At 61.1% G+C, this 40,648-nt stretch carries 36 protein-coding genes; 15 read left to right on the top strand and 21 right to left on the bottom strand.

Going from position 1 to position 40,648, the window contains the following annotated elements; all coding sequences use genetic code 11:
• Positions 1 to 259 precede the first annotated feature (259 nt).
• The 6 genes from GM79_RS01000 to GM79_RS00975 form a co-directional block, all read right to left on the bottom strand.
• The gene (locus GM79_RS01000; protein ID WP_035557743.1) at positions 260 to 1,753 is read right to left on the bottom strand and encodes a hypothetical protein; all 1,494 of its coding nucleotides are present in this window, start codon (positions 1,751 to 1,753) and stop codon (positions 260 to 262) included.
• Positions 1,754 to 1,783: 30 nt separating this feature from the next.
• Positions 1,784 to 2,869 carry a hypothetical protein gene (locus GM79_RS00995; RefSeq protein WP_152559762.1) on the bottom strand — a complete coding sequence of 362 codons (1,086 nt, stop codon included), beginning with the start codon at positions 2,867 to 2,869 and terminating at the stop codon, positions 1,784 to 1,786.
• The gene (locus GM79_RS00990; RefSeq protein WP_035557736.1) at positions 2,847 to 6,254 is read right to left on the bottom strand and encodes a hypothetical protein; all 3,408 of its coding nucleotides are present in this window, start codon (positions 6,252 to 6,254) and stop codon (positions 2,847 to 2,849) included. Before GM79_RS00990 ends, GM79_RS00995 begins: the two co-directional genes overlap by 23 nt.
• A gap of 198 nt (positions 6,255 to 6,452) precedes the next feature.
• On the bottom strand, positions 6,453 to 7,931 hold the full coding sequence (locus GM79_RS00985; protein ID WP_035557734.1) for a hypothetical protein: 1,479 nt from the start codon (positions 7,929 to 7,931) through the stop codon (positions 6,453 to 6,455).
• Between the two features lie 157 nt (positions 7,932 to 8,088).
• Positions 8,089 to 8,499, bottom strand: a complete 411-nt coding sequence (locus GM79_RS00980; RefSeq protein ID WP_035557731.1) for a hypothetical protein — start codon at positions 8,497 to 8,499, stop codon at positions 8,089 to 8,091.
• A gap of 16 nt (positions 8,500 to 8,515) precedes the next feature.
• A complete protein-coding gene (locus tag GM79_RS00975; protein WP_152559761.1) occupies positions 8,516 to 9,844 on the bottom strand; it encodes a hypothetical protein in 1,329 nt (442 codons plus the stop codon).
• Between the two features lie 444 nt (positions 9,845 to 10,288).
• Between GM79_RS00975 and GM79_RS00970 the strand changes: the two genes are divergently transcribed.
• The 3 genes from GM79_RS00970 to GM79_RS00960 all read left to right on the top strand — a co-directional run bounded on the left by GM79_RS00970 (position 10,289) and on the right by GM79_RS00960 (position 12,304).
• Positions 10,289 to 10,729, top strand: coding sequence for a hypothetical protein (locus tag GM79_RS00970; protein WP_035557725.1), 441 nt, complete (start codon positions 10,289 to 10,291; stop codon positions 10,727 to 10,729).
• Positions 10,730 to 10,878: 149 nt separating this feature from the next.
• Positions 10,879 to 11,895 (top strand): NAD(P)/FAD-dependent oxidoreductase, encoded by a 1,017-nt coding sequence (locus GM79_RS00965; RefSeq protein WP_035557723.1) that lies wholly within the window; start codon positions 10,879 to 10,881, stop codon positions 11,893 to 11,895.
• 85 nt (positions 11,896 to 11,980) lie between these two features.
• Complete coding sequence (locus GM79_RS00960; protein WP_035557722.1) at positions 11,981 to 12,304, top strand: 2Fe-2S iron-sulfur cluster-binding protein; 324 nt, start codon at positions 11,981 to 11,983, stop codon at positions 12,302 to 12,304.
• A gap of 149 nt (positions 12,305 to 12,453) precedes the next feature.
• Here GM79_RS00960 and GM79_RS00955 read toward each other — a convergent pair whose 3' ends face one another.
• Positions 12,454 to 13,392, bottom strand: coding sequence for a hypothetical protein (locus GM79_RS00955; protein ID WP_152559760.1), 939 nt, complete (start codon positions 13,390 to 13,392; stop codon positions 12,454 to 12,456).
• Between the two features lie 160 nt (positions 13,393 to 13,552).
• Here GM79_RS00955 and GM79_RS00950 point away from each other — a divergent pair, with 160 nt between their 5' ends.
• From GM79_RS00950 to GM79_RS00940, 3 genes are all read left to right on the top strand, one after another.
• A complete protein-coding gene (locus GM79_RS00950) occupies positions 13,553 to 14,050 on the top strand; it encodes a KdsC family phosphatase (protein ID WP_035557717.1) in 498 nt (165 codons plus the stop codon).
• Positions 14,051 to 14,301: 251 nt separating this feature from the next.
• Positions 14,302 to 14,955 carry a response regulator gene (locus GM79_RS00945; protein WP_051718341.1) on the top strand — a complete coding sequence of 218 codons (654 nt, stop codon included), beginning with the start codon at positions 14,302 to 14,304 and terminating at the stop codon, positions 14,953 to 14,955.
• A 95-nt stretch (positions 14,956 to 15,050) separates the two neighbouring features.
• A complete protein-coding gene (locus GM79_RS00940; protein ID WP_035557709.1) occupies positions 15,051 to 16,541 on the top strand; it encodes a nicotinate phosphoribosyltransferase in 1,491 nt (496 codons plus the stop codon).
• 10 nt (positions 16,542 to 16,551) lie between these two features.
• Here the strand turns inward: GM79_RS00940 and GM79_RS00935 are convergent, their stop codons facing one another.
• From GM79_RS00935 to GM79_RS00875, 13 genes are all read right to left on the bottom strand, one after another.
• Entirely contained in the window at positions 16,552 to 17,298 is a 747-nt protein-coding gene (locus GM79_RS00935; protein WP_035557706.1) for an SMI1/KNR4 family protein, read from the bottom strand.
• A 23-nt stretch (positions 17,299 to 17,321) separates the two neighbouring features.
• Positions 17,322 to 18,407 (bottom strand): AIR synthase-related protein, encoded by a 1,086-nt coding sequence (locus GM79_RS00930; RefSeq protein WP_051718337.1) that lies wholly within the window; start codon positions 18,405 to 18,407, stop codon positions 17,322 to 17,324.
• 65 nt (positions 18,408 to 18,472) lie between these two features.
• Positions 18,473 to 19,972, bottom strand: coding sequence for an amidophosphoribosyltransferase (gene purF, locus GM79_RS00925; RefSeq protein WP_035557703.1), 1,500 nt, complete (start codon positions 19,970 to 19,972; stop codon positions 18,473 to 18,475).
• A gap of 100 nt (positions 19,973 to 20,072) precedes the next feature.
• Positions 20,073 to 20,744 carry a phosphoribosylglycinamide formyltransferase gene (gene purN, locus GM79_RS00920; protein WP_235183886.1) on the bottom strand — a complete coding sequence of 224 codons (672 nt, stop codon included), beginning with the start codon at positions 20,742 to 20,744 and terminating at the stop codon, positions 20,073 to 20,075.
• Positions 20,745 to 20,790: 46 nt separating this feature from the next.
• Positions 20,791 to 22,080 (bottom strand): phosphoribosylamine--glycine ligase, encoded by a 1,290-nt coding sequence (gene purD / locus GM79_RS00915; RefSeq protein WP_035557700.1) that lies wholly within the window; start codon positions 22,078 to 22,080, stop codon positions 20,791 to 20,793.
• A gap of 3 nt (positions 22,081 to 22,083) precedes the next feature.
• Entirely contained in the window at positions 22,084 to 23,034 is a 951-nt protein-coding gene (locus GM79_RS00910; protein ID WP_051718336.1) for a phosphoribosylaminoimidazolesuccinocarboxamide synthase, read from the bottom strand.
• A 21-nt stretch (positions 23,035 to 23,055) separates the two neighbouring features.
• The gene (locus GM79_RS00905; protein ID WP_081867476.1) at positions 23,056 to 23,991 is read right to left on the bottom strand and encodes a phosphoribosylformylglycinamidine synthase subunit PurQ; all 936 of its coding nucleotides are present in this window, start codon (positions 23,989 to 23,991) and stop codon (positions 23,056 to 23,058) included.
• A 41-nt stretch (positions 23,992 to 24,032) separates the two neighbouring features.
• Positions 24,033 to 27,083 (bottom strand): AIR synthase-related protein, encoded by a 3,051-nt coding sequence (locus GM79_RS00900; protein WP_051718335.1) that lies wholly within the window; start codon positions 27,081 to 27,083, stop codon positions 24,033 to 24,035.
• A 168-nt stretch (positions 27,084 to 27,251) separates the two neighbouring features.
• Positions 27,252 to 27,881 (bottom strand): orotate phosphoribosyltransferase, encoded by a 630-nt coding sequence (pyrE, locus tag GM79_RS00895; RefSeq protein WP_051718334.1) that lies wholly within the window; start codon positions 27,879 to 27,881, stop codon positions 27,252 to 27,254.
• 45 nt (positions 27,882 to 27,926) lie between these two features.
• Positions 27,927 to 28,172 carry a hypothetical protein gene (locus tag GM79_RS00890; protein ID WP_035557697.1) on the bottom strand — a complete coding sequence of 82 codons (246 nt, stop codon included), beginning with the start codon at positions 28,170 to 28,172 and terminating at the stop codon, positions 27,927 to 27,929.
• 12 nt (positions 28,173 to 28,184) lie between these two features.
• Positions 28,185 to 28,952, bottom strand: coding sequence for an orotidine-5'-phosphate decarboxylase (pyrF, locus tag GM79_RS00885; protein ID WP_035557694.1), 768 nt, complete (start codon positions 28,950 to 28,952; stop codon positions 28,185 to 28,187).
• Positions 28,953 to 29,037: 85 nt separating this feature from the next.
• Positions 29,038 to 29,886 (bottom strand): dihydroorotate dehydrogenase, encoded by an 849-nt coding sequence (locus GM79_RS22570; RefSeq protein ID WP_051718333.1) that lies wholly within the window; start codon positions 29,884 to 29,886, stop codon positions 29,038 to 29,040.
• A 624-nt stretch (positions 29,887 to 30,510) separates the two neighbouring features.
• Entirely contained in the window at positions 30,511 to 31,377 is an 867-nt protein-coding gene (locus tag GM79_RS00875; RefSeq protein ID WP_035557692.1) for a DNA/RNA non-specific endonuclease, read from the bottom strand.
• Between the two features lie 407 nt (positions 31,378 to 31,784).
• Between GM79_RS00875 and GM79_RS00870 the strand changes: the two genes are divergently transcribed.
• Positions 31,785 to 34,241 carry a TonB-dependent receptor gene (locus GM79_RS00870; RefSeq protein ID WP_051718332.1) on the top strand — a complete coding sequence of 819 codons (2,457 nt, stop codon included), beginning with the start codon at positions 31,785 to 31,787 and terminating at the stop codon, positions 34,239 to 34,241.
• 71 nt (positions 34,242 to 34,312) lie between these two features.
• On the opposite strand, the gene GM79_RS25230 is transcribed toward GM79_RS00870, so the two are convergent.
• Positions 34,313 to 34,456, bottom strand: a complete 144-nt coding sequence (locus tag GM79_RS25230) for a hypothetical protein (RefSeq protein WP_161787086.1) — start codon at positions 34,454 to 34,456, stop codon at positions 34,313 to 34,315.
• A 646-nt stretch (positions 34,457 to 35,102) separates the two neighbouring features.
• Here GM79_RS25230 and GM79_RS00865 point away from each other — a divergent pair.
• The 8 genes from GM79_RS00865 to GM79_RS26305 form a co-directional block, all read left to right on the top strand.
• Positions 35,103 to 35,537 carry a hypothetical protein gene (locus tag GM79_RS00865; protein ID WP_035557689.1) on the top strand — a complete coding sequence of 145 codons (435 nt, stop codon included), beginning with the start codon at positions 35,103 to 35,105 and terminating at the stop codon, positions 35,535 to 35,537.
• 10 nt (positions 35,538 to 35,547) lie between these two features.
• Complete coding sequence (locus tag GM79_RS00860) at positions 35,548 to 36,933, top strand: DUF389 domain-containing protein (RefSeq protein ID WP_051718331.1); 1,386 nt, start codon at positions 35,548 to 35,550, stop codon at positions 36,931 to 36,933.
• Between the two features lie 118 nt (positions 36,934 to 37,051).
• The gene (locus tag GM79_RS00855; protein WP_035557686.1) at positions 37,052 to 37,342 is read left to right on the top strand and encodes a hypothetical protein; all 291 of its coding nucleotides are present in this window, start codon (positions 37,052 to 37,054) and stop codon (positions 37,340 to 37,342) included.
• Positions 37,343 to 37,472: 130 nt separating this feature from the next.
• Positions 37,473 to 38,468 carry an endonuclease/exonuclease/phosphatase family protein gene (locus tag GM79_RS00850; protein WP_051718330.1) on the top strand — a complete coding sequence of 332 codons (996 nt, stop codon included), beginning with the start codon at positions 37,473 to 37,475 and terminating at the stop codon, positions 38,466 to 38,468.
• Positions 38,469 to 38,520: 52 nt separating this feature from the next.
• A complete protein-coding gene (locus tag GM79_RS00845; protein WP_152559759.1) occupies positions 38,521 to 38,802 on the top strand; it encodes a hypothetical protein in 282 nt (93 codons plus the stop codon).
• A gap of 155 nt (positions 38,803 to 38,957) precedes the next feature.
• Positions 38,958 to 39,944 carry a mechanosensitive ion channel family protein gene (locus GM79_RS00840; protein WP_035557680.1) on the top strand — a complete coding sequence of 329 codons (987 nt, stop codon included), beginning with the start codon at positions 38,958 to 38,960 and terminating at the stop codon, positions 39,942 to 39,944.
• Positions 39,945 to 40,099: 155 nt separating this feature from the next.
• Positions 40,100 to 40,444: a hypothetical protein gene (locus tag GM79_RS22565; protein ID WP_152559758.1), complete on the top strand. Its 345-nt coding sequence runs from the start codon at positions 40,100 to 40,102 to the stop codon at positions 40,442 to 40,444.
• Between the two features lie 53 nt (positions 40,445 to 40,497).
• Positions 40,498 to 40,648 (top strand): MbnP family protein (locus GM79_RS26305; RefSeq protein WP_316930094.1); only part of this gene is annotated, 151 nt, incomplete at its 3' end.

Here is a 40,648-nt window from a genome sequence, read left to right as displayed (position 1 = left end):
GTAATCGTAGAAAGTCGGCGCGGTCCCGAGGGCCTGCAAATCGTTGTATTTTTGCTCGGCCAAGGCGAGATATTCGGCTTTGCTCATGGCGGTGGTGGGGGAGGTAGGCATGACACAAGTTACCAATACGCCGCGACAATTTGAATTGCACCCTGCTGAGCGCAGCCGAAGCATCTCTACCGCTTGGTTGAGCGGCCCCAGCTAAGCGGTAGAGATGCTTCGGCTGCGCTCAGCATGACGAATTTTCCTAGGCTCAGTTTCACTTCTTGCCCAGCACGGTGCGCTGGAACCAGTTGGGACGGGTAATTTCCTCCAGCACCTTGTTGGTTCGGTCTACCTGTTGCAGGAGCTGCTGCTGAAGCTGGGCATCGGCCAGCAGGCGGGCCTCCATGCGTTGCATGGCCTGGGCGGCCAGCGCGGCCTGGCGCTCCTGGAGCACGTTGAGGTCCTTTTGCTGAGCTGGGAGCTGGGTGAAGGGATTGAGGTACTCGGTGATTTTCTGGTAGATATTGTCCTGGTTAAGACGGCGAAAATGCTGTTGCCACTGCTCGTGGGCTTCGGTAGCTTCCTGCTGCAGCTCCTGCAGGCGGCCATCGAGCTCCTGGTCCATACGGTGCACGCCTTCGCTCACGCCCTGGCGGACCTGGGCGCCCAAATCAGCCAGCAGCTTGCCGTGCTGGCTGAAAAAGGCCACTTGTTGACGCAAGGCATCGTCGTGCTGCTGCAGGTACTGCGGCACGCTGGCCAGGCCCTGCTCCAGCGCCGTGAGGCGGTTAAGCAGCGCGCCGATGGTCTGGGCCGCTTCGTTGCTGTGCGTCACGGTGGTGTTCAGGGCCTGCTGGTAACCCAGGAATTTCTCAAACGTCTGGGCGCTTTCGTCCACTCGGTCAAACACCTTAATGGTGGCATTGGCCAGCTCCGAATAGCCTATTTTTTCCAGCTGTTCCAGGAAGCGCTTCTGCACGCTCACGTTTTCCGTTATGCTGGCGATGAGCGGCGTAAACTCCTGGATTTTACTGAAAAAGTCGTTCTGAATCTGGCTAAAGAAATCAGCATTAAACGTATCGAGCACCGATTTCAGGTTGGCCATGCCGGCCTGCATGTCGGAGTTGAGCTTGGGCAGCAGGGCCTTTTGCAGGTAGGTATAGTAGGCGTTTTTGTGGCGGTCGCGCGCGGCGCGGGCCTGCTTCAGCAGCTGGTTGCCGGCCAGCGTAAAGGCCAGCCCGAACAAGCTGCCAATCATGGCAATGAGCACCCCGCCCAAAAAGTGCTGCACATCGGTATTGCTAAACGACGTGTCCAGGGCCGGGTCGGTGGCCGCGTCGGCAAAGGGGTTGCCCACCAGCGCCACCAAACCCAGGATAGCCCCCGTGAACGTGCCCAGCAAGCCCAGGTACAGCGGCGTGGCAATCTGGGCTTGAATTTCCTCGTCCAGCGCTTCGGCGTGGCGCTCCGAAATGTCTTTCAGAATGCCAAAGTCGGCCGCCGCGCCGCGGTTGTTTTGCAGGTACTCGTTGGTATCGGCAATGATTTGCCCGAACTCCGGCGAGGCGTCGCGGGTGATGAGGGCATCGTAGTGCACCGCGAAGTTTTTCTCCGGCTCTGCGGCAGTGTAGGTGATGGGCTGTACCGCCACCGCGCCCGCTGGCGGATACATGGCCTGCACCCGGGCGGTGAGCTGGCGGTTGTGCCAGAACACATACGCCTGCCACGCCACCAACGCCAGAACCAGTACAATTTCAATTATGAGCATAGCTGCTTTTTCAAATACTATCCGAAGTGCCTAACGCAGGGCAATTTCGGCTTTTTCCACCACGTGCCACGTGTCTTCGCGCTTTTCGAGCTTGCCCGCCGCCAGGTTGGTGATGGTGGTGAACTGCTCGGTGGGCGGCAGCTCAAAGGCAAAAAACTCCTTCAGCTCGCGCACCCCGTTGCCGATGATGCGCGACTGGTCGGCCTGCGGGCTAAATGCGTACTGCGCAGTGCCCGCCCCAGCGTGCGCCAGGGTGATGAGCAGCGGCATCTGGGGCAGCGGGTTGGGGCTGAGCTTGCGGTGTTCGATGCTGGGCACGTCAGGGGCCGGGGCGTAGTAATGAATAGGGCCGTTGGAAGCAGCGGGCGCCGGGGCGGCGCTGGCATCAATCAGCTCCTCAATGGCGGGCGGTGTCGAAGTCGGGGCCGGCCATTCCACAGTCTGCCCGGTTTGTATGGAATCAGGTTCGTCAGTGGGCGGCAGGGGTAGTGGGGTTGGGTTCATAGCAGTTTTGGGGCCCGATGCCGCCGGCGGGTTGGTCGGCGCAGAGCTACGGGAGTTAAAATTCGTCTTGTTCTTTTTGCTCGCTCCCGCCCCTTTGCCAGCAGGCTTTGCAACTGCCCCCTGCATTTCGCGCATCGACTGAGAAGCGGCCGGCTTGCCCGAGTTCACGGCGGCGGGCAGCTTCGGCACGGCCGGCGCTGGCGCGGCAGGAACTGTAGTTTGCGGAGGAGCTTTGGGCACGTTTTCGGCCGGTTTCCGCTGCACAGGCCAGGATTGAATTTCCGAAGCGGGAAGCACCACCGCAGTTGCCGCCGCAGTCGGTTTCGAACGTCGGGCCCAGAGCCAGGCTCCCAGCACCCCAATGCCCACACCCGCCAGCACCGCCCACACCGTGGTCAGGTCCGAGGCCGGTTTGGCAACGGTGGCCGCCGAGTCGGGAGCGGCACGAAGCGCACCGGGTCCGGCGGCTGGCTGCGCTCCCGCCTCGGGCCCACTGCCCAGCATCAGCAGCAGGGCGAGTAGCAGCAGCGGCCGGCTCCCCTTGCGCAGGAAGCCGGCCAGCCGGAGCCAATTCCCCCGGTCAAACTGACTAATTAAGCGGCTGCGCATCATGAAGCACCTTGGATAGCTCATACAGGGCGTTTTTGAAGGGCAGGAAAAACAGCGTTTCGGGAATGGTATCGCCATCACGCAATACGTCGGCGTACTGCTGCCGGTATAGGTTAAAGGAGTCACCGAGGTGGCGCTCCAGCGTGCCCATTACCAGGCCGGGGTCGTTTTTCACGCCCAGGTCAGCTTGCAGGCGCTTCACTTCGGGGTCTTCGAGCAGCAGTTTCAGGCAGGCGCGGGCGTTGTTCAAAACGGCTTGCTTGATTTCGTCGGTCACGGCCGCTGCCTCCAAATGGTGTTCGCCCTGGTCGGCCTGTAGGTTTTCAACATCCGGCAGTATGCCCACTGGGCGTACCAGCGGCGGGTCCTGCGGCATCTGGCCGGTGGCCAGCACGCCGCCGTTGGCGGTGGTTTGCTTGGGGTCGTCGGCGAGCTTGATGCGGAAATCGGCCGGTACGGTCTGGCCGGTGGCTTTTTCCATGATGAGGCGGGCCAGCTTTTCCACCGGCTGCAGGTTGGAACCCGCCGCTAGCAGGCGCACGTAGAGGCTGCCGCGCCCCGTGAAGCACAAGTAGCGCGGCAGCTGCTGGCCGTTGGCCACAGTCACCTGCGCCACGTGGTAAATCAGCGTGCCGAAGTGCAGGTAGAACAGCACGCGCAGGTGCTCGGCCCGCAGCAGCCGCTCGCTGAAGCCCAGCAGCTGGTCATAGCTGAACAGGAAGCTGGCCACGTCCTCGGAGCCGAAATTGTCGGTTCCTTCGGCCACCAGTACGTATTCGCGGGCCCGGCGGGCAGCGGGCGAGAGTACCGCGCTCTGCACCCCGGCCACACCGAAGCGCACCAAGCCGTTGTCTTTAGCGCCACGCACTTCGGCGCCGCCGTCGCCCCACAGGTCGTTGCCGGCAAAGCGGAACGAGGTGCTGAGCACCGGTTTACGGTCGGCATACAGCAGTACGTCTGTGGTCCCACCGCCAATGTCGATGAAGGCCGCGTTTTCGCCCGGCCCCAGCGTCACAATATTGCGCCGGGTGAGGTAGTAGTACGGCGCCGTGCTTTCCACCATGCAGGGCATGGAGTTGGTGGTGTGGAAGATGCTGTGAAACAGCGTGTCCCACTCGCGCTGGTACAGGTTGCGCTGGTAGGTAGAGAAGCTGAGCGGGGCAAACCACGTGATTTGTGTGGCGCTCAGATTAGCGCCGTTCATGGCCGCTTTGGCCCGGCACAGCAGCAGGATTTCCTGGAAAAAAGCCCGCACGCGGTTGGTGCTGGCCTGGTTCAGGCTGTTGTCCCACTTCAGGTTGGTGTGGTAGTTGGGCCGGCGCTGCTCTTCGGTGATGATGCCGAAGGCCACGTTGATGTTGCCCAGCACGCTCAGCTCCTGAGTGGCGTAGTTGGGCGCTTCGTACGTGGCCGTACGGGCCGGGAAGGCATACGGCGAGCTGTCCTGACCAATAATAGGCGGCACAAACTCGCGCTCCTGGTACTGCTGCCAGCGCTTGATTTGCACGAAGTTGGCCGGGTCGTCGTCGATGCCACGGTACAGGCGCTCGTAGGCGCTGCGGTCGGGCTCGTTGGTGGCTTTTTTCAGCAGGGCCACGGGCGTGTCGGTCAGGCCAAAGCTGAACGGCTTGGGCTCCTGGCCGGGGCTGTCCTGCATGGCCACGTGGGTGTTGGTGGTGCCAAAGTCGATGGCAAACCGGAATTCCTTGGTGCCCTGCCGTACCTCGGGCCAGCGCGGAATGACCAAGGCCGCGCCAGCCGCCGGGGCGGGGTTCAGCACTTCCAGGTAGTCGAAATGGGTGCCACGCACCTCGAAGTAGGTGCTACCTTCGTCCTGGCCGGTCTTGTGCGTGCGCTCGTAGCGGGTGGCGCTCTGCCCGGTGCCGGTTTCGCCCAGCGGGCGGCCATCGACCCAGAATTTCAAGTCAACTTTCTTGGTCACCATGCTCGGGTCGATGTTGTTGGCATCCACCAGCATGACTTTGTAGAAGTCGTTGTACTGCGGCGCATCGGCCACCTTCACGAAGGGGAAGATGGACAGGGCCACGTTGGTCACCAGCAGGCGACCCACGTTGTCGCCCTGCGGGTTGGGGTAGTAGGCCCGCTCAAAGTCCACGAAGTCGCCGCCGCTCACGGGCACGCGCAGCTTCACGCGCACGCAGGCCGGGTCCAGCTCCAGGCTCAGGTGCTCGGCCAAATCCTGGGCCGAGAAGTAGTCGAAATAAGCGGGCTTGATGGGCAGCAGCGGCCAGGTGCTGGGCTTGAAACCAGCCGTGATTTTCAAATTTCCGCAGTGGAAACGCGTCTCATCCACCTCGTAAGGCACGGTGAGCAGGGTTTCTTCCAGCAGGTCGTTCACTGTGAGGTACGGGTAGGGCAGCTCCGGGCCGGGCAGCGTCCGCTCCTTCAGCGGGCGCGGGTCGGAGGCCGGAATAGTGGCGCCACTGTCGGCAAACATCGTTTCGTTGAAGTAGCGCTTGCCCACCGCCTTCAGGCCGGGGCGCAGCACTATAGGCAGCGGGCCAGCCACACCGGGCCGGCTGGGCCGGATAAACAGGTCGGAATTGCGCACGGTGCCCTCGTCGGGGCGCACGCGCAGCAGCACGCCGGCCACGTCAATCTGGTTGTTGGAGCCATCGGTGAGCACGGGGAAGTTGCCGAGGTTGGCGCTGCCTTCCATGGCCCACTTCTGCAAAATACCGCGGTCGAGGGTATCGCGCACCAGCGGGGCCAGGGCCATCAGGGCCGGGTCGCCCACAAACTGCTGGTACACGAAGTCGCGGAATGCCGCCTCGCGGCTGGCCAGCGCCACGTATTGGTTATCGAAATAATAGCCCCCGCCCTGGGGCCGCTGCACGGGCAGGGGCTTCACGTTGGGCGCCGGGAAAAACAGCGTGAGCGGCGAGGTACCGCCAATGAGCTGGGGCACGCCGTTGGCGCCGGGGAAATAAATCAGGTGCATCTCGGTCAGCTTCGCGAAGCGGCCGTCGAGGTACAGGCTCAGCACGTCGGCCAGGGGGCGGGTGCCGGGGTTGGCGCGCAGCTTGGCCAGCTCCTCGTCCTTGCGCCAGGCCCGAATTTGCAGGCGCTGGCTGGCCAGCTTGCGCTGGTGGTAGTTAAACACCATTTCCCACACGTCCCAGAAGTGGCTCACCAGCTGGTGGTACACCGAATCCTGGTGCGTGCCGCCCTGGCCCACAAAGCGAAGGGCCGTTTCCACCAGGTGCATCCGGGCAAAGGGCGACGGGATGGATACCGCCACCTTAGCCGCCCGGCCGCCTTGCGGGTCCATCAGCCGCTCCACCTCGTGGGGACCAATTTTACCAGTCGGGCCCCAGCCCTCGTGGGTGCTGGAACCGGTATCGTGCAAACGCAGGATTTTAGCCATGTGTGTTGTTGAGAGAGGCGCGGCCGGCTCACCTCACCCCCGGCCCCTCTCCCGTGGAGAGGGGAGCCGAGAGAGAAATTGACTAACTGTAAGCGCCTCTAATGTCGTTTCAAATTGATTTTCGGAAAGAATAACGCCAGGCTCCCCCTCTCCGCGGGAGAGGGGGCTGGCCCCGGAGGGGTCTCGTGATATGAACCGTTAGGAATACTGCAGCTTCTTGTCCAGAATCTCGCTCGTAGCCTCCTCAAAGGCCTTCACCACCCAACGCAGGGCCTCGTTCTCGGTGGGGTTGCTGAGCGTGGCTTTGCCCACGGCCTTGGTCAACTCGTCGCGGAAGTAGCCGGGCGTAATGCCTTTGCTGAAAATGCCGGTTTCCACCGTTTTGTCGGTCACCATTTTGTTGAAGTCCATCTCCTCGGCGCGGATGGCGGTGTAGCGGCGCTGGTTCACGCCCAGCTCGCGAATCCATTCGTTGTAGTCGCCAAAAAAGTCATTCAGCTCGCGCAGGGAGCGGTTGTTGCGCAGCTGGGCGGCCAGGTCGCCGGCTTCGTAGTAGGGCGCCTTGGCGTCGTCGGGCGTGTGCTTGAGGAAGTAGCGGGCAAAGTAGTGCAGCTGAATCAGCGGACGGGCTACTTCCTGGCGCAGGTCGGGGGGCAGTTGGCCAAAGTCAATTTCCGGGCTGTCGGCTTTCAGGCCAAACTCGTGGTAAAGCGGCTGGCCGGCGTCGAGCTGGTTATCGGGCACTTCCATGAAATGCGGCACCGCCAGGGCGCCCAGCAGCTCCAGCAGGTGCGCCTGGTTGCGCTGCTCTGCCCGGCCGGGGTGGTTGGCCAGCGGCTGGCCCGGCTGGTCGCCGAGGTAGTACATGGACTCCAGGCCCTGCAGGTTGTCGGCGTAGTACGACAGGGCCGTTTTGGTCTTCGTAATGAAGGTATTGGAGTCGATGAAGTCCTGGCCGGCGGCTTTCTCGTCCACCGAAGGCTCCTGCAGCTTGAAGTAGGGTAGCATCACCAGCGCGCCGGCTTTCATGCGGCGGCGCACTTCGGGGTGGGCCAGCTGCGAGTTGCCGTCGCGTAGGTTCTTCACCAGTAGCGGAAAGCCGGCCGCGCCGGTACCGCCAAAAATCGAGCTAATGAAAAAGGCGCGGTCGCCGTCCTGCAGGCTTTGGGCGAGGTAGCGCATTTCCTTGGACTGCACCACGGCGTTCAACACCACCGAGCCCACGTTGGGCGAGCCGCGGAAACCCACGTCGAGGTTGGCCGCGAGGCTGTCCTGCGTGAAGAGCAGGTCGACCAGTCCCTGACTTTCCACGGACAGGTCGTTGTATTTCAAATAATCCCGAAACGGCTGGCTGATGCCCCCAAAGTCGTACACGAACGAGTCGCGCAGCTCCTCCGAGCCCCCAGTGTTGAGGTGGGCCAGCGTGTTCAGGGGCTGGCTGAAAAAGCCCGCTTTTTCCTTTTGGCCGTCGCCGTACAAGGCCTCGTGAATGCGGGCATAGCGCTTGAGCAGGGCCACGGTGCGGGTCACGTCGCCGTTCTGGGTATCCGGGTCAATAAGAACGGGAACCACCTGGTCGCAATTTGGGATGCGCACGCCCGAGGCAAGCAGCATGGTGAGCGAACGCAGCACGCGGGCCCCGGTGCCGCCCACGGCGAAGATGAAGAGTTTAGGCATTGTTTGTTCTAACGTGAGAACCTCACCCCCGGCCCCTCTCCAAAAGAGAGGGGAGCCACGGCGGCGGGGTCGTTTCTATAGATAATTTCAAAATCACCGCCCAAAAATCATCAGGCTCCCCTCTCTTTTGGAGAGGGGCTGGGGGTGAGGTTCCGTCTTAAAATGGCCCCACAAACGGCGTGGTGCGCGCATACGTACTCCACCGCTTGAAGAGCACCGAGAACAATAGGAACCACAACGCGGCCACCAATAGGTTTACCACCATGAAGTAGCCGAGGTAGCTGCTGCCTTCCGCACCGTGGCTTTTGCTGAGCGTGTTGGCCAGCAGCGTGCCAAGGCCCGCGGCCAGGGCCAACGTCAGGACCCAGTGCGTGGTCCGGAACATGCCGGTGCGCAGGGCCGAATTGAACACGTAATAAAACACCACCACCAGCAGCAGGGCCACGCCCAGCGTGCTCCACCCAACGAGCGAAAACAGGTCCGTTTTATACAAACCATAATCGGCCGGGCGCTGGCTTTGAAAGATGGAAATCAGGGCCGAGTACAGGCTGGTGAAGAAGGTTTGCATAGGGAAAGCAAGCGGGTTATTTATCGTTTTTGAGGGAAAGCTGAACCGTAAATACGGCTGGCAGCGGGCTAGGATACGATTGCCGCACGCCGGCCAGAATCTGGTCGAGGCCGAACGTGCGCGGGGCCGGGGTATTGTCGTTGGTGGTCGACCAGGCGGCTACCCATTCCGGCGTTTCCGGGGCGGGCAGCGTCAGGCTGAGCGTGGCGGTGGGGGCTGCCAGTTTGCTTACCCGCAGGCGCATCACGTGGGTGTAAGGCGCCAGCACCGGCTGGCCACTCCGCTCGTCGTCGGTGAGCAAGCGCACCGAGTTCGGCAGCACCGAAGCCGCGCCGTTGGGGAGGCGCACCCGCATATGTTGGGCCAAAAATGCGGGTTTCTGCCACGCCGCAGGCAATTCCTGCAAATTTACCCCAACCGAGAAGTCTACCGGGTCGTCGGAGGGGTTCAGGGTCAGGCCGTTGTTTTCAGCGTACACCGTGCCGCCGCTCGATTTTAATTTTGGGTCGGTGAGCTTAGTAAGCAAGGGCGCGAAGGCGGGCGTATCAGTTTTTAACCCGAAAAACGCCTGCTGGGCCGGGGCATTCTTAAACACTTCGGCCGTGTAGCGCGCCACCAACGCGGGCGGCCCAATCACCCACACGTAATAGGGCACCTTCTCGCCGTTGAGGGTGCGCTTGGCCACGGGGGTCTTCACGGCCGGGTGGTAGGTACCGTAGAAGCGCGAGGTTTCGCCGAACACGGCTACGGCCAGCTGCTTCTGGCTCACGGGCGCAATGGAGGTGCGTATCAGGTTTGGCAGCTGCGAGAAGTCGGACTTGCGCGCCGGGCCGTAGATGAAGTCGGAAATCACCACGCTTACCTGCTGCGTGGCCTGCGGCATGTTGAGGATGCCTTCCAGCATCTGCGGCAGCTCCGTGCCCAGGGCGGCCTGGTTCACTTCGCCCTGCACCACGTCGCGCAGCTGCTGAAACGGCACCGCGCGAGGCGCCGCGTTTTCGCAGAGGTAATACTTGCGGTCGGCAATGACCCCGCTCACCTGGGTTTCGGTGATGAGCGCGCCGATGCGCTGCTGGAACTCGGTGGCCGGCTTGTCGGCACCGCCGCGGGGCACAAAGCCCTTCATGCCCCCCGAATATTCCAGAAAGACATTAACCCGGAGCGGCGCGGCTTCGGGCGCGGCAGCGGCCGGTGGCGCTTTTACGCCGGTACTGCCGGACTTGGTATCGGCGGGTTCGGAACCGCAGCTACTCAGTAATGAAATCGACCCTAAAAGCACGCCGGCTAGTCGGAGGCAATGAAAAAGACGTGAAGCGGGCGGCCCCACGGAAACGGATATCAGCATAGATTAAGCGCTAGGCAAGGTTCTGGGGCGAAGTATAGGCATTACGCAACGAAATGCCCGGCGGCCGAAAACCACAGCCGACAAACGCAGCAACTCGGCTTCTAGTACCTGCCTCTGTTGCTCGCTCCAATTATTGCTTGCATCTCCCACTTCAGAGCTTATTTAACAATCAAACTATTTTTAATCAATACTTTAGCAAATTAAATACTATACATTTCAAATAAAGCGCTATTGTCCGCTGCTCGTCTATTCTGGAACGGATTTGAATGGCTATTTCCATGGTGCCACCCTCTCGTAATCCGGTACCTTGCCGGCCGCACCGCCGGTCTGGCTTCCACCATATGAGTTGGCCATCAATAATGTCAACATTCTACGTATTAATATTGTAGTCCCGTAGAGTCCACATTATTATCCGGACCCGCGTTATTATGTATTAGCGCCTTTATGCATCTTATTGCTTTCCGACCCGAATACCAGCTTACCGTTGAACACGAAAAAAACCGGTTATTCTACCAGAATTTTGGACCGATGCAGTGGGCCACCACTCTTCCCCATTATCTGGCCGACTGGAAGGCGGCGCTAGCCGAAATAAGGCCGGGATTCAGCATTCTCAGCGATATGCAAGTCGTGAATCAGTCCAATCAGGACTTGCTGGCGCATTTTCAGGCCGTGGAACAAATGATAGTGGCGCGGGGAATAACCGTAGTGGCCGAAGTGCACGTGCCCGGCCAGTCCACCCGCCGTTACTGCGACGATGTGACTACCGCCCAAGCCATGCCCGTGAGTCAGTTCCTGACCATGTGGGAAGCCGCACAATTCTTAGATGAGGCGGCCAACGACCCGGCGCTGACCGCGGCCTACGCAATAAATTCAGTGGCCGAATAGCCGTTAGCAGCCAACGATTTGGGCACCGCAGTTGTTAATACCCGGGACGTCGTTGGCGGCCCCGGTTGCGGACCGTACCTTTGCCGGACAGCTCCTTAAAGGGTGCGGCCGCTTTTCACTTGGCGCCTCATCAGGCACTATTTGCTCTTATGCCCAATACCATTTCCACCGACATCTGCATCGTCGGGGCCGGCCCGGTCGGCTTATTTGCCGTTTTCGAAGCCGGTTTGCTCAAGCTTCGCTGCCACGTAGTAGATGCCCTGCCCCAGCCCGGTGGCCAGCTCTCCGAAATCTACCCCAAGAAGCCGATTTACGACATTCCGGGCTTTCCCGAGATATTGGCCGGCGATTTGGTCGACAATCTCATGAAGCAGATTGAGCCCTTCCACCCTACCTTCACGCTGGGCGAGCGGGTGGAGCGGTTTGCCAAGCTCGACGACGGCTCGTTTCAGCTCTACACCACCGACGGTACCGAAATTCACTGCAAGGCCGTGGCCATTGCCGGCGGCCTGGGCTCGTTTGAGCCGCGCAAGCCGGCCGTGGAAAACCTCGAGCAGTTTGAAGGCGGCAAAGGCGTGCACTACATGGTGCGCGACCCCGAGTATTTCCGCGACCAGAAAATCGTCATCGCCGGCGGCGGCGACTCCGCCCTGGACTGGACCAATTTCCTGGCCAACGTGGCGGCCGACGTGACCCTCGTGCACCGCGGCACCACTTTCCGCGGCGCCGCCGACTCGGCCGAGAAAGTAAAAACGCTGGCCGACGCCGGCAAAATCAAGCTGGTGCTGAGCTCCAACGTGACGCACCTGCACGGCAACGGCAAGCTGGCCGAAGTGACCATCACCGGCAACGACGGCACCGCTGAAACCGTGCCGCTCGACCACTTCATTCCCTTGTTTGGCCTCACGCCCAAGCTCGGCCCCATCGGCGAATGGGGCCTGGAGCTCACCGATGATGCCATTGTGGTGGATACCGAGGCCTACAGCACTTCGCTGCCCGGCGTGTTCGCCATTGGCGACATCAACACCTACCCCGGCAAGCTGAAGCTCATTCTGTGCGGCTTTCACGAGGCCGCGCTCATGTGCCAGGGTGCGTTCAAATACATTTACCCCGACAAAAAGTACACGCTCAAATACACGACGGTGAACGGGGCCCCCTCTATGTAAATTAAAAATTATGAATTAAAAATTCAAAAAGGCTTCCACGCCACCCCAATTTTTAATTCATAATTTTTAATTTTTAATTCAATTCATGGAAGAAGATATCCGCATCTACGTTGAAGAAGCGCCGGGCCAGCGTACGGAAATTGTTGGCCCCACCGACATGGGCCTGAGCCTGATGGAGCTGCTCAAGGCCAGCGGCTACAACATCATGGCCACCTGCGGCGGCATGGCGCTGTGCGCCACCTGCCACGTAGAAGTGCTGGCCGGCCCGGCCCTGCCCGAACCCGGCGACGACGAGCTCGACATGCTCGAAACCCTGCCCGTAGTGCACGAAGGCAGCCGCCTGAGCTGCCAGATTCGCCTCACGCCCCGCACCGACGGGCTGGTGGTGCGCCTGGCCCCCGGCGCGTAGCCGTTCGGGTTTACCCACATCAAAAAAAACGGCCCCCGCCTGCTCGCAGACGGGGGCCGTTTGGCATTTATTTAGGTTGGCAGTTGCTCGTTGTCAGTACTGAGCCAAGTGGCTAATAACTAACAACGAGCAACTGCCCAACCAATAAATCAGTTGGATGGCTTGGCGGGCAGTTGGCCCGATACCGGGGCGTTGTCGGGGGCCGGGGCGCTAGGAGCATCGGCCGCGACGGCACTAGGGGAGAAATCGAATATTTCTAGTACGATGCGCCAGCCGGCCACGGCTTCGCGGCGCCAGATGCGCAGGTAGGTGCCACTTTCCTGAGGATGCTTCAGGCCCGCCGGGCGGCTGACGGTGCCCACCACGTAGCCCAAATCGCCGGACGCGGCCAGGTAGCCCGTGTTCGCCAGGAAGCTGTAGTTGCCGTCCAGGTTTTTCATGTTGGCGGCGGCGGCGGCTCCCTGCATCATCGACAGGCCGGGCCGGTAGAGGCGGGCCTCCGCGCTAAGGTTTTGCTGGTAAGTGGGGCCCGGCTTCATTTGCTGGGCCAGGGAAAACTTTTTGTCGATGTCGATGACGATGTTGGGCGGCGCAGTGCTGGGGGTGGCGGCCGCAGCCATCAGGCGCGGATGAGGGACGGCCGCCGCCTTGGCCGGCGCGGTGCCAATGCGCTCAATGCGCGTATCAATCACGAATTTCAGTTTGCCATCGGGCTGTTTGCGCCACACCGTCACGTACTCGCCGGCTGCCTGAGGCTTGTCGTTGACAGAAGAAGTCCAGGGGCCGGTGGTATAGCCCAGGTCGCCCGATTGCGAGGCATCGGCCAGCACCGGGTACCAGGCCAGCTGCGCGCCGGTTTGGGCCGGGCGGGGCTTCCACAAGTCCTGGGCATTCACCCAAACACCTTTTTCAGAAACAATGGCCGTGGGGGCGCTTTGGGCCAGAATCGCGGCCTTGGACCCCTCCTGGGCGGTCTGGGCCGCGAAGGCCGTTTCGGCGCCTACTACAGCCTCCCGAGAGAGCTGGGCAGAGGCGACGAAGGGTACTGCTAGGGCCATTAGAGCACCTATGGCTAAAGAATTCTTCATAAGATACCATCATAATAGATTACAACAGCTAAGGTACAACTTGCGTGATAATTATAGATACAGTGCAATTTTCATTTACCATTCCATGCCGTTCTTGCGGGCCGATTGGCCCAGGCCGTCCGATGGGCGCCAAGGCTGTTTTTTGCTTCCTCTTATTTTTATGAAATCAGCTGACCTCATTGCCCGCGCCCGCCGCATCCGCCTGGTACTCACCGATTGTGATGGCGTGCTCACCGATGGCGGAGTGTACTACTCTGAGCGCGGTGAAGAGATGAAACGCTTCAATATTCGCGACGGCATGGGCGTGGAGCGCCTGCGGGCGCACGGCATTGCCACGGGTATCGTGACGGGCGAGCTGTCGCCTTCGGTGCGTACCCGCGCTGCCAAGCTCAAAATTGAGGAGCTTCATCTGGGCATCAAGGACAAGCCGGCCTGCCTGCACGGCATCCTGGCCCGCACCGGACTGCGGGCCGACGAAGTGGCGTTCATCGGCGACGACACCAACGATGTTGATATTTTGAGTTTAGTAGGCTTTGCGGCCTGCCCTGGCGACTCCACTTCCTTCGCCCGCGCCGTGGCCGACTTCCATTGCCAGACGCCCGGTGGCCACGGTTGCTTCCGCGAGCTGGCTGAATTTATAATTGCCGCGCAGCCATAAAACGTTTCGCGCGGGCTTGGCTATTGGTTATCAGCCAAAATTTCGTTGGACAACTGACACCTTATTTCAATAGCCCTCCTTGGCTCAGGGCCGGTTTTACAGCAACCCGAACGAATAGCAACTGGCAAGCAAATGGAGCGTTCAGAACCAAAAGTTGTCTAAATAGGCGGCTCCGTTTTAGCCACGAACGTTTGCCCTACTTTGTTGTCGGCGATTGGTTTTGAACGCCCGCACCCCCTTTTTTCATGGCCATGACCCGCATTCTACTTGCTGACGACCACACTATTCTGCGCGATGGCATTCGGGCCCTGCTTTCGGCTGATGCCGACTTGGAGGTAGTGGGCGAAGCCAGCAACGGCACGGAAATACTGGCCATCCTGGAAACGACGCCCGTTGACGTGGTGCTGATGGACGTGCAAATGCCCGTGCTCGACGGCTTTGCCACGGTGCCCGAAATCCGCCGCCGGTTTCCGGAAGTGCGCGTGCTGGTACTCACCATGCTCGACCACGAAAAATACGTGGCCCGCATGTTTGAAGCCGGCGCCATGGGCTACGTGCTCAAAAACGCGGCTATCAGCGAAATCACCTACGCCATTCGTACGGTGGCGGCCGGCAACCCATTTCTATGCACCGAAATCGGGCTTAGCCTGCTGAACAAGGCCGTGGCCCAGTCGCCCATTGTTGGTACTGAAGAGGGTGGCCACGCGGGCGTCGACCTCACGGCCCGCGAGCTGGAAGTGCTCAAGCTTATAGCTGAAGGGCTTACTAACAGTGAGATATCCGACAAGCTTTTCACCAGCAAGCGCACCATCGAAACCCACCGTCAGAATATCATCGCCAAAACCCAGGCCAAGAACACGGCTGCCCTCATTAAGCTGGCCGTGAGCCGGGGCTTCATCTCGTAGCGCCGGGCCGGCGCTCTTGGCGCAAGGGCAGCTTTGTTGCTTTTCTCTGGGTTTCCTTTGTGGCTTCCGTATTCGCTTCATTTCCGCCCCCTTTCATGAACGCAGCTCCCCTATCCGGCCTCTACGCTCCTTCCCTGGCCCTCGTCACCGATTTGTATCAGCTCACGATGGCCTATGGCTACTGGCAGCAGGGCATGCAGGACCGGGAAGCCGTGTTTCACCTCTACTTCCGCAAGGCGCCTTTCGCGGGCGGCTACGCAGTGGCCGCCGGGCTGGCGCTGGCCGTGGATTGGGTAGAAAACCTGCATTTTTCCGAAGACGACCTGACCTACCTGGGCAGCCTACGCGGCAGCAAAGGCGCCGCAATGTTCCCACCTGAGTTTCTGGAATACCTGCGGCAGCTGAAATTCACCTGCGACATCGACGCCGTGCCGGAGGGAACCGTAGTGTTCGGCAACGAGCCGATGCTGCGCGTGCGCGGGCCGCTGCTGCAAGCCCAACTATTGGAAACAGCGCTGCTCACGCTCATCAATTTCCAGACCCTGATTACCACCAAAGCCGCCCGCATTCGGGAAGCCGCCGGGCCCACCGACCAGATTCTGGAGTTTGGCCTGCGCCGGGCCCAGGGCTTCGATGGCGGGCTGGGGGCCAGCCGGGCCGCTTACCTGGGCGGGGCCGATGCCACCAGCAACGTGCTGGCCGGGCAGCGCTACGGCATTCCGGTGCGCGGCACCCACGCCCACAGCTGGGTGATGGCCTTTGACGATGAAACGCGGGCGTTTTCGGCCTACGCCCAGGCCTTCCCCGACGACTCGGTGTTTCTGGTCGATACCTACGACACCATTGAGGGTGTGCGGCAGGCCATTAAAGTGGCCCGCGAGATGCGCGCCAACGGCCACGAGCTGGCTGGCATCCGCCTCGATTCGGGCGACCTGGCCTACCTGAGCCGCGAGGCGCGGGCGGTACTCGACGAGGCCGGCTTTACGGACACGCGCATCGTGGCCAGCAACGATTTGGAGGAAAACCTCATCACCAGCCTCAAGCAGCAGGGTGCCCGCATCGATACCTGGGGCGTGGGCACGCAGCTCGTGACGGCCTACAATCAGGCGGCGCTGGGAGGCGTGTACAAGCTGGCCGCCCTGCGCAAGGCCGACGATTCGGGCTGGGACTTCACCATCAAGCTCTCCGAGCAGGTGGCCAAAACCAGCATTCCGGGCATTTTGCAGGTGCGCCGCTACCTCAACGAGTACGGCAAGCCCCGCGCCGACATGCTCTACAACACCGCCGAGCCCCTCCCCGACCAGCTCACCCTCATCGACCCGCTCGACAACACCCGCCGCCTGGCCATCAAGCCCGAAACCAAGTTTCGCGAGCTGCTGGAGCCGGTATTCCGCGCCGGCAAGCGCGTGCTCGACCTGCCCACGCTGGCCGAAAGCCGCGCCCACGCCCAGCGTGAAGTACAGAGCCTGGACCCCAGCATCCGCCGCTTCCTCAACCCCCACACCTACCCCGTGGGCCTCGAAAAAGGGCTCTACGACTACCGCACGGAGCTGATTCTGGCGAAGCGCCCGGTGCGCGGGGCGTAGGGGTCTTAGCCTATCGATTCAACAGCTTATTGAACCAACTGTGTTTCTGTTTCGGTGCCTCAAATCCCCAAATCGGTTCCGTTGGATGCTTGCGAACCTTATCTGGCATAAAAGTCATCCGGTCAAGCGCGAGTCCAAGTGTTGAAGAGCTTTTTCTTAGGTCGGCAACCAAAAAGTTAAATGGCAAGCCTGACGCGAATTTTTGCAGCACGATGTCGCCAGAACTGTTTATAGTTGCAACCTCAGCTAAGCCACTTCGCGTTTTACGTTGTTGCCAAATTTTGGTAGTCAATTCTTCGTGTACTTGGTCTATTCGTGATTTAGCGCCAAATTCCCCAAATTCCTGAACATGCCATATGAACTCGAGTAAGTTGTCCGATTGGCGAATAATTACTTGTGGGTCGTGGCAAATAAAGAACACAGCACCCCATTCTCCAGATTCGGAAATATCTAACACCCAGTAATTTCCAAATCCATCACTTGCTAGCTCTATACAGTGAGGGAACAGACCGGATAAGCCGAACTCACCAAAGGCATCGAATCGCACTTCTTCAAGGCCCTCAAACTCGAATCCTTTTGCAAACAGTAACAACTGCTTGATTTCGTCGGGTAAAGTCTGCGTGGGTACCAGTGCAGCAAGAGCCGCAACTTCTGTTTCGGAAAGTCCCTCTAACAATTTTGCTTTGTAAGGTCCTCCATCTTCCGAAGCAAAATGGTCGGCTGCAAGTGCTTGTAACTGAATAATAAGTCGCGACATTAAGATGGCCTTACATCTATGTTCTACGCATACCGCAGTTCCCCCGCCGCCACATGCAGCGTCACGCCCGCCTCGGCCGTGAGATGGCCCGCGACCTGCGCATCGTAGCCGCTCGCTTGCAGCGAGGCCACTACGGCAGCGGCCGAAGCTTCTTCCGTAACCAGCAGCATACCGGTACCCATATTCCAGTAGAGGTAGGCGGTTTCGGCATCAATCCCGCCGATTTCGCACAGGCGCTGCATGGCGGGCAGGGGCTCGAATAGGTTATCCAGCACCGCGCCGAGGCCATTTTTGAGCACCCGCGAGAAGTTGTCGGCCACGCCGCCGCCGGTGATGTGGGCGATGCCGTGCAGCGGTAGGCCGGCATCGAGCAGTGCCGCCACGCCGGGCGAGTAGATGAGTGAGGGCGCGAGCATGGCTTCGCCCCAGGTAGCGTACTGGTCAGCATCAGTACCGTCGTAAGCAGACTCGTGCCAGTTGTCGCCGAACACCTTTTGCAGCGTTTTGCGGGCCAGCGAGTAGCCGTTGGAGCGGAATGAGGGCGAGCGCAGGGCCACCACGACGTGGCCGACCTGGGCAGTTTTACCGCTCAGGGGCTGGGCCAGACTGGGGTGCAGCACCCCAATGGCCGTGGAGCACCAGTTGAAATTCATCTTCGCGCCCGGCCAGCCGCCGATGCGGTTGCCCAGCTCCGCGATTTCGCCGCCCGTAATGGCCAGGCCAGCAAAGTTGGCCGCGTCGTGCAGGCCGCGCATGAGCTGGTCCACCACGTCGTAGTCGAGGTGGTTCACGTCGATGATATTGGAGAGGTTGGTGGGCACGAAACCGGCGGCGATGAGGTCGTCGGCCGTCATGGCGATGAGGTCGTAGCCGAGCGTATCGTAGCGGTTCAGGCGCTCGGCCACTTCGATTTTGGTGCCGATGCCGTCGGAGCTGATTCCCAGGCGCTCGGCCCCGAAACGGATTTCGTTGGAGAAGCCGCCGTCGAGGTCTTTGGCGGGCTCGCCGGGCTTGCCGGCCCGGTTAGCAAAGGTTTTTTTCGACCAGTTGTAGGCGTTGCGGGAGGCGGCGTTGCCTTCTTCGATGGAGTAGCCGGCGGGGTTATTCATAGGAGTTGGAACAGAGTCCCCTCCTCAGATGAGCAGGGGAGTTTGTTCGTCCTCTCACTTGTTACTTAGTGCTCCGTAGGCGCGGGCGCTTTCGCACTCACCGATTTCTTGTCCTTTTTGTTGGTCCGGTGGCTGGCGCGCTCCTCCTGAATGTGGCGCAGGTAGTGCGTCACGTCGCCGGTGGGGTACTTACCGCTGAAGCAGGCGAAGCAGCTGCCGCCGTGGCCTTTTTCCTCCGAGAACAGCTCTTCTAAATCCTCCAAATCCTGGTATATCACCCGGTCGGCTTCGATATGGCGGCAGATTTCGTCTTCCGTGTAGTTGGCCGCAATCAGCTCGGTGCTCATGGCCATGTCGATGCCGTAGATGCAGGGCGACACAATGGGCGGCGCGCTCGAAATAAAGTACACCTCGGTAGCGCCGGCCTCGCGCAGCAGGCGCACGATGCGGCGCGAGGTGGTGCCGCGCACGATACTGTCGTCCACCACGGCCACTTTTTTGCCAGCCACGAACTCGCGGATGGGGTTGAGCTTTTTCTTCACCACATCCTCGCGGCCGGCTTGGGTGGGCACGATGAAGGAGCGGCCCATGTGGTTGTTTTTCACCAGGGCGCGGCGGTAGGGCACACCAATGGCCTCGGCTAGCCCGGAGGCGGCGAAATAGCCCGAGCTGGGCACGTCAATCACCATATCGGGCTTGAGGCCGGCGTCGGCCACCTTGCGGGCCAGGCGCTTACCCAGGCGCACGCGCTCCCGCGCCACCAGCCGTCCGTGAATCACGGAGTCTTCGCGGGCGAAGTAAATCTGCTCAAAAGCGCAGAATTTTTTGGGCGTACTGTACGGGTTTTTGAAGTGCGCCTCGAATTTATTGTCGATGAAAATAGCCTGGCCGGGACCCACGTTTTTCACAAACTCGAAGCCCAGAAAATCGAAGCAGGTACTCTCGGAGGCGAAAGCCCACACCGGGCCGTTAGGCGTGTCGCGGCGGCCCAGCACCAGCGGCCGGATGCCGAGCGGGTCGGTAAAGGCCAGCAGGCCGTGGCCGGCAATGAGGGTGATGGTGGAATACGCGCCCTTCACCAGCTCCTGGGTGGTTTCCACGGCGTCGAAAATATCCACCACGCTCAGGTTGTCGAGGTTTTTCACGCGCAGCTCCGAGGCGAAGGTGTACATGATAAGCTCCAGGTCGTTGGTGGTTTTGGGCAGCACGTGGTACTTCTCGTGCAGGCGTTTGGCCACGTCGCGGAAGTTGATGACGTTGCCATTGTGCACCATAGCAAGCCCAAACGGGTAGCTGGTGGTGAAGGGCTGGGCCAGGTCCGAGTCGTTGGCACCCTGGGTGGTGTAGCGCACGTGGCCGATGCCGGTATGGCCCTTGAGCTTCTTCACGTGCTTGGGCTTGAATACGTCGTTCACCAACCCCTGGCCCTTGCAGAGGTGGAAAGCGGTGCCGTCGAAGGTGGCGATACCGGCCGCATCCTGCCCCCGGTGCTGGAGGGCGGTGAGGCCAATTATCATGTCGGCCACCACATTATCGGGACCGTGAAAACCTACTATTCCGCACATGGCGCTTTGCGTTAATTAAAAATTATGAATTAAAAATTAAAAATTACTAGTCATGAATTCGCAGTGGCGCTTGAAAGCAGCGACCACTGCCATTTTTAATTCATAATTCATAATTTTTAATTAGGCCCGCCAGGGCCTGGGCGTATAGCGCGTGCTCCACGGCAAGGCCGCGGCGCTCCACTTCCGCCAGCGTATCAGCCCCGCGTAAATCCACGGTTTGCTGGGCCAGAATGGGGCCGGTATCGAGGCCTTCGTCCACGAGATGCACGGTGATTTTAGTTTCGGGGAGCTGATTTTCGAAGGCCCATTCGTAGGCGTGCAAGCCCTGGTGCTGCTGGGTGTCGGCGGGGTGAATGTTGAGGATGCGGCCCGCAAACGGCTGAATGAAGGCCGGCGAGAGAATCCGCATGTAGCCCGCCAGCACCACGAAGTCGGGCTGATACTGCTGGAGCAGCGCGGCGGCTTCGGCATCGAATGTTTCGCGCTTGCGGCCCTGGCTGGGCAGCGCAGCCGTGGGGCAGCCATGCTCCTGCGCAAAGGCCAGCCCCGGCGCATCGGGCTTGTTGCTGAATACCACCACCACTTCGGCCAGCCCGTGTAGTACGCCGGTTTTAGTGGCTTCGAGCAACGCCAGCATGTTCGAGCCCCGGCCCGAAAGCAGGATGGCCAGCCGGGCCGGCCCGGCGTCGCCCTTGCGGACGAGAGCCGCCAGCCCACTTTGCTCAAAAGCAGTGAGAAGCATGGTGACGTTGGACTTTGCTTCGGGTATCAAGGGATTGGAATGTTGATGGGGCTGGCAGAATAACCTACTCTCAGCTTCAATTTACAACTGCCTGCGTCAGGACCGGCGCCGGGCGCTGGGCAATGTCGGTTCGCACGTACATATCCTGAAAGCTGACGACGCGGCACGCTTCGTAGGCGCGGGCAGTGGCTTCGGACAAATCCTGGCCGTGGGCGGTGAGCACGAGCACGCGGCCGCCATTGGTTACGAGTTGGCCGGCGGCGTCGTGCCGGGTGGCACCGTGGTAGGCCTGCACGCCGGCCGGCAAATTATCGAGGCCGGTGATGGGAAAACCCGTGGGAAACCCGGAAACCGGGTAGCCGCCCGAAGCCAGCACCACGCCCACGAACGCACCCGGCCGCTGCACCACGCCCTGCCGCGAAAGCGTCCCGTTGAGCGTGCCTTCAATCAAATCGAGCAGGCTGCTGTCCAGCGCGGGCAGTAGCACTTCGGCTTCGGGGTCGCCAAGGCGCACATTGTATTCCAGCAGCTTGGGGCCGGTGGGCGTGATCATGACACCGAAATAGAGGAAGCCCCGGAACTCGAACTGCTCGTGTTGCAGCCCGCGCAGGGTGGGGTCGATGATGTCGCGGCGAATGGTGGCCAGCACGTTGTCGTCGGCGAAGGGCACGGGGCAGTAGGCGCCCATGCCGCCGGTGTTGGGGCCGAGGTCGCCGGCCAGCAGCTGCTTGTGGTCCTGCGAAGTGGCCAGCAGGCGAATCACATGGCCATCGGTGAGGCCGATGATGCTGATTTCAGGACCAGTCAGCTTTTCTTCCAGCAAGAAGGAGAACCAGCCCGAATAGCTCGTCTGCAAATCATCGAAAGCCGCTTCCGCTTCTTCCGGCGAGGCGCACACGTACACGCCCTTGCCGGCGGCCAGGCCGTCGTATTTCACCACTACGTGCCCACCCAGCTCGGCCGCTTTCACGCGGGCCTCGGCAATGTTGTCGCTGCGGAACGGCCAGGCCTGCGCCGTAGCCACGCCGTGGCGGCGCATGAATTCCTTGCTCCACACCTTCGAGCTTTCCAGCCGCGCCGCCGAGCGGGTCGGGCCAAAAACCTGGATGTCGGACCCGGCGAAAAAGTCGGTGATGCCGGCCGCCAGCGGCGCCTCCGGCCCCACCACAATCAGCTTGGAATCGTGGGCCTGCGCGAAGGCTTTCACCGCTTCAAAATCCAGCGGGTCGATTTCGGGGTTACTGTTAGGGATGCCGGCGTTGCCGGGCAGCACGTGCACCGTGGCCCCGTCGCGGGTCAGCTTTTCGGCCAGGGCGTGCTCGCGCGCGCCGGAGCCGAGGAGAAGAAGGGTTTTATTGTTCGACATCGTTCAAGCTTCTTTTAGGAGGCCGGCCTGCACGAGGTTGGCCAGCAGGCGGGCGTGGGTATCCTGGCGGCCGGTGTGGGGTGCGTCGGTCGTTTTGGGTTCGGCGGAGGGCAGGGCAGTGCCGGTGATGCGCTCGTAGATATCGAGGTAGCGGCGGCTGGCTTCCTGAGCCACTTCCGGGGTGAGGGCGCGGGGATACTGGCCGTCTTTCTTGTTGGCAATCAGCCACTGGCGGACATATTCCTTGTCCATCTGCTCGGCCGTTTCGGGGTTGCGGGCGTAGTCCTCGGCGCTCCAGAACCGCGACGAATCGGGCGTGTGCATCTCATCAATAAGAATCAGCTCGCCATTCAGCAGGCCAAACTCATATTTGGTATCGACCAGAATGATGCCTTTGGTCGACAACAGCTCCGAACCTACTTTGAACAGCGCCAGCGACTTTTCCTTCATCTGGTCGTAAAGCAACTGGCTCACCCAGCCTTCGCTCACGAGGTTTTCAGGGGTGATTTCGCGGTCCGATTCCTCCTTGGTAGTAGGCGTCACGATAGGCTCCGGGAAGGGCTGGTGCTTGGTCAGGCCGTCGGGCACCGTCACGCCCGAAAACGTGCGCTGGCCGGCCTGGTAGCCGCGCCACATCGAGCCCGTGAGATAGTGGCGCACCACCATTTCCACCTTAATGGGCTCGGCCTCCTTCACCAGCATGGCGTTGGCGTCAACCAGCTTAATAACGTGGTTCGGAATGATGTGGGCCGTCTTTTCGAACCAGAAATTGGCCAGGCAGTTCAGCACCGCGCCTTTGTGCGGGATAGCCGTTTCCAGCACGCTATCGAAGGCCGAGAGGCGGTCGGTCACGACGATGAGACGGTCACCGGAGGGCGCACGCAGGCTGTCGCGCACTTTGCCGCGGTGCAGCAGGGGCAGTTGGGGGGAGGCGAAGTGCGTGAGGGTGTTCATTAGCTGCGTTTCTGGAAGAGGCTAGTGTTGGTTGGCGAGTTGCCCGGCGGGTGCCGTAGAAGTGTTCTTTTGGGCGATATGCGCCACGATATTCTTGAAAATCTGCAGCCCCGCCCCTTCCTCCGAAGCATCCGGGTTCAGCCGCCGCCGCCGGGCCCAGTCCGGGTGGTTGTAGGCCGATAAAAAGGCCTCGGGATGCGGCATTAGTCCAAAAACCTGGCCCGTGGGGTCCGTGAGGCCGGCGCAGTTCAGGTCGGCACCGTTCGGGTTGAGGGGGTATTCGCTGGTGCCGGCGCCGTTGGCATCGATGTAGCTCAGGCAGTTCAGCCCAGCGGCTTCGATGGCGGCACGGGTGGCGGCATCGGGAATTACCAGCCGGCCCTCGCCGTGGCGCACGGGCACTTCCAGCCGGTCGATACCGGTGAGGAAGGGCGTGCGCGAGGCGGGGTTCACGCGGAGCGTTACCCACCGGTCTTCGTAGCGGCCGCTGGCGTTGTGGGTCAGCGTCACTTCGGGCACCACGTTGCCGCCCAGGTTGGGCAGCAGGCCCAGCTTCACCAGCACCTGAAAACCGTTGCAGATGCCCAGCACGAACTTGCCAGCGGCGATGAATTGCCGGATGTCGTCGAGCAGGGTGCGGCCGTCTGTGCTGGTTTGGCGGTAGCGCAGCTTGTTGGCCAGCACCACCCCCGAACCCAGGTCGTCGCCGAAGCTGAAGCCGCCGGGGAAGTTCAGAATATCGAAATCGTGAATGCTCACCTGTCCGTGCAGCACCTGGTTGAGGTGCACGATGGTTGCTTCCGCGCCGGCCAAACGGTAGGCCGCGGCGAATTCTTCCTCGCAGTTTATACCGAAGCCCGTCAGAATAAGCGCCCGCACCGTGCCGCTGGCATGGGCCGCGCCGGTTTGTGCTTCCGATTGAACTTTATGTGCTCCCTGAGCCGCGTCTTGTGCCATTTCAAAAGTCTTTTGGGCCAATGGAAAAGAGTCTTGTGCTTTTAGAGCGAATTTGAGTGATTAAGGCTTTCCTGCGATGCCACTCCCAGCAGCTTGTTGACCGGCCCGTTAGTCCAGGCAGCGCGCAGAGCGGCGGTATGGGCTGCCAACACGGTTTGGCCGGCGTACCGCACGGTCAGCTCCCCGTTCGCCGTCACGCGGCCCAGGCGGGTGGCGCGGCCTTCCAGAATGCTCTCGAAAGCCACCACATCTTCCGGAGCCACGGTGGCCACAAAGCGGGAATGCGACTCCGAGAACAGCTGCTGCATCAACGGCAGGCCGGCGGCGGGCAAGTCAATTTCGGCCCCGTAGCCGTAGCCGAAGGTGGTTTCAGCCAGCGCCACGGCCAGGCCGCCGTCGCTCAGGTCGTGGCAGGACTGGATGATTTGCTGGTCGTTAGCTTCGCCGATGAGGATGTACAGCTCCTTGGCTCTGGCGAAATCCACCTTCGGGACGTTGGCCCCCAGCTGGCCGTGCAGCGCATAGAATTCGGAGCCGCCCAGCTCGTCGTGGGTTTCGCCGAGCAGGTACACCACGTCATCGGCCTGCTTGAAATCGGAGGTGATGGCACGGCGCACATCTTCCATTTTGGCCGTCATCGAATAGAGCACCGTGGGCGGCACCGAAATTTTCACACCGCCGGCCTTGAAGTCGTTTTTCATCGAGTCCTTACCGCTGGTGAGCGGGATGCAGTAGGCGGCCGTGGCGTCGCGCAGGGCTTCGCACATGCGCACCAGCTTGGCCAGCTTCTGCTTGCCATCGGGGTTGCTGGTGGCGTCGTACACCGAATCGGGCACGCAGAAATTGTCGTTCACCGACCAGAAAATCCCGTCGCCCGGTGTCAGGTTCGGGAGCTTCCCGCCCACCGCAATAATCTGCCGCACGGCCTCGTCAAACGAGCCGGCCGACATATCATACGCATCCAAGTCGCCGTAGCGCGGGATGATGCCGTTGCTCACGGCCACGCCTTCCCAGCTCTCAAAATTGAAGCGTACCACGGCCGCGTCCTGCGGGGCCTGACCGGTCGCACCCATCAAAGGCTTCACAATCGTGCGGCCCTTCACCTCGTGGTCGTACTGCCGAATAACCGACTCGCGCGAGCAGATATTGAGCGAGCCCAGCAGCTGCATCAGCGTCTCGGTGTAATCAGTGGCGGCCGGAATTTCCGGCTCGGCGGCGGCGGGTTTGGCCCACTCCGCTGCCAAAATTTTGCGCGGCACGCCCTCGTGCAGGAAGTGCATGTTAAGGCGGGCCACCGGCGCGCCATCGAAGCGCACATCCAGGAAACCATCCGAAGTAAAATGGCCGATATCGGTCAGCTCCACTTCCATTTCCTGGCCCAGCGCCGTGATTTCGGCCATCTTGCCGGGCTCCACCACCAGCGTAAACCGCTCCTGCGACTCGCTCACAAAAATCTCCCACGGCCGCAGGCCGGGGTATTTCAGCGGCACTTTTTCCAGCTCCACCACCGCGCCGCCCGAAATGCCAGCCAGCTCGCCCACGGAGGACGAGAGGCCGCCCGCGCCGTTGTCGGTGCTGCACTTCAGGAGGCCGCGGCGGGCGGCCAGCAGCAGGAAATCCATCGCCAGCTTTTGGGTGATGGGCGAGCCGATTTGCACGGCCGTGGCGGGCGCGGTTTCATCGAGCTCGATGCTCGAAAACGTTGCGCCGTGAATGCCGTCCTTGCCCACCCGGCCCCCGGCCATGATGATGCGGTCGCCGGCATCAATGTTTTTCTCCCACGAGTCTTTGCCCGCGAATTGCATGGGCATCACCGCGCCGGTGCCGCAGTACACCAGCGGCTTGCCGGCGTACCGGTCATCAAACACGATTGCGCCGTTCACGGTGGGCACGCCCGACTTATTACCGCCGTCCTCAATACCCTTGCGCACGCCTTCCAGAATGCGGCGCGGGTGCAGCTGCCCGGTCAGCAGCTGCCCGTCAAACTCCGGGTTGCCGAAGCAGAGCACGTTGGTATTGAACAGCAGCCGCGCGCCACCGATGCCAGTGGCCAGCGGGTCGCGGTTGTTGCCCAGAATGCCCGTAATAGCCCCGCCGTAGGGGTCGATGGCGCTCGGCGAGTTGTGCGTTTCCACTTTCCACACAAACAGCGAATCGGCGTTGATGCGCACCGCGCCGGCGTTATCCGAAAACACCTTCACCAGCCAGTCGTTGCCGTTGGCGCGAAGCTGCCGGTCCACTTCCGCGGTGGCGTCTTTGATGTAGGTTTTGAAGAGCGAATCAACCTGTTTTTCCTCGCCCGTTTCGAGGTCTTTGTAGTTGATGAGGGCCGAAAATTCCTTGTGCTTGCAGTGCTCCGACCACGTTTGGGCGATGATTTCCAGCTCGCAATCCGTGGGGTCGGCCGGCAAGTTCGCTGCCTGGCGCTCGGCCTGCGTTTCAGGGGCGGCGAAGTAGTCGCGCACGGCGCGCATTTCTTCCAGGTTCAGCGCGTAAATGTTCGCCTTAGAGAGCTGCACCAGCTCCGCGTCACTCAGGCCGGTGAGCGAAACAACTTCGGTAATGGCCTCCGCGCCGCCGCCGGGGCGGGGCGTGTAGTCGCGGATGCCATCGGCCACGCGGCCTACTTCCAGCCAGTTGATGAGCTTGTTGCCGAGCAGCTCCTCCGCGATGCGGCGCAGGTCGGTTTCCGGCAGGTCGTGTTCGAGCAGGTAGAGCTTCTTGCTGAAAATGTGCTGCGTGTGCACATCCAGCGGCTCGTTCAGGATGTCGGCGAGGGCATTTTGGGCGGAAGTGCCTTCGTCGTCGGTCACGCCGGGGCGGCGGGCCACGAGGATGTAAGTAGCGTAGCCTTCCGCGCCGGTCAGCTCGTTCAGGCGCACGTCGTGCAGCACCGGGTCGGCGAGGCAGCGGGTGGCGAAATCATGCAGCTGGGGTTCGCTCAGCGGGTAGCGCACCGTGTAGAGGGCAGCGCTGCGCACGCGGCCGGTGGCCAGGCCGAGGTGGCGGGCGGCGGCTTCGGTCACGCGCTGGCCGTCGCCGTCGTGCTGGCCGGGTTTCAGCGTGAGCTGGATGGTGTGGGTATCGGTCATTTAGTGAATGGCAACTAAAATAACTCGTCTGTCATGCTGAGCGAAGCCGAAGCATCTCTACCGCGCAACTAACTCAGTCGATTGGATTACACTCGTGGTATCGATGCTTCGACAAGCTTAGCATGACGACCTTCTTTTTCCTTTTCTGAAGACTCAAACACACAACGCCTAAAACGCTTTTTCAGGCCGGCTGCCGGGCTTCACCACTGGCACGCCGGCGGCGCACAAGGGGCAGCTCTCGGGGGCAAAGGTCGCGGCCTGCACCTGCAAAAGCGCAAAATGCGGAAAATCCAACCCGCCGGTGCCGCCGGTGCGGTCAATCAGCGAAGCCACGGCCAGCACTTCCGCGCCCATTGCGCGCAGCACCTTAGCCACTTCCAGCGTGCTTTTACCAGTAGTCACCACGTCTTCGGCGATAACAACTTTTTCGCCGGGCTCAATCGTAAAACCGCGCCGCAGAACCATCAGCCCATCCGCGTCGCGCTCGGTGAAGATGCCGGGCACGCCCAGCTGCCGGGCCAGCTCGTAGCCAATCACCACGCCGCCCATGGCCGGCCCCACTACCACATCGGGCTGCAAACCGGCCGCTTGCAGCTGGCCGGCCAGCGCGGCGGCGGCCGGCGCGGCCAGCTCCGGGCGGCGCAGGAAACGGGCGCACTGCACATAAGTATCGGAGTGCAGGCCCGACGAGAGCCGGAAATGCCCCCGCAACAGGGCATCTTCCTGCCGCAGCTGTTGCTCCAGCAGCTCGGCATCGAGGGCGATGGGCGGGGCGAAGGGTTCGGTGGTTTCAGTCATTTTAAAAAAATATGCCTAGATGCAAGCTTGCTACGTCCAGGATTTCTAATGCACTATTTCCGGGTCTAAACCTTTTTTGAAATACTCCTCTGGTATGGTTCGCACCTCCATTCGAATTCCATTTTCCGCACCTTCCAATTTCTGCGCTGTGCTCATATAGCCAAACCAAACAGCAATATGTTCCTCTGGAACTTCTTCATCAGCTAAGACTTGACCACTTAGTCCAACAACCACGCACGGAGTGTCATCATAAAAATTTAAAATATCACCCAGCTTAAATGCGCCTTCCATATCAGTGCTAGTTTAAGTTTTAACTACACGGAATTCGTTGATTTGGTCCTTCAGCTCGCGGGCGGCGGCTCCGGCATCGGTTGCCTGCCAGATTCCCCGCGAGGAGTTGATTAACAAGCCGCTGCCATCGGTGCGCAGGCCGGCGCGGAGCGTGGCCGAGAGGTCGCCGCCCTGCACGCCGATGCCTGGCACTAGGAACCACTGGTCCGGGCAGGCGGCCCGCAGCTTGGCCACGGTAGCCGGCTCGGTAGCGCCCACCACGAGGCCGACGGTCGATTCAGTCATTTCCTCATCCATGAGCTTGGCCAGGCGGGCCGCCCAGTCGCTGATGGAGCCGCCGCGCGTCATGGCCGCATCCTGAAGGCCGTGCTGGGGCTTGTTGGAGGTTTTGGCGAGCGAGAAAACCACTTTGCCGGGCCGGGCAAAGGGCCGGATGGTATCGTCGCCCATGTAGGGGTTCACGGTCACGCCATCGGCGCCCACCACGTCGTAGGCGAAGCGGGCGTACTGCTCGGCGGTGTTGGCGATGTCGCCAAACTTGCCGTCCAGAATTACGGGAATGTCCGTGGGGATATCGCGCACTGTTTGTTGGAGCAGGGCCACTCCGTTTTCACGGCTCAGAAAGAACGCAAGATTGGGTTTGAAAGCCGCCGCGTGGGGCGCAGCTTCGGCAATGACTTCGCGCAGGCGACGGGCCACGGTGGCATCGTCCCCGGTCGGGTCGAGGCCGACGCAGAGCAGGGAATTAGCAGTTTGAACGCGGGCAATGAGCTTTTGCATGGAGTGGAAAGTTGAGGAAGAAGGTAAAAGGCAGAATACTTACAGACCGTCATGCCTCGGCTGCGCTCGGCGTCACGGTCTGTATTCAGCGCGCAACAGAATCATTGTGCGTTACCTCGGCCGCCAGGCGCGCCGCTAGGCCCGGCGACAGCCATTCGCCGCTGGCCACCTGCACCGCCTGTGCTCCCACGCGCAGGTAGTCCTGCACGTCGCGCAGCGTAAATATGCCACCCGTTCCGAAAATGGGCAGCGTCAGGTTGGCGTCATTGGCCAGCTCCCACACGCAACGCTGGGCCAGTGGGCGCAACGCCTCGCCCGAGAGGCCGCCCACCAGTGGCGCGGCGGCGCGGTCGGTGGGTAGGTGCAGCACTTTTAGGGTATTGGTCGCGGCCAGGGCGGTGGCCCCGCCTTCCTGCGCGCCCAGAGCCAGACCCCGGATATGGTCGGGCCACGGCGGCAGCTTCACAATCACGGCCGCGTCGTCGCGCAGCTCGTTGCGCACGGCCTCGGTGGCTTCGCGCACGAAGCGGGCCGTCACGTCGGCTCCCGCCCCGCCGGGCGGCACCGTAATGTACACTTCCAGCCCGGCCAGCTGCTCGCCGGCCTCGCGCTGCAGGTAGCGCGCAATTTTGCGAAAGCCCGGCACGCCCGGCGCGGTGATGCTCACAAATACCGGGACGCCGAAGCGGCGCAGGCGCGGCAGGTGCTCGTGCACCAGCAGCTCGGCCCCTTCGATGTGCAGGTCGGTACGGTTGAGCAGGGTTTGGTCGGCCACTTGCAGAATACCATCGTCGCCGGGCAGGCCGGGACGGGGCTCCATGGTCACGGTTTTCGTAAAAATTGCGCCCAGCTGCTCGTAGCCCTCGCCGTTGAGTTGCCACGGGGCCGCCGCCAGGCACACCGCATTCTGTAACGTTATGGCTCCGAGCTTCATATCAAATGCTTTTTATGTAAACTATTAGCTATTTGCGGTTGGCAACCAGCTCTTTTTCAAGCCAGCAGCCAACGAATATAATAAGCCGTTGGTGAGCGAACGATTGATTCAAACAGCGCTGCAGCACCGGCGTAACTACCATATTTATCCGAATCAGCCGCGCATAAAAAAACCGTTTCGAATCACGAAACGGCGGCGGGGCAACAACCAGAAAGAATGAGCTGCAAACCAGCAAAACCAATGAAGGCCAAGACCTTGCGGTCTCGTTGCGGGGCTGCAGGCAGCGTTCCGCACTTCATCAACTGGTGACTGGGTTGAAGCACGATGCAAAATTACGGAATCATTTCGCCAGGCAAATTCCCGGTAATAATAAGTTTTCATCGCGCGGAAGTTTTGAGAATTTTTCACCCCCTGCTTTCTGCGATTCGAAGGAGATAGCCGGGATTTTTAAGGGCCGGTGCGGGCAAATATTTTTCCAACAAAATTTCGCGCTTGCGCTGCACTCGCACAGCGCCGTAACTTTGACTGTTGGCTCCGCGCCGAAAGCCTTTGTGGCTTGGGCGGCACGAAAAAAGCCCGTGGTACTCGCCTGAGTACCACGGGCTTTTTTCGTGCCAGCCGCGTTTAGCTGGTCGGGCCGTCGTCCACGCGGGCCTCGATGGTGGCTTGCACCGCGCTGCTCACGGCCGAAAGCAGGTCGTAGCCCGTGGCCGCCTCAATGGCGTCGATGGAGGTGCGGTAGCTGCCCCAGGCGGCGGCCAGGGTTTGGTTGTTGGGCGTGTTGATGGCGATAACCCGGATGCTGCTGGTCACGCGGCTGGCGTCGGCACTGCCTTCGGGCAGCACCACTACCACTTTCCAGCAGTTGCTGGGCACCGCGATGTTGCCGCCGGCAATGGTGGTGGCGTAGCCGTTGGTGCCGGTGCCGCCGCTGCCATAGCTCCCGCAGATGATGTAAAGCTCGTTGCCCTGGCTCACGAGGGTGCGGCAGTAGTTTTCGAGGCCCACCCAGGTGCGCTGGTTGTTATTGGCCGCCTGCGGCATCATGTTGGTCATCAGAAACGTGGCCGAGTTGTCGGCCACCGAGCCGGTGCGGTCGGCGCTGGGGCAATTGTGGCCGCGGTCGAAGCCCGAGCCGGTGTAGCTGCTGCTCGTGGCCCGAAACCAGCCGGCGGGCAGCTCGGCGTCTGCGGCAAAATTGTCCTGGCGGGGTGCGCTGCCCAACCAGGCGCGGCTCAGGTGCCAGCTCACCCAATTGGGTTTGCCCTTGTCGCGGTGATACGACAGGGCAAACTGCGACTTGCTGAGCAGGTAGTTGGTGTAGTTGGTGGGGTTGGTGGTGGCGCCACTGGGGTTGCCCAAGGCCAGGTGGCCGTCGCGGGTAGCGTCCGGGGCCAGGCCGGGAACCGGGGCGGGGGCGTCTTTTGCGCAGCCGCCCGCCAGGGCCAGCAGCAGCACGAGGCTGGTTATTCGAAAAACAGAAGGCTTCATTTAAGTAATTTCAAAGTCAGGGCAGAGAAAACGAGCACCTTGGCGCATTCGGCGCCTGACGGGATGCCATCACTCTCCGGCCGCTCTCAGACGCCGAACGCGCCAAGGCGCGTTCCTACAACAATTCGGTTCCTGACGGGGCGTCCCCGCCATAGATTGGGAATTGCAGCGACAAAGGTCACATGCAGAACGGATTTTTGGCTTGGCCGGTGGGTGGCATGGGTGGCCGCACAATTATGAATCGCATTGCCAAAAACATATACAGCCTATTAATCAGCTGCTTGAGCCAATTTTTAGCTTACGCTAAAAATATTTTTAGACTAACCTAAAAATCACTCGTACTTTTGTCTGGGCGAGCTGCTGACGCGAGAAAAGTTCTCGGGATTGTGCAGCCGCTTTTGACTTCTATGTTTAGTAAGTACCTGCTGATTCTATTGTTACTCTTGCCGCTGGCGCTGCAGGCCCAAACCCTGACTGGGCAGGTGCTGGACGCGGCCGGCCGGCCGGTGCCCTTCGCCAGCGTGGCGGTGCCGGCGCTCAACCAGGGCACCACGGCCGACGAAAGCGGCCGCTTCGCGCTCTCCGGCCTGCCCGCTGGCGCGCAAAAGCTACAGGTGAGTGCCGTGGGCTACGCTTCGGCCACGCCCGGCATCACGCTGCCCACCGATAAGGTGTTCACCATTCGCCTCACGGCCGAGGGCAGAACCCTGGGCGAGGTGGTGGTAACAGGCGTGGGCCGGGCCACCGAAATCCGCCGCTCGCCGGTGCCCATCGCGGCCTTGTCGGGTAAGGAAATCCGCCTCAATGCCAACGCCAACGCCATTGATGCCGCCGTGCGCGGCATTCCCGGCCTGAACGCCGTGACCACGGGCCCGAATATCAGCAAGCCCTTTATTCGGGGCCTGGGCTATAATCGGGTGCTGACCATGTTTAACGGGCTGCGCCAGGAAGGCCAGCAGTGGGGCGACGAGCACGGCCTGGAGGTGGACGGCTACGGCGTGGACCGCGTGGAAGTGGTGAAAGGCCCGGCCAGCCTGCTGTATGGCTCCGATGCCGTGGCCGGCGTAGTGAACCTGATTCCGGCCCTGCCCAAAGGCCCCAACGGCGAGCTGCACGGCGAGGCCCTGACCGAGTACCAGGGCGTGAACGGCATGATTGGCAACTCGCTGGCTTTCAATTACCAGAAAAATGGTTTCCAGGCCAGCGCGCGCGGCAGCCACCGCCTGGCCCGCGACTATAGCAACGCCGTGGACGGCCGCGTGTACAATACCGGCTTTGCCGAAACCCAGCTTACCGGCATGGTGGGCCTGAAAAAGGACTGGGGCGGCGTGCATCTCTGGCTCACGAGCTACGACAACCGCCAGGAAATCCCGGACGGCAGCCGCGACTCGCTCAGCCGCCGCTTCACCCGGCAGGTGTTCGAGGCCAATGCCGACGACATCAAGAACCGCCCGCCGGTGAGCGACGAGGAGCTGCGGAGCTACCGCATTGCCGACCTACGCCAGCGCATCCAGCACTACCGGGCCTTTGCCACCAGCGAGGTGCGCCTGGGCACCGGGGAGCTGCGCCTGCTGCTGGGCATGCAGCAAAACCACCGCCAGGAGTTCAACCACCCCACCGCCACCAATCAGCCGGGCCTGGACCTCCAGCTCACCACCGTGAATTACCAGGCCAGCTACCTGCTGGCCCCCACCAACGGCTACGAGCTAACGCTGGGCGCCAACGGCATGAGCCAGAACAACCAGCACCTGAACGCTACCGACTTCGCCATCCCACCCTACCGGCTGTTCGACCTGGGTGGCTTTGGGGTTTTGAAAAAGACCTTTGGGGCGCTGGAACTTACCAGCGGCCTGCGCTACGACGTGCGCCAGGTGCGCTGGGACGACTTTTACGTGGCCCCAAACCCCGCCACGGGCTTCGACGCGGCGGCTGGGCCGGCCACGCCCGGCGCCAATTTGCAGTACCCCAGCTTCCGGCGCAGCTACACGGGGCTCTCGGCCAGCCTGGGCGGCAGCTACGCGCTGGGCGAGCGACTGGTGCTGCGCGCCAACATCGCGCGGGGCTACCGGGCGCCCAACGTGCCCGAAATCGGCTCCAATGGCCTCGACCCTGGTGCGCACATCATCTACCTCGGCAACCGTGACTTCACGCCCGAATTCAACGTGCAGCAAGACCTGGGCCTGCTTTATAAAGCGCCGGATGTTGAGGCCAGCGTGGAAGTGTTTTACAACCGCGTCGACAACTTTATTTACCAGGCCCGGCAGTACGATGCCAGCGGCCAGCCCCTGCGCGATGCGGTGGGCAACTCGACCTATAAATTCCAGCAGTCGGCGGCCAACCTCTACGGCGGCGAAGTCGCGTTCAACCTCCACCCCACGGCCCTGCCCTGGGTGAGCCTGCGCACTGGCGCAGCCCTGGTCATCGGCCTGAACGAAAACGCTGAACTGCGCGAGCAGGTGGGCGACGCCGGCCGCTACCTGCCCCTGATTCCGGCCGCCAACTCGCGCTCCGAGCTGCGCCTCACAGTGCCCGAGCGGGCTGGTGGCCGCCTCACCGGCAGCTACTTCCGCTTCACGGCGGATGCTACGGCTGCCCAAAACCGCTTTTACGCCGTGGATGGAGCCGAAACCCGCACGCCCGGCTACGTGCTGTGCGGGGCCGGCGTGGGCACCACGCTCCGCACCAAAGCCGGCCGCGAAGCCGTGCAGCTGGTGCTGCAGGCCGACAACCTGTTCGACGTGGCCTACCAGGCCCACCTCAACCGCCTGAAATACTTCGAATACTACACCGCTTCCCCGACTGGCCGCCTGGGCATCTTCAGTCCCGGCCGCAACCTGAGCGCCAAAGTGGTAGTGCCATTTTAGGCTTGGTGCCAGGCACCGAATGCAGCGCAAAAAGCGCTTCACGGCGCGTTTAAGAGCGGTTTCCTATCCTTTTATTTGACCGTTATCCAGCGGGCGGCTAAGGTGATGAAATGGCCGGGCACCCGCACCGCCACGACCTGAGCACCTGCTTCGACGCCCTGTAGTGCCTGTGCATTACCAACGCCGACAAGGTCGGCGGGCCGGACAGTAAGCATTTCCGGCAAGACTTCAAAAGCCCGAAAATCAAGAAAATGGACTGCCTGATAGAACTTGTTTAGGCGCGTGTGACAGACAGCGGCTTTTAATATTGTGCGCTACGCTCCACCTTGCGAAAAGACCCGGCGGCACTTGTGCTGCCGGGTCTTTTTGTATTCAACTGGCAGCAATTGGGTGGGTCCTATGATAAGATTATAGTTACCAACAGATAGTAAGCAACTGATTGCCTTATTTATTTTAAACAATTGGTTGAGCTTATCTTGCGCGCTCTGCTGCAAGTTTTCCAAGTACAAACGTGAAGCAGAGCGTCGGATTTCTGGTATTCACCAGCGGACGTCCTTAGAATATCCGGCTAGGCCAGAACCATTGAAACCGACCAACCGCCAAATTACTCGTCTCGATGAGGGCGCGGCTTCGAAACACATTGGCTATATATTAATCAAGCCCCATTCGCCAGCGCAACACCATGACCAGCTGAGAATAAAACCCACCGCTCCCGTTTAAAACCACGGCTGAATAACGGTTGCTTTGGTGCGGTTTTCGGCCGAGGGGCGCGGGCCTACGTTTAAGGCTTCGCGGGCAGGCTCATCGGTAGCACGTCGAAAGCCGGAGTTTGCCCCTACATTGATTTTCGCACATCTTTTAATGATTGTTTCCCAACACTATTTTGCCAACGCCGTCGGTTCCGTCGACTACGTGCCCGAAGACGGTTACCTGCACCTGTCTTGGTCGGGCGCACCCATGACCGGGCCGGAGTTTCGGGCCCTTTACGTACATGCCCACAATCTGCTGCGGCGTTATCCGCTACGCGGCATTCTGGCCGACCACCGCTCCATGCCAGTCGCGCCCGACGATGCCGACCGCGAGTGGCTGCTAAACACCTGGCTGCCGGGCGTGATTGAGGACACGCATTTTGAGCGCTACGCCGTGGTGCCAACCTTGGAGCCCGCCCATCGCCTGCACACGCCGGCCGTGGCCGAGCAGCTCCGCCGCGTGGTGACAACGGTATTTTTTGAGGAGGTTCCGCCTGCCGTTGATTGGCTACGGACCGACCCGCTGGTAGTACCCGACCCCATTTAATAGCCGCCTGATGTTGGCCACTCTCTGGCGCTTTTTGCGCATCCGCTTTCTGCTCACGGACGATATGGCCGACCCGGCCGAAATAGAGGCCGATGTAGAGGCTGGTATTTCCTTCCAGGGAGCCAACCTGTGGATTCTCATTTTCGCCATTCTGGTGGCCTCAGTGGGCCTGAATGTAAATTCTACGGCCGTCATCATTGGGGCAATGCTGATTTCGCCGCTCATGGGTCCCATCGTGGGCATTGGCTACGGGGCCGCCACCATGGAGCTGGCCCTGATGCGGCGTGGGGCTAAAAGCCTGCTCACGGCCACGCTGCTCAGCCTGGCCGTGTCGGCGCTCTACTTCTGGCTTACCCCCCTCACCGATGCCGGCTCCGAGCTGCTCTCGCGCACCCAACCCACTTCCTGGGACGTGCTCATTGCTCTCTTTGGCGGAGCGGCCGGGGCGGTGGGCCTTACCCGGCGCGAGCACGGCAACGTGATTCCCGGCGTGGCCATTGCCACGGCGCTCATGCCGCCGCTGTGCACGGCGGGCTACGGGCTAGCCACTGCACAGTGGGCCTACTTTGCGGGTGCGCTCTATTTATTCTCCATTAACTGCGTGTTTATCAGCGCAGCTACGTTTTTAGTAATCCGCATCCTACCCATTCCTCAACACGAGTTTGCCACGGTGAGCGGGGCCCGGCGCGTGCGCGTCACCATTTGGGCACTCACGCTGCTTACGGCCGCGCCTAGTGTGTACCTGGCCGTGGGCATCGTGCGCGACGGCACTTTTACCCACAACGCCCAGAAGTTTATCGAAGAGCAGCTGAACCTGCCCGGCACCTATGTCGTCACCTCGCGCATCGGGCCCACCGACCGCACCCTCAACGTGCTGCTGGCCGGCCAGCGACTCTCGGCTGTGCAGCTGCGGGCTGCCCGCACCCAGCTGCCCCGCTACCGTCTCAACGATGTGCAACTCACCGTGCGCCAGGGTGTGTCCCTTGTCGATTCGGCCGATGCCAACGCCTTGCGCGTAAGCCTGCTCGAAGACGTGCGTAGCCGCCAGGAGCTAACGCAGGTGAGCTACGAAGGCCGCCTGATGCAGCTCCAACGGCAGGTAGCCCTCGCCGACAGCCTGGCCGCGCACCGCCTGCCACCGGTGGCGGTGCTTTTGCGCGAGGTGCAGGCCGAGCACCCGGGCGTGCGCCAACTGGGCATTACCCGCCTCGTGCAGCCCGCCGCCGACTCGCTGCGGGCGGATACCACGGTGGTGGTTGCCCTGCGCGTGCGGCGGGCCCTGCCCGCCGCCGAGCAGCAGCGCCTGGCCAATTGGCTACGCGTGCGGGCCGGGGGGCGCCAGCTCGTGCAGCTACTCGTAACCCCCGATGCCCTACCCCGCCTCGTCAGGCCGTGAGGCCGAGACACCGGCATAAGCCCGGCCCTGTTGGTTCTCAACAACCATAATCTGCTCTCGCCGTTTATTCTTGGAGTGGATAGTTTGGCTTAAACCTCACCCCTGGTATCCCTTTTTCATGAATTCTATTATCTCCCTTGCCCGTATTGCTACCATTGGATTGGTGCTCAGCGGTTGCTCACTGGTCCGTTCGGCCAGCGACGACGTGAATTCTTCTAACCCTGCCGTGGCCTTACAAGCCCAAAAAATTGTGGACCTACAACAGCAGGTTGATGCACAAAAAAAGGTGGTGGAAGACCAAAAGAGCCTGACCGACAACGAAAAGAAGAAACTTGATGGCCTGACCCAGCAGCTCGATGGTGCCAAACAGAACCTGAAGGGCATTAAAACTCAGGCCAAAGCGCAGTAATCACCCAATAGCCGGCCAGTAGCCAGGGGTCCGGCAGCGACTTTTACTCACGGCAGGTTAGCAGAGAGCACTGGTGGCCTCATTGGCGCCTGTTAGACGGTAGCAGACCTACCCAGCCCGTAAGCTTGCTATGAAAATTCTCCTCACCGGGCTGCGTTACCTACTGATTGTCGTAGTTGGGCTGGCTCTGCTGCTGACACTGGTTTCGTTGGTGCCTTCCGACGTCTGGTGGGTGCAGGTGCTGGGCTTTCCCCGGCTTCAGACCCTGATAGTACTGGCCCTGGGGCTGATGGGGTTGTTGATGCTGAGTTGGCCGGCGCGACGGTGGCTGTTGGTAGCTGGTGGACTGGGCCTGGCGGTGCAAGCTTTTTTTCTGTGGCCCTACCTGCCTTTTTCTCCCAAAGCAGTGCCCGATGCCCATCCCAACGCAACCGGGCGGCTGCGAATACTGGTGATAAACGTGCTGATTACCAATAGGGAAGATGCCCGCCTCCGCCAACTGGTGAGCGCGGCAAAACCCGATGTGCTGCTGGTGCTGGAACCTGATGCCTGGTGGGCGAAAGCCCTACGCCCCCTGCGGCGAGCGTACCCCTATCGCATCGAGCAGCCCCGCTCCAATGCTTATGGTATGATACTCTACTCGCGCCTGCCGCTGGACAATACGCAGGTAGAGAACCTGCTCCAAGACGGCGTACCGTCCATTCGCACGGGCTTACGGCTGCCCGATGGCCGGCAAGTAACGTTCTTCGGCATTCACCCCACACCGCCCATTCCCGATACCTACCCCGATGGCGTGGGACTACGGGGTGTGGCCTTGCGGAAGGTAACCAAAGCGGTGCAGCAAAATGAGTGGCCCACTATTGTGGCCGGCGACTTTAATGACGTGAGTTGGTCGAGCACCATCCATCAACTCACCCGCGATGGGGGACTGCACGATGTGAGCCGTGGGCGTGGTCTGTACAATACTTTTAGTGCCCGCTCGCTGCTGATGCGCTGGCCACTTGACCACTTTTTCGTCAGCGAACCGTTTCAGGTAGTGGAGCTGGTGCGGTTGCCCGATGTAGGCTCCGACCATTTTCCACTTCTTATTGAACTGGCCCTGCCCGAAGCACAACCCAACCGCTGACCAGCACACCTGTCAAAAATCAGTTTTCCAACCTACTTATCCCCCACACCTGATGCCTACTTTTCCTTCCACTACAGCCTTGCTGCTAAGCTGCGCCCTGGCTTTCACCGGCTGCCAATCGGGAACCGAAACCCCGGTGGCTACCGACCTGAACTCGGCCAACCCGGCCGTGGCCGAACAAGCCCGTAAAGTTCAGGAATTAATGACTCAGATAGAGCGCCAGAAAGCGGTTATCAAAACCGAAGAAACCAAGCTCACCGCGCTGCAGCAGCAGCTGGATGGGTCAGTGGAAAACCTGGACGGTATCAAAAAGGAGATTCAGGCCACGCCGTAAGATATTTGTTCTCAGCTCTTAGTTGTCATTTCTGCGCACTGAAAACAGACAACTTATCTGAGTAAACTGACCCGCTGAATTGCAGTAGTTTTTGGGGCGTTTGGTTGGCAACCAGGCGGCCTTTTTTTCGTTTGCCCCCTTCACGCTTCGAACAGATGGATTTTTCAATTGCCTGGCAGAAAATGATTCAGATGGGCCGCGACTTCATGTCCGTGCTGCCCAATCTGCTCATCGGCATCGTGGTGTTTGTGGGCTTCATTTTCGCGGCGCGGGGCGTGCGGTCGCTGGTAGAGCGGCTGGTGCAAAACCGGGGCGAAAGTCAGAGCCTGAAAGTGCTGCTGAGCCGGTTGTCCTACGTGCTGACGCTGATTTTTGGCATTTTGGTCACGGTCACGATTATGGTACCCAGCTTCACACCGGCCAGCTTGCTAAGCGCGCTGGGCGTGGGCGGCGTGGCCATTGGCTTTGCCTTCAAGGACATTTTCCAGAATTTCCTGGCCGGCATCCTGCTACTCATCACCGAGCCGTTCAAAATCAACGACCAAATCAAGTACAAGGACTTTGAGGGCACCGTGGAAACGATTCAGACCCGTGCCACCACCATCAAAACCTACGACGGCCGCCGGGTGGTGATTCCCAATGCCGAGCTATTTATCAATGCCGTGACCGTGAATACGGCCTATGACAAGCGCCGCCTGCAATACGACATTGGCATCGGCTACGGCGACGACATTGCCCAGGCCCGCCAGCTTATCATCGAAGCCATGAAGGGTGTGGACGGCGTGATGGCCGACCCCGCGCCCGAGGCTTTGGTGGTGGAGCTGGCCGGCAGCAGCGTTAATATCCGGGCCCGCTGGTGGATAAACCCGCCGCGCCGCGCCGACGTGATGGATGCGCAGGACCGGGTGCTCGAAGCCATCAAAAACACGCTCACCGCCCACGGCATCGACCTGCCCTTCCCCACCCAGCAAATTCTGTGGCACGACCAGACGGAAGCCACCGACGGCGACCGCAAAAGCCAGCGGGAAGGCTGGCCCGCCGGCCAGGGCGACGTGCCCCCGTCGCGGGCTGCGGTGCGGCAAAAAGCGCAACTGGAGCAGGCGGCAGAAACCGGCGAGCAAGCCAAAAACACCCCCGAATAAGTAGGCGGCAGTGGCACTATCTCGGCGGCCTGGCCGTTGGTTTTACTTGCCTGGATGCGCGTTGGCAATATCTGCCTCGGGTTATCTTTATACTGCTGGGCTAATTTCCCGTGCTCGCCGTGACCCGACTTTCTGCCTTTTTCCTCGTTGCGCTCATGCTACTCCAGACTTTGGGGCGAGAGGTGCTCGTCCTGGATTATCAGCTCAACAAGGTCCGCATCACGGAGCTGTATTGCGTGAACAAGGCCCGCCCAAAGCTGCACTGCAACGGCAAATGCTACCTGATGCAGCAGCTGCGCCAAGCCGATAGCTCCGATAAGAAAGCGCCGGCCGGTACCACCGCCAAAGTAAAATACGAAGTGCTTCCGCAGGCGGCTTTCCGCTTCGTAGCTGGCCCGCTAGCGCGCCGGGCGCTGGAGGCTGGGCGCTACCCGGTACTGGTTCTGGCACGCGCGGCAGCGGTTCCGGAAACGGGCGTATTCCGGCCGCCCCTGGCCTGATTGCAGGCCCGCTGCAACCGGAGTTTTCGGTAACAGAATGGGCTGGCTATGCCGTGCCCGCCTCGCAGCTGCTCGCGCTAAAGGACATTCCGGTGGGCGACTACCAGTCCGTCAGCTTCACGGTGGGCGTGGACAGCGCCCGCAACGTGGCCGGGGCCCAAACCGGCGCTCTGGACCCCAACAACGGCATGTTCTGGACCTGGA

It is taken from the genome of Hymenobacter sp. IS2118, from assembly GCF_000715495.1.
Lineage (GTDB): Bacteria > Bacteroidota > Bacteroidia > Cytophagales > Hymenobacteraceae > Hymenobacter.
Note: the sequence above shows the minus strand (reverse complement) of the source record. Positions and strands in the feature narration are given on the sequence as shown.

Bases quoted from the DNA above. Each gene is read 5' to 3' on its own strand.
- GM79_RS00840 (WP_035557680.1), top strand. From the start codon at position 38,958: ATGGATTTTTCAATTGCCTGGCAGAAAATGATTCAGATGGGCCGCGAC.
- GM79_RS00900 (WP_051718335.1), bottom strand. From the start codon at position 27,083: ATGACCGATACCCACACCATCCAGCTCACGCTGAAACCCGGCCAGCAC.
- GM79_RS00845 (WP_152559759.1), top strand. From the start codon at position 38,521: ATGCCTACTTTTCCTTCCACTACAGCCTTGCTGCTAAGCTGCGCCCTG.
- GM79_RS00865 (WP_035557689.1), top strand. From the start codon at position 35,103: ATGATTGTTTCCCAACACTATTTTGCCAACGCCGTCGGTTCCGTCGAC.
- GM79_RS00960 (WP_035557722.1), top strand. From the start codon at position 11,981: ATGGAAGAAGATATCCGCATCTACGTTGAAGAAGCGCCGGGCCAGCGT.
- GM79_RS00890 (WP_035557697.1), bottom strand. From the start codon at position 28,172: ATGGAAGGCGCATTTAAGCTGGGTGATATTTTAAATTTTTATGATGAC.
- GM79_RS01000 (WP_035557743.1), bottom strand. From the start codon at position 1,753: ATGCTCATAATTGAAATTGTACTGGTTCTGGCGTTGGTGGCGTGGCAG.
- GM79_RS22565 (WP_152559758.1), top strand. From the start codon at position 40,100: ATGCTACTCCAGACTTTGGGGCGAGAGGTGCTCGTCCTGGATTATCAG.
- GM79_RS00850 (WP_051718330.1), top strand. From the start codon at position 37,473: ATGAAAATTCTCCTCACCGGGCTGCGTTACCTACTGATTGTCGTAGTT.
- GM79_RS00985 (WP_035557734.1), bottom strand. From the start codon at position 7,931: ATGCCTAAACTCTTCATCTTCGCCGTGGGCGGCACCGGGGCCCGCGTG.
- GM79_RS00990 (WP_035557736.1), bottom strand. From the start codon at position 6,254: ATGGCTAAAATCCTGCGTTTGCACGATACCGGTTCCAGCACCCACGAG.
- purD (WP_035557700.1), bottom strand. From the start codon at position 22,080: ATGTCGAACAATAAAACCCTTCTTCTCCTCGGCTCCGGCGCGCGCGAG.
- GM79_RS00980 (WP_035557731.1), bottom strand. From the start codon at position 8,499: ATGCAAACCTTCTTCACCAGCCTGTACTCGGCCCTGATTTCCATCTTT.
- GM79_RS25230 (WP_161787086.1), bottom strand. From the start codon at position 34,456: ATGCTTACTGTCCGGCCCGCCGACCTTGTCGGCGTTGGTAATGCACAG.
- GM79_RS00905 (WP_081867476.1), bottom strand. From the start codon at position 23,991: ATGGCACAAGACGCGGCTCAGGGAGCACATAAAGTTCAATCGGAAGCA.
- pyrE (WP_051718334.1), bottom strand. From the start codon at position 27,881: ATGACTGAAACCACCGAACCCTTCGCCCCGCCCATCGCCCTCGATGCC.
- GM79_RS00945 (WP_051718341.1), top strand. From the start codon at position 14,302: ATGACCCGCATTCTACTTGCTGACGACCACACTATTCTGCGCGATGGC.
- GM79_RS00970 (WP_035557725.1), top strand. From the start codon at position 10,289: ATGCATCTTATTGCTTTCCGACCCGAATACCAGCTTACCGTTGAACAC.
- GM79_RS00965 (WP_035557723.1), top strand. From the start codon at position 10,879: ATGCCCAATACCATTTCCACCGACATCTGCATCGTCGGGGCCGGCCCG.
- GM79_RS00995 (WP_152559762.1), bottom strand. From the start codon at position 2,869: ATGATGCGCAGCCGCTTAATTAGTCAGTTTGACCGGGGGAATTGGCTC.
- GM79_RS22570 (WP_051718333.1), bottom strand. From the start codon at position 29,886: ATGAAGCTCGGAGCCATAACGTTACAGAATGCGGTGTGCCTGGCGGCG.
- GM79_RS00955 (WP_152559760.1), bottom strand. From the start codon at position 13,392: ATGAAGAATTCTTTAGCCATAGGTGCTCTAATGGCCCTAGCAGTACCC.
- GM79_RS00910 (WP_051718336.1), bottom strand. From the start codon at position 23,034: ATGAACACCCTCACGCACTTCGCCTCCCCCCAACTGCCCCTGCTGCAC.
- GM79_RS00930 (WP_051718337.1), bottom strand. From the start codon at position 18,407: ATGAATAACCCCGCCGGCTACTCCATCGAAGAAGGCAACGCCGCCTCC.
- pyrF (WP_035557694.1), bottom strand. From the start codon at position 28,952: ATGCAAAAGCTCATTGCCCGCGTTCAAACTGCTAATTCCCTGCTCTGC.
- GM79_RS00860 (WP_051718331.1), top strand. From the start codon at position 35,548: ATGTTGGCCACTCTCTGGCGCTTTTTGCGCATCCGCTTTCTGCTCACG.
- GM79_RS00870 (WP_051718332.1), top strand. From the start codon at position 31,785: ATGTTTAGTAAGTACCTGCTGATTCTATTGTTACTCTTGCCGCTGGCG.
- GM79_RS00950 (WP_035557717.1), top strand. From the start codon at position 13,553: ATGAAATCAGCTGACCTCATTGCCCGCGCCCGCCGCATCCGCCTGGTA.
- GM79_RS00975 (WP_152559761.1), bottom strand. From the start codon at position 9,844: ATGCTGATATCCGTTTCCGTGGGGCCGCCCGCTTCACGTCTTTTTCAT.
- GM79_RS00875 (WP_035557692.1), bottom strand. From the start codon at position 31,377: ATGAAGCCTTCTGTTTTTCGAATAACCAGCCTCGTGCTGCTGCTGGCC.
- purF (WP_035557703.1), bottom strand. From the start codon at position 19,972: ATGTGCGGAATAGTAGGTTTTCACGGTCCCGATAATGTGGTGGCCGAC.
- GM79_RS00855 (WP_035557686.1), top strand. From the start codon at position 37,052: ATGAATTCTATTATCTCCCTTGCCCGTATTGCTACCATTGGATTGGTG.
- GM79_RS00940 (WP_035557709.1), top strand. From the start codon at position 15,051: ATGAACGCAGCTCCCCTATCCGGCCTCTACGCTCCTTCCCTGGCCCTC.
- GM79_RS00935 (WP_035557706.1), bottom strand. From the start codon at position 17,298: ATGTCGCGACTTATTATTCAGTTACAAGCACTTGCAGCCGACCATTTT.